The sequence below is a fragment of the Clostridia bacterium genome (assembly GCA_017405765.1).
Classification (GTDB): domain Bacteria; phylum Bacillota; class Clostridia; order Oscillospirales; family RGIG577; genus RGIG577.
Genome location: JAFQZS010000042.1, coordinates 1 through 57,671 on the forward strand (window position 1 = coordinate 1; position 57,671 = coordinate 57,671).

Annotated in this window: 47 protein-coding genes, 1 tRNA gene, 1 pseudogene and 1 other annotated feature (1 of these 50 running past the window's edge); of the genes and pseudogenes, 21 read left to right on the forward strand and 28 right to left on the reverse strand. The window is 51.0% G+C overall.

Features of this window, described 5'->3' with window-relative positions; translation table 11 throughout:
* Positions 1 to 260: 260 nt before the first annotated feature.
* Positions 261 to 1,283, reverse strand: coding sequence for a type I glyceraldehyde-3-phosphate dehydrogenase (gene gap / locus IJG50_07405; protein MBQ3379670.1), 1,023 nt, complete (start codon positions 1,281 to 1,283; stop codon positions 261 to 263).
* Between the two features lie 193 nt (positions 1,284 to 1,476).
* On the opposite strand from gap, the gene IJG50_07410 reads away from it, so the two are divergent.
* Positions 1,477 to 2,547 (forward strand): HAMP domain-containing histidine kinase, encoded by a 1,071-nt coding sequence (locus IJG50_07410; GenBank protein MBQ3379671.1) that lies wholly within the window; start codon positions 1,477 to 1,479, stop codon positions 2,545 to 2,547.
* Between the two features lie 211 nt (positions 2,548 to 2,758).
* Here IJG50_07410 and IJG50_07415 read toward each other — a convergent pair whose 3' ends face one another.
* The 4 genes from IJG50_07415 to IJG50_07430 all read right to left on the reverse strand — a co-directional run bounded on the left by IJG50_07415 (position 2,759) and on the right by IJG50_07430 (position 6,824).
* A complete protein-coding gene (locus IJG50_07415) occupies positions 2,759 to 3,523 on the reverse strand; it encodes a TatD family hydrolase (GenBank protein ID MBQ3379672.1) in 765 nt (254 codons plus the stop codon).
* A 12-nt stretch (positions 3,524 to 3,535) separates the two neighbouring features.
* On the reverse strand, positions 3,536 to 5,107 hold the full coding sequence (gene metG, locus IJG50_07420) for a methionine--tRNA ligase (protein MBQ3379673.1): 1,572 nt from the start codon (positions 5,105 to 5,107) through the stop codon (positions 3,536 to 3,538).
* A gap of 121 nt (positions 5,108 to 5,228) precedes the next feature.
* Positions 5,229 to 5,858 carry a Crp/Fnr family transcriptional regulator gene (locus IJG50_07425; GenBank protein ID MBQ3379674.1) on the reverse strand — a complete coding sequence of 210 codons (630 nt, stop codon included), beginning with the start codon at positions 5,856 to 5,858 and terminating at the stop codon, positions 5,229 to 5,231.
* 105 nt (positions 5,859 to 5,963) lie between these two features.
* Positions 5,964 to 6,824, reverse strand: coding sequence for a hypothetical protein (locus IJG50_07430; protein MBQ3379675.1), 861 nt, complete (start codon positions 6,822 to 6,824; stop codon positions 5,964 to 5,966).
* 212 nt (positions 6,825 to 7,036) lie between these two features.
* On the opposite strand from IJG50_07430, the gene IJG50_07435 reads away from it, so the two are divergent.
* The gene (locus IJG50_07435; protein ID MBQ3379676.1) at positions 7,037 to 8,788 is read left to right on the forward strand and encodes an S-layer homology domain-containing protein; all 1,752 of its coding nucleotides are present in this window, start codon (positions 7,037 to 7,039) and stop codon (positions 8,786 to 8,788) included.
* Between the two features lie 62 nt (positions 8,789 to 8,850).
* Positions 8,851 to 11,025, forward strand: coding sequence for a leucine-rich repeat domain-containing protein (locus tag IJG50_07440; GenBank protein ID MBQ3379677.1), 2,175 nt, complete (start codon positions 8,851 to 8,853; stop codon positions 11,023 to 11,025).
* A gap of 133 nt (positions 11,026 to 11,158) precedes the next feature.
* Here IJG50_07440 and IJG50_07445 read toward each other — a convergent pair.
* The 4 genes and pseudogenes from IJG50_07445 to nadA all read right to left on the reverse strand — a co-directional run bounded on the left by IJG50_07445 (position 11,159) and on the right by nadA (position 14,849).
* Positions 11,159 to 11,701, reverse strand: a pseudogene (locus tag IJG50_07445) (transcription repressor NadR).
* A gap of 22 nt (positions 11,702 to 11,723) precedes the next feature.
* Complete coding sequence (gene nadC / locus IJG50_07450) at positions 11,724 to 12,578, reverse strand: carboxylating nicotinate-nucleotide diphosphorylase (GenBank protein MBQ3379678.1); 855 nt, start codon at positions 12,576 to 12,578, stop codon at positions 11,724 to 11,726.
* Positions 12,575 to 13,912, reverse strand: coding sequence for an L-aspartate oxidase (locus IJG50_07455; protein ID MBQ3379679.1), 1,338 nt, complete (start codon positions 13,910 to 13,912; stop codon positions 12,575 to 12,577). The genes nadC and IJG50_07455 overlap by 4 nt, the downstream gene beginning before the upstream one ends.
* A gap of 28 nt (positions 13,913 to 13,940) precedes the next feature.
* Positions 13,941 to 14,849, reverse strand: coding sequence for a quinolinate synthase NadA (gene nadA, locus IJG50_07460; protein MBQ3379680.1), 909 nt, complete (start codon positions 14,847 to 14,849; stop codon positions 13,941 to 13,943).
* Between the two features lie 199 nt (positions 14,850 to 15,048).
* Positions 15,049 to 15,309: a binding site (T-box leader), on the forward strand.
* Between the two features lie 96 nt (positions 15,310 to 15,405).
* Here nadA and ilvC point away from each other — a divergent pair.
* From ilvC to IJG50_07530, 14 genes are all read left to right on the forward strand, one after another.
* Complete coding sequence (ilvC, locus tag IJG50_07465; GenBank protein MBQ3379681.1) at positions 15,406 to 16,422, forward strand: ketol-acid reductoisomerase; 1,017 nt, start codon at positions 15,406 to 15,408, stop codon at positions 16,420 to 16,422.
* Between the two features lie 117 nt (positions 16,423 to 16,539).
* Complete coding sequence (locus IJG50_07470; GenBank protein MBQ3379682.1) at positions 16,540 to 18,198, forward strand: 2-isopropylmalate synthase; 1,659 nt, start codon at positions 16,540 to 16,542, stop codon at positions 18,196 to 18,198.
* A gap of 14 nt (positions 18,199 to 18,212) precedes the next feature.
* Positions 18,213 to 19,472: a 3-isopropylmalate dehydratase large subunit gene (gene leuC / locus IJG50_07475; protein ID MBQ3379683.1), complete on the forward strand. Its 1,260-nt coding sequence runs from the start codon at positions 18,213 to 18,215 to the stop codon at positions 19,470 to 19,472.
* A complete protein-coding gene (leuD, locus tag IJG50_07480) occupies positions 19,469 to 19,963 on the forward strand; it encodes a 3-isopropylmalate dehydratase small subunit (protein ID MBQ3379684.1) in 495 nt (164 codons plus the stop codon). Before leuC ends, leuD begins: the two co-directional genes overlap by 4 nt.
* A complete protein-coding gene (gene leuB / locus IJG50_07485; GenBank protein MBQ3379685.1) occupies positions 19,964 to 21,034 on the forward strand; it encodes a 3-isopropylmalate dehydrogenase in 1,071 nt (356 codons plus the stop codon).
* Positions 21,035 to 21,258: 224 nt separating this feature from the next.
* Positions 21,259 to 22,887, forward strand: a complete 1,629-nt coding sequence (locus tag IJG50_07490; protein MBQ3379686.1) for a hypothetical protein — start codon at positions 21,259 to 21,261, stop codon at positions 22,885 to 22,887.
* 196 nt (positions 22,888 to 23,083) lie between these two features.
* On the forward strand, positions 23,084 to 27,160 hold the full coding sequence (locus IJG50_07495) for a leucine-rich repeat protein (GenBank protein ID MBQ3379687.1): 4,077 nt from the start codon (positions 23,084 to 23,086) through the stop codon (positions 27,158 to 27,160).
* Between the two features lie 281 nt (positions 27,161 to 27,441).
* Positions 27,442 to 28,116 (forward strand): hypothetical protein, encoded by a 675-nt coding sequence (locus tag IJG50_07500; protein ID MBQ3379688.1) that lies wholly within the window; start codon positions 27,442 to 27,444, stop codon positions 28,114 to 28,116.
* Between the two features lie 112 nt (positions 28,117 to 28,228).
* A complete protein-coding gene (locus IJG50_07505) occupies positions 28,229 to 29,053 on the forward strand; it encodes an NAD(P)H-dependent oxidoreductase (GenBank protein MBQ3379689.1) in 825 nt (274 codons plus the stop codon).
* 26 nt (positions 29,054 to 29,079) lie between these two features.
* Positions 29,080 to 29,595 carry an NAD(P)H-dependent oxidoreductase gene (locus IJG50_07510; protein ID MBQ3379690.1) on the forward strand — a complete coding sequence of 172 codons (516 nt, stop codon included), beginning with the start codon at positions 29,080 to 29,082 and terminating at the stop codon, positions 29,593 to 29,595.
* Between the two features lie 22 nt (positions 29,596 to 29,617).
* Complete coding sequence (locus tag IJG50_07515) at positions 29,618 to 29,959, forward strand: cupin domain-containing protein (GenBank protein MBQ3379691.1); 342 nt, start codon at positions 29,618 to 29,620, stop codon at positions 29,957 to 29,959.
* 79 nt (positions 29,960 to 30,038) lie between these two features.
* Entirely contained in the window at positions 30,039 to 32,798 is a 2,760-nt protein-coding gene (locus IJG50_07520; protein ID MBQ3379692.1) for a DNA translocase FtsK, read from the forward strand.
* Positions 32,799 to 32,864: 66 nt separating this feature from the next.
* Positions 32,865 to 34,718: a YgiQ family radical SAM protein gene (locus IJG50_07525; protein MBQ3379693.1), complete on the forward strand. Its 1,854-nt coding sequence runs from the start codon at positions 32,865 to 32,867 to the stop codon at positions 34,716 to 34,718.
* Positions 34,719 to 34,767: 49 nt separating this feature from the next.
* Positions 34,768 to 34,850: transfer RNA gene (locus IJG50_07530), tRNA-Leu, on the forward strand.
* A 252-nt stretch (positions 34,851 to 35,102) separates the two neighbouring features.
* On the opposite strand, the gene IJG50_07535 is transcribed toward IJG50_07530, so the two are convergent.
* Entirely contained in the window at positions 35,103 to 35,372 is a 270-nt protein-coding gene (locus IJG50_07535; protein ID MBQ3379694.1) for a hypothetical protein, read from the reverse strand.
* A 457-nt stretch (positions 35,373 to 35,829) separates the two neighbouring features.
* On the opposite strand from IJG50_07535, the gene IJG50_07540 reads away from it, so the two are divergent.
* Positions 35,830 to 36,021 (forward strand): hypothetical protein, encoded by a 192-nt coding sequence (locus IJG50_07540; GenBank protein MBQ3379695.1) that lies wholly within the window; start codon positions 35,830 to 35,832, stop codon positions 36,019 to 36,021.
* 199 nt (positions 36,022 to 36,220) lie between these two features.
* Here the strand turns inward: IJG50_07540 and IJG50_07545 are convergent, their stop codons facing one another.
* From IJG50_07545 to IJG50_07585, 9 genes are all read right to left on the reverse strand, one after another.
* A complete protein-coding gene (locus IJG50_07545; protein MBQ3379696.1) occupies positions 36,221 to 36,859 on the reverse strand; it encodes a hypothetical protein in 639 nt (212 codons plus the stop codon).
* A 20-nt stretch (positions 36,860 to 36,879) separates the two neighbouring features.
* A complete protein-coding gene (locus IJG50_07550; GenBank protein ID MBQ3379697.1) occupies positions 36,880 to 37,269 on the reverse strand; it encodes a hypothetical protein in 390 nt (129 codons plus the stop codon).
* Positions 37,270 to 37,475: 206 nt separating this feature from the next.
* Entirely contained in the window at positions 37,476 to 37,931 is a 456-nt protein-coding gene (locus IJG50_07555) for a DUF1492 domain-containing protein (GenBank protein ID MBQ3379698.1), read from the reverse strand.
* Positions 37,921 to 38,736 carry a sigma-70 family RNA polymerase sigma factor gene (locus tag IJG50_07560; GenBank protein ID MBQ3379699.1) on the reverse strand — a complete coding sequence of 272 codons (816 nt, stop codon included), beginning with the start codon at positions 38,734 to 38,736 and terminating at the stop codon, positions 37,921 to 37,923. The genes IJG50_07555 and IJG50_07560 overlap by 11 nt, the downstream gene beginning before the upstream one ends.
* Positions 38,737 to 38,785: 49 nt before the next feature.
* On the reverse strand, positions 38,786 to 40,060 hold the full coding sequence (locus IJG50_07565; protein MBQ3379700.1) for an AAA family ATPase: 1,275 nt from the start codon (positions 40,058 to 40,060) through the stop codon (positions 38,786 to 38,788).
* Between the two features lie 178 nt (positions 40,061 to 40,238).
* Complete coding sequence (locus IJG50_07570; GenBank protein ID MBQ3379701.1) at positions 40,239 to 40,532, reverse strand: helix-turn-helix domain-containing protein; 294 nt, start codon at positions 40,530 to 40,532, stop codon at positions 40,239 to 40,241.
* A gap of 404 nt (positions 40,533 to 40,936) precedes the next feature.
* Positions 40,937 to 41,191 carry a hypothetical protein gene (locus tag IJG50_07575; GenBank protein MBQ3379702.1) on the reverse strand — a complete coding sequence of 85 codons (255 nt, stop codon included), beginning with the start codon at positions 41,189 to 41,191 and terminating at the stop codon, positions 40,937 to 40,939.
* A gap of 13 nt (positions 41,192 to 41,204) precedes the next feature.
* Positions 41,205 to 41,456: a hypothetical protein gene (locus tag IJG50_07580; GenBank protein MBQ3379703.1), complete on the reverse strand. Its 252-nt coding sequence runs from the start codon at positions 41,454 to 41,456 to the stop codon at positions 41,205 to 41,207.
* A complete protein-coding gene (locus IJG50_07585; GenBank protein MBQ3379704.1) occupies positions 41,419 to 41,676 on the reverse strand; it encodes an XRE family transcriptional regulator in 258 nt (85 codons plus the stop codon). Before IJG50_07585 ends, IJG50_07580 begins: the two co-directional genes overlap by 38 nt.
* A gap of 150 nt (positions 41,677 to 41,826) precedes the next feature.
* Between IJG50_07585 and IJG50_07590 the strand changes: the two genes are divergently transcribed.
* The 3 genes from IJG50_07590 (at position 41,827) to IJG50_07600 (ending at position 45,002) form a co-directional block, all read left to right on the forward strand.
* Positions 41,827 to 42,153 carry a helix-turn-helix transcriptional regulator gene (locus IJG50_07590; GenBank protein MBQ3379705.1) on the forward strand — a complete coding sequence of 109 codons (327 nt, stop codon included), beginning with the start codon at positions 41,827 to 41,829 and terminating at the stop codon, positions 42,151 to 42,153.
* A 55-nt stretch (positions 42,154 to 42,208) separates the two neighbouring features.
* The gene (locus IJG50_07595; GenBank protein ID MBQ3379706.1) at positions 42,209 to 43,264 is read left to right on the forward strand and encodes a site-specific integrase; all 1,056 of its coding nucleotides are present in this window, start codon (positions 42,209 to 42,211) and stop codon (positions 43,262 to 43,264) included.
* A 598-nt stretch (positions 43,265 to 43,862) separates the two neighbouring features.
* Positions 43,863 to 45,002 carry a leucine-rich repeat domain-containing protein gene (locus IJG50_07600; protein ID MBQ3379707.1) on the forward strand — a complete coding sequence of 380 codons (1,140 nt, stop codon included), beginning with the start codon at positions 43,863 to 43,865 and terminating at the stop codon, positions 45,000 to 45,002.
* Positions 45,003 to 45,089: 87 nt separating this feature from the next.
* On the opposite strand, the gene IJG50_07605 is transcribed toward IJG50_07600, so the two are convergent.
* The 9 genes from IJG50_07605 to IJG50_07645 all read right to left on the reverse strand — a co-directional run.
* Positions 45,090 to 46,511, reverse strand: a complete 1,422-nt coding sequence (locus tag IJG50_07605; protein MBQ3379708.1) for a glycosyltransferase family 2 protein — start codon at positions 46,509 to 46,511, stop codon at positions 45,090 to 45,092.
* Positions 46,508 to 47,620 carry a HEAT repeat domain-containing protein gene (locus IJG50_07610; GenBank protein MBQ3379709.1) on the reverse strand — a complete coding sequence of 371 codons (1,113 nt, stop codon included), beginning with the start codon at positions 47,618 to 47,620 and terminating at the stop codon, positions 46,508 to 46,510. The genes IJG50_07605 and IJG50_07610 overlap by 4 nt, the downstream gene beginning before the upstream one ends.
* A gap of 11 nt (positions 47,621 to 47,631) precedes the next feature.
* Positions 47,632 to 49,731 (reverse strand): family 2 glycosyl transferase, encoded by a 2,100-nt coding sequence (locus IJG50_07615; protein ID MBQ3379710.1) that lies wholly within the window; start codon positions 49,729 to 49,731, stop codon positions 47,632 to 47,634.
* A gap of 129 nt (positions 49,732 to 49,860) precedes the next feature.
* Positions 49,861 to 51,126 carry an acyl-CoA reductase gene (locus IJG50_07620; GenBank protein MBQ3379711.1) on the reverse strand — a complete coding sequence of 422 codons (1,266 nt, stop codon included), beginning with the start codon at positions 51,124 to 51,126 and terminating at the stop codon, positions 49,861 to 49,863.
* Positions 51,123 to 52,238, reverse strand: a complete 1,116-nt coding sequence (locus IJG50_07625; protein ID MBQ3379712.1) for an acyl-protein synthetase — start codon at positions 52,236 to 52,238, stop codon at positions 51,123 to 51,125. The genes IJG50_07620 and IJG50_07625 overlap by 4 nt, the downstream gene beginning before the upstream one ends.
* 143 nt (positions 52,239 to 52,381) lie before the next feature.
* A complete protein-coding gene (locus IJG50_07630; protein ID MBQ3379713.1) occupies positions 52,382 to 53,842 on the reverse strand; it encodes a hypothetical protein in 1,461 nt (486 codons plus the stop codon).
* Between the two features lie 181 nt (positions 53,843 to 54,023).
* Entirely contained in the window at positions 54,024 to 55,148 is a 1,125-nt protein-coding gene (locus IJG50_07635; GenBank protein ID MBQ3379714.1) for a 2-hydroxyacyl-CoA dehydratase, read from the reverse strand.
* 5 nt (positions 55,149 to 55,153) lie between these two features.
* A complete protein-coding gene (locus IJG50_07640; GenBank protein MBQ3379715.1) occupies positions 55,154 to 56,359 on the reverse strand; it encodes a 2-hydroxyacyl-CoA dehydratase in 1,206 nt (401 codons plus the stop codon).
* Positions 56,360 to 56,507: 148 nt separating this feature from the next.
* Positions 56,508 to 57,671, reverse strand: the 3' portion of a protein-coding gene (locus IJG50_07645) for a 2-hydroxyacyl-CoA dehydratase (GenBank protein ID MBQ3379716.1). 36 nt of this gene lie beyond the right edge of the window; 1,164 of the gene's 1,200 nt are visible here — the last part of the coding sequence; its start codon lies beyond the right edge, outside the window; the stop codon is at positions 56,508 to 56,510.

The window sequence follows — 57,671 nt, forward strand, 5'->3', positions numbered from 1 at the left end:
ATACATAAAGGAAGGCCAGTCCGTAAAGGCAGGCGAGCTTCTCATCCAGATGGCAAAATAAGCAGATACAGATCAATAAAAAAACAGCGAGGCAAAACGCCTCGCTGTTTTTTTGTGCCGAACGTGCGGTTTTATTTGGGCGCGCGTTTTTCAATATATTTATCATCTCTCGTTTTTGATGTTGAAAAAAGTCGAATTCTGTAATAAAATATCAAAAAGAAAACCGGCGGCAAGAACGCCGCCGGTCGACTTATTAAAAATTACTGTGCATCAACTTTTGCCATGTGAGCGATAAGCTCAAGCAGCTTGTTTGAATAGCCCCACTCATTGTCGTACCAGGAAACTACCTTTACGAACTTGTCGTCGAGCATTATGCCTGCCTTGGCGTCAAATATGGAGGTGCGTGCGTCGCCTACGAAGTCGGACGATACAACGTCTTCCTCGGTATAGCCTAAGATGCCCTTTAATTTGCCTTCGCTCGCTTCCTTCATAGCCGCGCAGACTTCTTCATAAGTTGCAGACTTCTTTAAGTTCACGGTGAGGTCAACTACGGAAACGTCGAGCGTGGGGATCCTGAAGGACATACCGGTAAGCTTGCCCTTTAATTCGGGAATAACGAGACCTACCGCCTTTGCCGCACCGGTGGACGAAGGAATAATGTTTCCCATCGTAGCGCGTCCGAGACGCCAGTCCTTCTTCGAGGTTCCGTCAACGGTGAGCTGGCTTGCCGTTGCAGCGTGAACGGTGGTCATAAGGCCTTTCTCTATGCCGAACGTGTCGTTTAAGACCTTAGCTACGGGAGCAAGGCAGTTCGTGGTGCAGGACGCGCCGGAAACGACCTTCATGTCCTTCGTGTACTTTTCCTCGTTTACGCCGAATACGAACGTGGGAGAACCGTCTTTTGAGGGAGCCGAAAGCAGGACCTTCTTTGCACCCTGATCGAGGTGACCCTGGCTGCCTTCCGCGGTAAGGAACTTGCCGGAGGACTCTATAACGTAGTCAACGCCTACTTCGCCCCACGGAAGCTCGGACGGGCTGCTTCCGGGCAGGAGCAGAACTTCCTTGCCGTTTACAACCAGCTTGTTGTCGCCCTTGGTCTCAACCGTGCCGTTAAAGCGGCCGTGTACCGAGTCATACTTGGTCTTATAGAGCATATAATCAAGCGTAAGACGAGGGCCGCCGCTTACCGCTACAACTTCAAATCTTTCGGGCTGCTGGAGTGCCGCACGAAAAACGAGTCTGCCTACTCTGCCGAAACCGTTGATGCCAATTTTAACACTCATAATAAATAATCCTCCCAATAATATTGTAATAATTGATGGATATAGTATTTCTATAATGTATTCTACACCAACTTGGGGGCTAATACAACCGATAAAATGCGTATTTTTTGGCGTATTTCAAGGTTTTTTAATAAAAACGCACGAATAAGCGCCGCCGGCGCCTATACTTTAAGGATAAATTTGGAGAAAATTGATGAACGAAAAAGCTTTTAGTAAATTCTTTTTGGACTATATAAAGGATACGGCCGATGCGGTAATAGCGACCGACGCGAACATGAGGATAATATACGTAAGCGGCGCGGCAAAGCATATCCTGCCCGGCCTCGACGCGGGATACGATATCACGGATATAATAAAGGATGCGGATATATCCGGCGGGCGCGTACTGTTCTATGAATACGACGCCGAAGTCTGCACGCTCGGAAAAGGAAAGGACGCGCTTTATATATTCAGGTTCCCGAAAAGCACGTATGCCGTAAGTTACGCCTATCCCCCGCTTGAAACGCGATATGCCGAAATGATAGAGAGCCTCGTTTCCTCTCTTTACAACCCGCTTACCGTAATATTCTCCGCAGCAGAGCTTTTTGCAAAAAAGAACGGCACGAGACAGTCTCAAAAAGAGCTCGACATAGTTTGGCAAAACGGCTACAGACTTCTTAAAATCGCTCAGAACATAGAAGCTTTCGGCTCGGCCGGACAAAAAAAGAGCGAGGATAAACACAATATTATAAATATTGACGCCGTCGATTTTATAAACAAGACGGCTTCTTCGATCTCTTCGGCGCTTAAAATGAAAAAAATCAGCATACATGTAGAATCAACAAAGAACAGGATCTTCGTACAAGCTGACGAATATCGGTTTGAGCGCATCGTGCTGCTTCTCATTTCAAACGCCGTAAAGCGCTTGAAAAACGGCGGTGTGATCAAAATATCGGCGTTTGAAACGCCTTCGCATGCGGCTGTGTGCGTTGCCGATACGGGCGCTTTGGCAAACGCCTCGGAAATTGAAAAAATGTTCGCGGGCGGCGATATCATATCATACGATACGTTCGATGCGGCGGCGGCGAAGCTGTATACGGAGCAGTTGTCGGGCACCATAGTCGTTTCCTCAAAAGAGGGCGAAGGACTGAAGGTCACTTTTTCGCTTCCCAAGGGCAGCGCGGTCGACGCGCTGTTTAAAAAAAAGCTTGAGATAACCAAAAAAGGACGCTTTGAGCAGAAATATATCGATCTTTCGGATATTTTTCTTTATACTGATCTGTGATGACCCTATCACAAAAAAATCGAGTCTCAAAAATCAAACTAACTGTTGAGTTATCATTTTAAGGCACGGATCCGAAAAAAGCCGGTAAAGTGGAAGCAGAAAGCGTCCCTTTCTTTTTACAAATCCCCTCGTTTATACTAAAACTCCGGTCTTGGCAGGTGTCAAAACCGGAGTTTATCGACAGTTTGAAACCCGCCCAAAAGGGCGGATCTTATTTTATACCGAATAATTCTTTCCCATTTCGCATGGCCGTGTCCGCCACTTCCTCGTACGCCACGCCGTGAAGCTCGGCAATTTTCTGTGCCACGAGATGAACGCGGGTGGAGTCGTTTCGCTTGCCGCGATACGGCGCCGGCGTAAGATACGGCGAGTCGGTCTCTATCATAATGCGCTCGAGCGGCACTTTTTTTACGACTTCCCTAAGCTTATGCGCGTTTGCAAACGTTATCGAGCCGGTAAAGGAGATATAATATCCGAGCTTTATTATCTCGCGCGCCATTTCCCAACTGCCCGAATAGCAGTGATAAACGCCGCGCACCTTCGGCGCGTGCTTTTTTATCGCCGCAAAAACGTCTGCGGCGGCTTCGCGCTCGTGGATTATAACGGGCAGCGAAAGCTCTCCTGCAAGCGAAAGCTGGCGGTCGAGCCATTTTTTCTGCACGTCGCGCGGGGACATATCGTAATAATAATCAAGCCCTATCTCGCCTATCGCCTTCACCTTCTCAAGCTTAGAAAGCTCGGCGTAAAGCGCCATATCCTCCTCTGTGGCCGCGTCCGCCTCGTGCGGATGAGTGCCGACGGCGGCGTATACGAACGGATACTTCTCTGAAAGCTCTACGGCTTTTTTCGAGGATCCGGCGTCGCAGCCGGGATTTAATATGAGCGATACCCCGTGCGAGGGCATGGACGATAAAAGCTCGTCGCGGTCGGGATCGAACTTTCTGTCGTCGTAGTGCGCGTGTGTGTCAAACAGCATACGTCTTACCTCTTACTTTTTCGCCGCTTCAAGCTCGGCAAGCTCTTTTTTAAGGTCGATGCGCGGGAAAAGCACCTCGCCCTTTTTAACGGTCAGCTCGGGCGACGAAGCTCCGAACGTATAAAGGCTTTCAAACGACGAAAGCGCGTCGTCCTCTGCGCCTATCTGCTCTAGTATCTTTTTCGAGGTCGTGGGCATGAAGGGCGCTATCATTACGGCTATATGGCGAATGCTCTCGCAGAGGTTGTACAAAACCGTTGCAAGTCTGTCGCGGTCGTCTTCGTTCTTTGCAAGCACCCACGGCGCCGTCTCGTCGATATATTTATTGGTGCGCGATACGAAGCGCCAAATCTCGGTGAGCGCAAGCGGCGAGTTGAAGCTGTCCATATGCTCGCACATTTTTTCGCGCACCTCTGCGGCAAGCGCCAAAAGCGTGTCGTCTATCGGCTCGGCGCGGCGCGAAGCCGGCAGAGTGCCGCCGAAGTATTTTATGACCATTGCAACCGTGCGCGAAACGAGGTTTCCGAGATCGTTCGCAAGGTCGGAATTGATGCGGTTTATAAGCGCTTCGTTAGAGAATACGCCGTCCTGTCCGAACGGCACTTCTCTGAGCAGGAAGTATCTTATTGCGTCAGTGCCGTATTTTTCGCATAATACGACGGGGTCGACCACGTTGCCCTTCGACTTGCTCATCTTTCCGCCGTCTAGCACGAGCCAGCCGTGACCGAACACCTGCTTGGGAAGCGGCAGATCGAGCGCCATGAGCATAGCTGGCCATATTATCGTATGGAAGCGCACTATCTCCTTTGCCATTACGTGAACGTCGGCAGGCCAGTATTTTTTGAAGTCGGAGTCGTCGTCCGACAGATAGCCCATCGCGGTGATGTAATTCGAGAGCGCGTCTATCCAAACGTATATTATATGCTTTTCGTCGAAAGGAACCTGTATGCCCCATTTGAACGAGGTCCTCGAAACGGCAAGATCCTCAAGTCCGGGACGAAGGAAGTTCTGGAGCATTTCGTTCGCACGGCTCTGGGGCAGAATGAAGTTGGGATTGTTCTCTATAAGCTCTATAAGGCGGTCGTTGTACTTTGAGAGCTTGAAGAAATAGCTTTCCTCTTTCGTAAGCTCGACGTCGCGTCCGCAGTCGGGGCATTTGCCGTTTTCAAGCTGATGCTCTGTCCAGAAGGACTCGCACGGCGTGCAGTACCAGCCCTCGTAAGTGCTCTTGTATATATCGCCCTTTTCGTAGAGCTTCTCAAATATCTTCTGAACGGCCTTTTCGTGGTATTCGTCCGTCGTGCGGATAAAGCGGTCGTTCGAGATGTCGAAAAGCTTCCATAGGTCTTTTATAGACGCAACTATATCGTCAACATATTCCTTGGGCGTAACACCGGCAGCCTGAGCGTTTCTCTCTATCTTCTGGCCATGCTCATCGGTTCCGGTAAGAAACATCACGTCGTAGCCGCGCATTCGCTTATAGCGCGCGATGGCGTCGCACGCCACGGTGGAGTACGAATGTCCTATGTGCAGCTTAGCCGACGGAAAATATATCGGCGTAGTGATGTAAAATTTCTCTCCCATGAAAGTCTACCTCCAAATTAAACTGAGTATGTGTGTATAAAATATATTTTATCACGTATTATTCATTTTTTCAATTATTTTATAATTCAGGCTGTCAAAAAAGGCCAAAACGATGAAATCGTCAAATCTTTTCATTCGTGTCAAGCAGCTTAAAGCGGTTCTTTTTAAACGATATTATGCCGTCTCTCTGCATTTTCGACAGCTCCTTGGAAAGCGCGGTGCGCTCAACGTTCAGATAATCGGCAAGCTGGCTGCGGTCAAACGGTATATCGAATTCGGTTTTGCGCGTTTTCAGCGCCATGCCGCTAAGATACGAAAGGAGCCGCCTTCTTATCGTTTTCGGAGCCGTGTGAAAGCTGCGCCGCGAGAGCGCGAGATTTTTATGAAGCGATATAGTAAGCAGGTTTGCCGTCAGTTTTCTTTGCCAGCTTGCCGCGTCCTCACGTTCGGGGCGAAGCCTTCTCATATTTAAGAACATAATGCGGCAGTCTTCGTTCGCGCGCACGTCTACCAGCATAACTTCGTCATTTAAGAGCGCGTAAGTCTCCGCAAAAAAGCCTTTCTCCCCCACGTGGCTCAAAATCGTGCAGTTGCCCCAAACGTCTACGCTTTCAATTGTGACGCTGCCCGAAATCACAACGCCCATATTTTCGGCGGTAGCGCCTGCGTGCATTATTATATCGCCCCTTTTATACTTCTTCTCATGCGCGCCCAGCGCGCGGCAGCATTCGTCTGTTTCGACGCCGCTCATGCCGTCGAAGAGTATTATTTTCGATAAGTCCAAATTATCCGTCGGCCTCCCCTCTTATTAAGGCAAAGGCTTCCGCGAAACGCGAAAGCCTTCGGTTTTTACACTTTACTGCGCCGGTGTAAAGGCGATAAGTTGAAGCGAGCCGTCCATGCCGCTTTGTTCAATAGTGAAATACTTTTTAACGCCCTGCTCGTTTACATACGAGAAGCCGTTGTTAGGTATCGTACCGAAAAATGTCGTTTCAAATATCAGCGCGTCCTGCGGAGTAAATTCGGGTACCGTATAAAGCTCCTCTGTTGAGAAAACAATATTTCCGTCCTCGTCTGCATCCACAAACGTAAGCGACAAAAGCGTAAGCTCCTTTAAGCTATTATCCGTAAAGAATATAAGCTCCGTTTTCGGCCCTTCGGCTTCGAGCGTATAAGAATATTCGTTGATATAGGCAACTGTCGCGTATTCGATATCCTGAACATACAGCTCGTCGTCCGCGCTCGCCATATTTCCCACTCCCGCTCTGTCGTAAAGATCCGCGCCCGCGCCCATTGCGAAAACGAGCTGTCCGGGGTGATTTTCGTCGAACGAAAGACTTGCGCCCTCTAACGGCTCGTTGTTCTCAAGATACATATCGTACCTTGGAACGGGCGCCCACATATTGTTCTCGTCCTCTTCCTCGCTGTAGACGAGATATCCGTCGTAATGACCCATCGTGCCGTCCATCATAAAGCCGCCGTTCTCGTATACGGTTATAACGTTTTCGGTCTGTCCCTCCTGCCACGTTCCTGCAAGCGCGGAATAATCCTCCGAGGCCGCTTTTTCGCTCATAGACTTGTCGGGCACTTTGGTTTCGGTTGTCTGTTTCGTTTCCGTTTCCGCCGCCGTGTCGGCAGTTTCGCTTTTCTGCGTTCCGCAAGCGCAGGATATGATTATCATCGCGAATATAAGTAAAGAGATAATAAGCTTTTTCATTTTTTATCCTTCTTTCTTCGTTTATGAATAAATAATATATTTATTATACCACTCTGTATCCGCAAGGTCAAATAAAGCCGTACTGTTTTCGCCGCGACCCGTTTTTTGTTCTTTGTTGAAATAATTGCGAATGTGCTGTATACTTATTAAAGAAGTTTTAATGTCGATTTTAATTTCCGATAAAAACAATATTGAAGGACAAGGATAGTTAAATGAAAAAAAGTGTGTTTTCGATGATCTTGGTTTTGCTATTATGCCTCTCCCTCGGCGTAAACGCCGGCGCGGTCAACAGGGCGGTATGGCAGGATCCCGGCAGCGCGGTGCTTTTATGGGATAACAGCGAAAACCCCGAGTATAACGTTTTTAGAAGCGACAGCCCCAACGGGGACTACGAATATATAGGGAGCTCAAACAGCGGTTCCTTTCGTGACGATACGGCAAAGTATCCGAACAAATATTATTATAAGCTCCAAAAAAGCGACGCGGCAAATAATGATACAAGTCTCCTTGAGCCCTTTTCGCCGGTCGTTTCTCCCGAGGATATTTCCTCGGTTTACGTTATCATGTACCACAATTTCATATCCGACGAGGATATAAAAAACGGCGTTGAGTTTGAGGAATACTCCATATCTCCGAAGGACTTCGAGGAGGATCTGATATGGCTTAAAAACAACGGCTGGATCACCGTGACCTCCGACGATCTTTTACGTCACCTCGAGGGCAAAAAAAGCCTGCCTCAAAAGGCTGTCATCATATCCATCGACGACGGCACATGGGGCGTTTACACGAACGCATGGCCGCTTCTTAAAAAATACAATATGTGCGCCGATTTCAATATAATCGGCGCGCGCATCGACGCCGCATGGGACGATTTTTATGCGGGCAAAACAAGAGACAATGATCCCGCCCCCTACTGCACCTGGGAGGAGCTTGCCGAAATGCAGAGAAGCGGAGAAATAAATATATGCTCTCACACATACGGCCTTCACGTTTACGGCACGGGCGGCCGCGTAGGCATGCGCATGAATGAAAACGAATCGGCGGAGGCGTTTGCCGAAGTCGTTAAAAAGGATTATGACCTGGCCGTACAATGCATCAACGGATGGACGGGCAAAACGCCCGAAACGGTCGCCTACCCTTATTCAGAGAGAAGCGCCGAAGGCGACAAGATCATTTTAGAGAACACGGGCTATAAGATCCTCATGGCGGGCGCTGGGGCAAGGGGTACCCTTGGCAACTATTTTGTAAAGGGCGCCGATATTTCAAGTCAGTCCATGCTTATAAGCAGATCCTGCCGAATGAACGGCACTCCGATAGGCGCGTATCTTGAAGAAATAACCGAAACGGACAATAAAAACGGCATAAATACACAGCCCGATCTTATCCACGCAAAAAACACCGACGAGATCGCGAAGGACTATCAGAATTTCACTGACGTAAGAGGCGAAGCGTGGTTTTCCGGCAGTGTGTATTATTCGTATCTTAACGGCCTGATGAGAGGCGTTTCGGAAAGCGAATTTGCCCCGGACGCAAATATAAGCAGAGCAATGGCCGTAACTCTTCTTTGCAGGTTGGCCAAAGATCCCGATCCCAAGTCCGCCGGAAAGTTTACCGATTCAAACGGTTCGGAATGGTGGTTCAGATCCGCCGCATGGGCTGATGAGGCGGGCATACTCTCATCGTTTGAAGACGGCAGCTTCAGGCCCGACGACCCCATAAGCCGCGAGGAGCTTGCCGCATCAATGTATAACTGCGCAAAGTTTTTAAACCTCGATACGTCAAAAAGAGCCGATATCGAAAAATTCACCGATTCTCAGAATATTTCACGGGAATATAAAGAGGCTGTAAGCTGGGCGGCGTCATACGGGATTTTTAACGGCAATGCCGACGGAAGCTTCGCCCCCGCCGGCAGCGTGACAAGGGCCCAGATGTCCATGATACTTCGAAACTGGCTTTGCAGATAATGCTTTCATATAAAACAAAATGCCCGTTACAGGGATAAAACGACGAAAGAAGGAAAGGCGTTATGAAAAAGAGAATAATAAGTATTGCTTTGGCTCTTTGTATGCTTCTCGTCATGCTCCCCGCCGCAGGACTTGCCGAGGACGAGCTGTCTTATCCCGTGGAGACAGGCTCTATATATTATGAAATAAACGACGGTGAAATAACTATAACGTCCGCAGGCCTGAGCGTGACAGCCGTGAATATTCCACAGGAGATAGACGGCCTGCCCGTGACGGCCATAGGCGATTATGCGTTTCGCGAGCATAATATTATGAAAACGGTCGTTATACCGAAAAGCGTAAAAACAATAGGAAGCAGCGCTTTCGAGCAATGCGCCGTTCTTAGGACCATAGAGCTTTCCGACGGCGTTGAGACCATCGGAAGCTATGCGTTTGCAAACTGCCCCAAGCTTCAGTCTGTCAATATCCCCGACAGCGTAACGTCCCTCGGCTCAGGGGCGTTCTCAGGCAGTTGGAACATGCCCACCGTAAGCATCCCGGGCAGCGTCGGCTACATCGAGGACGACACGTTTTACGGATGCGATCATCTTGCCTCAATAGAAATCGGCGAGGGCGTGACAGGGATAGGCCTGACCGCCCTCAACGGCTGCGAAGCGCTGACGACCGTTTCTTTTCCCGCAAGCCTTACGGGGGAGCTGCCCGCTTTGTGGGGCTGCAAAAGCCTTACCTCGATAAGCGTTGACGCGGCGAACACCGCTTATATGTCGGAGGACGGCATCGTTTTTTCAAAAGATAAAAAAACGCTGGTGCGCTATCCTACGGGCCGAGAAGGCGAATACACTATCCCGTCAGGCGTGACTGTTGTAGGCGAAGGGGCGTTTTACGACTGTGACGGGCTTTTGGCCGTCGTGATACCCGAGGGCGTAACAGAGCTCGGCCACTCGGCTTTTGACAGCTGCGATTTTATAAAGTCTGTAAGCATTCCGTCTACAGTGACAAGCATAGGCGAGGCCGCCCTCGCCAACTGCCCTGCTCTTTCGACTGTCAAACTCTCCGAGGGTATTACGGAGGTCTCGGACGATATGTTCGCAAGCTGCCACTCGCTTAAATCAGTAAGCCTGCCTTCCACTCTTACCCGTATAGGAGAATATGCGTTCTATGAATGTGTGTATCTTGAGAGCATAGATATACCGGCAGGCGTGACCGATATAGACCGCTGCGCGTTCTGGGTATGCTCGTCCTTAAAAGATGTCGGCTTCCCGTCCGGCGTGACCCGCGTCGGCGGCAATGCGTTTGACGGCACGGCGTATTATAATGACGAGTCAAATTGGGAAAACGACGCGCTCTATATGGGGAACGCGCTGATCGCCGTAAAGGATAAAAGCATAACTGAATTTACGTTCAAAGACGGCGTGACCTGCGTCGCCGATTATGCGTTTTCAGGTTGCGCTTCCCTTACGTCTGTAGATCTGCCCGAAGGCATAGAAAGAGTCGGCGATTTTACGTTTTACGGCTGCGGAGCGCTAAAGAGCGTCGGTATCCCCGAAAGCGTAACGTATATAGGAGGCGGCGCGTTTTGGGAGTGTGTGTCCCTTGCGGCGATAGATATCCCCGAAAATGTCACGTTCATTGGAGAATCGGCGCTTCAGGAATGCGAAGCCCTTACGTATGTAAGACTGCCCGAGGGGATCGAGCGCATAGATCGCGCCGCCTTTTACGGCTGCAAGTCCCTTATGTATATCGAGATACCGAAAAGCGTGCAGGTCATAGATGAGCTTGCCTTCTGGTTCTGTCCGTTTGAGGAGATCTACATACCGGCCCGTATAAAATACATAGACCAGTATGCATTCTGGGGATGCCAGAACCTTACCGACGTATATTACGCAGGCGCCGAGGACGACTGGAACAAAATAAGCATAGGCTATGCAAACGACGATCTGACGAACGCCGCGCTCCACTGCCTGGGCGGCATGATAATACGCCGGGCCGACGATCCGGCCGAAGCCGTCAAAGTGATACGCTCGGGTTCCTCCTTCACCGTTTCGGGCGACGTTTCGTCTCTCGCCCCCGTCTTCATCGCCTCGTATGATAAATACGGAAGAAAGATGATGGGCCTAAAGATATTGGACCGCTCCGGCACTGTAGAACTGGGCGCGGGCGAGAAAGCGAAGGTGATCTGGCTCGACGCCGGTACATTCGGCGCGAAGTGCGACGCCATCGAATTTGATATAAATTAGGATACAAAAACAACGCATCGGTCACTTGATATGCTAATTGCGGCTTCCCCTACACAGGGGAGCCGCAATTTTTTGGATCGCATTTCTAAAAAAAGCGGCTGCAGCGATTTTTTATTTCGCTGCAGCCCATCTCTTACATACTGCTGTAATTCTTCGGTTCGTACATAACAACGGCTTTAAGGCTTTCAATAAGATATCCTTTTTTTAAAAGGCTCTCTTCTATCTCGTCAAGAAGCTCTTCGGACTTGGCTTCTATCGTATGAAAATGATAGCCGTTCGTTATGTTTTTAAGAGGTGTGGATACGCCGCTCTTAAGGTCCGAAAGAAAATTGTCTATATCGCGCTTCGAGCCGATATCAAGCGGCTTTCGTATCGTGCCGTAGACCTTATGATCCACAAAAACGTCCATTACGCGGCCGCCCAGCTCGATTATAGAGACAAGTTCGTCCTCCGTCTGTTCATCGGTATGGGTCACCTTAAAAACGCGGCGGCATTTGTCGGCGCGCAGCATAAGATAGCCCCTGCTCGTAGACATGAGGTTCGGGTGTCGGCTGCGCAGAATTGCAATATCCGTCACTACGACCTGTCTGCTCACGCCGAACATATCGGCAAGGCAGCTTCCGGACAGCGGTACGGCGCTTGCTTCAATAGTCTGTAGTATCCTGTTCCTTCTTTCTTCTGTCCTGAGCTTGCTCAATTCAACCCTCCTGCCTAAGATGCTTCATGGAAATATCGAGTATCGGCGCCGAATGCGTAAGGGCGCCGCTTGAGATATAGTCCACGCCGACGTCTTTCAACTTTGCAATGTTTTCTCTCGTAACATTTCCCGAACATTCGGTCTTTGCTCTTCCGTCTATAATGCGTATCGCCTCGGCCATGGTCGCGTGGTCCATATTGTCAAGCATTATTATATCTGCTCCCGCTTCAACGGCCTCTCTGACCATATCAAGATTTTCCGTTTCGACCTCTATTTTATGAACGAATGACGCATACGCCTTTGCCATAGCCACGGCCTTTTTAACTCCTCCCGCCGCCGCAATGTGATTGTCTTTAAGCATAACGCCGTCGGAAAGATTGAATCTGTGATTTGAACCGCCGCCCGTGCGCACTGCGTATTTTTCAAACAGCCTGTTGTTGGGCGTAGTCTTTCTCGTATCGAGAAGCGTTGTTTTGCTTCCCTCGAGAAGCTTTACGACATCGCGCGTATAAGTCGCTATGCCGCTCATTCTCTGCAGATAATTAAGCGCCGTCCTCTCACCCGAAAGCAGCACGCGGATATCGGCGTGTACTACGGCGAGAAGCTGTCCCTCGCTCACCTCGTCGCCGTCGGAAACGAAAAACTCGGTGCGCGACTCGGGATCCAAAAGCGTAAATACGCGCGCGAAAACGGGAAGTCCCGCAATTATGCCCTTCTGCTTCGAAATAAGGTCAACGCATCCCGCGCATTTTTCGGGCATTACACAGTTTGTGGAAATATCCTCGCTCGTAATATCCTCCTCAAGTGCCATCTTTATAAGTCTGTCAGCCTGGAGCTTTATCGTTATCTCGTTCATATCTCTATCCTTTCAACTTCCTTGAGAATACTTGCCTTATAATCTTCAAACAGTTTGCCCGTATTTCTGTAGCGCGTAAGATCCGTCTGCTTCGTCGCCTCGGGATCTACCTTCTTGTCGTCAAACTCCTCGCGTATCCTGTTTGCCGCGCGTTGAGCGAACACGAGGCTTTCCAAAAGAGAATTGCTTGCAAGTCTGTTCGCGCCGTGTACGCCGTTGCAGCTCGTCTCGCCTACTGCGTAAAGCTGAGGCATGGAGGTCCTGCTGTCGCTGTTTACGTCCACGCCGCCCATAAAGTAATGCTGCGCGGGTACTACGGGAATAGGCTCCTTCGTTACGTCGTAGCCTTCTTTTAAGCACGTTTCGTAAATATTTCTGAAGTGGTGCAGTATGGTCTCCTTCGGTATGTTCTCCATAGAGAGCCAAACGTGCTTCTCGCCCGTTTTTTCCATTTCGGCGAATATCGCCTTGCTTACTACGTCTCTCGGCTGAAGCTCGTCTACGAAGCGTTCGCCTTTGCTGTTCAAAAGTATACCGCCCTCGCCTCTTACCGATTCGGAAATGAGAAACGATCTGCCCTTCTTGCCGGTGTAAAGCGTCGTCGGATGTATCTGAACGTATTCGGGGTCTCTAAGCCTTATGCCGTGCTTTATGGCTATGCCGAGCGCGTCGCCCGTAAGGTGCGGGAAGTTGGTCGAATGCTTGAAAAGCCCGCCTATGCCTCCGCACGCCCATACGACCTCCTTGGCTTCCATCGCAAGTATTAGCCTTCCGTCGTCCGTCTCGGGGCCGCTGAAGCTCATTCCCAGCTCGCTGTCGGGATTTACAAGCGCTACTATGCCCTGACAGTGGCCGTCGGAAACTATTATGTCAACCATTGTCGTATGCTCATACAGAGTTACGTTGGGCAGCTTCTGTACCGCCTCAAGCAGAGTGCTCGTTATCTCCTTGCCCGTAACGTCCTCGTGGAAGAGTATGCGCGGGGCCGAATGAGCGCCCTCCTTCGTAAAGATAAGCTCTCCGTTCTTATCTCTTTCAAATTCAACGCCGTAGCTAACAAGATCCTTTATAAGCTCCCTTGAGGACCTTATCATAATATCGACGGAGCTTCTGTCGTTCTGATAATGTCCCGCTCTTAGGGTGTCTTCATAATATGCATCGTAATCCTGCTCGTTTAACAGCACGCAGATGCCGCCTTGCGCGAGCCACGAATCGCATTCCTCAAGACCTGCCTTCGTTATGACAGTTACGTGCTTGTCATGCGGCAGCTTGAGCGCGCAGTAAAGGCCTGCCACGCCGCTGCCTACTATAAGAATATCGGTTTTGTAACTCATTGTCGCATCTCCTTAGATCCGGACCCCGTTATTTGGCGCCGAGCCTGAGCATTTCATCGAGAGACTTCTGCGCCTTTAATCTTACGTCGTCCGGAACGTACGCCTTCGGCTCGTTGTTCCTTAAGCAGTCGGCCACCTTCTGAAGCGTCAGCTTTTTCATATCCTCGCATATTCTGTCATCTATAAAGTGAAACTCTTTGTCGGGATTTTGTTTTTTGAGCTTGTGAAGAACGCCCGTTTCCGTGCCGATTATGAATTCTTTGTCGCTGCTTTTCGTCGCGTAATCGATAATTCCGCTCGTGCTGCCGACGTAATCCGCCATACGGCTTACCTCAAGCGGACATTCGGGATGAACTAGCACCTTTGCGCCCGGATACTTCGCTTTGTATCTCTTTACGTCCTCGGGCTTTATCTCGTGATGAATGGGGCAGTAGCCTTTGCCGAATATGAAGTTCTTTTCGGGTACCTGCGCGGCTATCCAGCTGCCCAGGTTCTGGTCGGGTATAAAATAAATATTCTTCTGGGGCAGCTTTCTTACGATGTCAAGCGCGTTTGACGACGTAACGCATACGTCAACTAGCGCCTTCGTCGCCGCCATTGAATTTATATAGCATACGACGGCCAGATCGTCGTATTCTTTACGCATTTTCGCTATCTCTTCCTCATCGACCATAAGCGCCATCGGGCATACTGCGTCTATATCGGGCATAAGCACGGTCTTTTCGGGGTCGAGGATACACGCGCTTTCGCCCATGAACGTAACGCCGCAGAAAACGATAGTTCTGTTTTTTACCTGCTTTGCTATCTTCGCAAGATAAAACGAATCTCCCACGTAGTCCGCGATATCCTGCAAAGCGCCGTCAACGTAATAATGCGCTAAGATGACCGCGTCCCTCTCCTTCGCCAGACGGCGTATCTCATTTATCACTTTTTCCATGCCTTTACCTCTTTTCTGAAAAAACGTAGTTGTCGTGTTAAGTGCATAGTATCACATAGAAACAAAGCTGTCAAGACAGCTGTAAAAAATATTTTAGACAACATGCAATATCAACAGGTCTTCTGCGCTTTTTGCTAATTTCTTTTTTTACGGTTGACAAGCGCAAAAATAGATAATATAATGATTTCATACTGTAAAAATAAACGCGATGATGTGGAATAGTAGGCAGAAGCTTTCAGCGTACAGAGAGACGTCGGAAGGTGCGAGGCGTCGGCGGAAGATTGCCAAACTCACCACGGAGCGGCTGCATTGAAATTTTAAAAAAGAGTAGCTGCAGACGGGAACTCCCGTAACAGAGTTAAGGCGTGTCTGCGCCCGAGAGCGTCCCTTTTTCGGGGCGAAAAAGAGTGGTACCGCGGAAGTTCTTAAAGCTTGTCGTTTTGATGCTTTCGTCTCTTTGCCTTATCGTTTTGGATAATTAAGAGACGGGGGCGTTTTTTGTTGTGAAAATAATAAAAATAATTATATAAATATTACTTTAAAGGAGACAAAAATCATGCAGAAAATCTATTATCAGCAGGACTGCAACCTTCAGAAGCTTGACGGCAAGATCGTTGCCATTATAGGCTACGGCTCGCAGGGTCACGCGCACGCGCTCAATTTAAAGGAATCCGGCGTAAACGTTATAGTCGGCCTTTACGAGGGCAGCAAGAGCTGGGCTAAGGCCGAGGCTGCCGGCTTAAAGGTATATACCGCAGCGGAAGCCGCAAAGAACGCCGATCTCATAATGATACTTATAAACGACGAAAAGCAGGCTAAGCTCTACAAGGAGAGCATCGAGCCCAATCTTTCCGAGGGCAAGACTCTCGCTTTCGCGCACGGCTTCAACATCCACTTTGGCTGCATAAAGCCTCCGAAGAACGTGAACGTAATAATGATAGCTCCCAAGGGCCCCGGCCACACCGTAAGAAGCGAATACCAGGCCGGCAAGGGCGTTCCCTGCCTTATCGCAGTCGAGCAGGACGCAACGGGCGACGCGCTTGAGATAGGTCTTGCATACGCATTGGGCATCGGCGGCGCGCGCGCAGGCGTACTTGAAACAACGTTCAGAACAGAGACCGAGACCGACCTCTTCGGCGAGCAAGCTGTGCTTTGCGGCGGCGTATGCGCGCTCATGCAGGCAGGCTTCGAGACGCTCGGTGAGGCGGGCTACGACCCGAGGAACGCTTACTTCGAGTGCATCCATGAGATGAAGCTCATCGTTGACCTTATCTATCAGAGCGGCTTTGAGGGAATGCGCTACTCGATATCCAACACGGCCGAATACGGCGATTACATCACCGGCCCGAAGATCATAACCGAAGATACGAAGAAGGCGATGAAGCAGATACTTTCCGATATACAGGACGGCTCCTTCGCAAAACAGTTCCTGCTCGATATGTCCGACGCGGGCGCTCAGGTACACTTTAACGCCATGAGAAAGCGCGCTTCCGAGCATCCGAGCGAGGTCATCGGCAAAGATATAAGAAAGCTCTACAGCTGGAGCGACGAGGACAAGCTGATAAACAACTAAAACCAAAACGCGCCGTTTTAACGGTCGAAGGCGACGCTTTATATCATAATACGCTTATATATGCCCGCTCCCGCGCATACGCTTGCCGCTTTTGGGCAGAGATAAGGAGGTAAAATCATGGTAAACGCAAAAAAATATACCCGCCAGTTCTTCCCCGTGAAGAACCCGCAGAGAAAATGGGCCGACAAACCGTATGTAGACCGTGCGCCGATATGGTGCTCCGTTGACCTGCGCGACGGCAACCAGTCGCTCATAACGCCTATGAGCCTCTCTGAAAAGCTCGACTTTTTCGAGCTTCTCGTTAAGATAGGCTTCAAGGAGATCGAAGTGGGCTTTCCGGCGGCTTCCGATACGGAATATACGTTTTTAAGAACGCTCATCGAGAAAAACATGATACCCGACGACGTGACCGTTCAGGTATTGACGCAGAGCCGCGAGCACATCATAAGAAAGACGTTCGAAGCGCTCGAGGGCTGCAAAAACGCGGTAGTCCATCTTTACAATTCGACCTCTCTCGCACAGCGCGAGCAGGTCTTTAAAAAGCCGAAATCGGAGATAATAGATATAGCGATAGAAGGCGCAAAGCTGTTTGAAAAGATAGCTGCGGAAACGGGCGCAAAGTACCGCTATGAATATTCGCCCGAGTCGTTCACCGGCACCGAGCCGGAGTTCGCACTCGAGATATGCAACGCCGTTTTGGACGTATGGAAGCCCACCGCAGACAGAAAGGCCATAATAAACCTGCCCGTAACGGTAGAGCTTTCTTCGCCGCACGTTTACGCGGATCAGGTCGAATATATGTGCGACAACTTAAAGTACAGAGAAAATGTGATCGTTTCCCTTCACCCGCATAACGACCGCGGCTGCGCCGTGGCAGATTCGGAGCTGGGGCTTTTGGCCGGCGCCGACAGGATAGAAGGCACGCTCTTCGGAAACGGCGAGCGCACCGGCAATGTGGATATAGTCACGCTCGCGCTGAATCTCTACACGCACGGCGTTGAACCGGGGCTTGATTTTACCGATATGCCGTCGATCGCAAGCCTCTACGAGAGAGTGACGCGCATGCAGGTCTACGACCGCCAGCCTTACTCCGGAAAGCTTGTGTTCGCGGCGTTCTCCGGTTCGCATCAGGACGCCATCGCAAAGGGCATGAAGTGGCGCGAGGAGAAGAACATCGAAACGTGGACCGTACCGTATCTGCCGCTCGACCCGAACGACGTGGGCAGGGTGTACGAGACGGACGTTATCCGCATAAATTCGCAGTCCGGCAAGGGCGGCATAGGATACCTTCTCGAGAACAACTTCGGATACATACTTCCCGCAGCTATGCGCGAGGAGGTCGGCTATACGGTAAAGCGCGCGTCCGACGTGGCGCACGCAGAGCTCTCGCCCGCAGAGGTGCTCGACGTATTCACGAAGGAATACGTGAATGTGAACGCGCCGCTTAAGCTTATCGATTATCACTTCAAGCGCACGCCCGAGATACACGTCGTAGTCACCGTAGAACAGGACGGCGTAGTGAAGGATATAACGGCAACGGGCAACGGCAGACTTGACGCCGTGAGCAACGCGATAAAGCAGCAGCTCGGCATAAAGTACTCGCAGATGACGTACGACGAGCACGCGCTTTCAAAGGGCTCGTTCTCACAGGCGATAACTTACCTGAGCATCACGCTGCCCGACGGCAAAAAGGTTTGGGGCGCGGGCATAAACGACGATATAATCGCGTCGTCGATAAACGCGCTGTTCTCCGCCCTCAACCGCAGAGATAAATAAGGAGGAAAAAATATATGGGAATGACCATGACTCAAAAGATATTAGCCGCGCACGCGGGGCTAGAGCACGTTACTGCCGGACAGCTCATAAACGCGAAGCTCGACATAGTGCTGGGCAACGACATAACGACGCCCGTTGCGATAAACGAGTTCAACAAGGCCGGCTTTGACAAGGTCTTCGACAAGGACAAGGTGGCGATAGTTTTGGACCACTTCGTACCGAACAAAGACATAAAGGCGGCTACTCAGTCGAAGCAGTGCCGCAATTTCGCCTGCTCGCACTGCGTTAGCCACTTCTACGACGTCGGCAAGATGGGCGTAGAGCACGCGCTTCTGCCCGAGCAGGGCGTAGTTACCGCAGGCGACTGCATCATAGGCGCCGACAGCCACACCTGCACCTACGGCGCTTTGGGCGCGTTCTCCACGGGCGTGGGCAGCACCGACATGGCCGCCGGAATGGCCACGGGCATGGCATGGTTCAAGGTGCCGTCGGCAATAAAGTTCAACCTTACGGGAAAACTTCCGAAAAACTGCGGCGGCAAGGACGTAATACTTACGATAATCGGCATGATAGGCGTTGACGGCGCGCTCTATAAGAGCATGGAGTTCGTGGGCGACGGCGTAAAGAACCTTACGATGGACGACCGCCTCTGCATCTGCAACATGGCGATAGAGGCAGGTGCGAAGAACGGCATATTCCCTGTTGACGACGTGACTATGGCATACCTTACGGGCAGAAGCGAAAGAGAGCCCGTCGTATATGCGGCCGACCCCGACGCAGAATACGAAAAAACGATAGACATCGACCTTTCGGCTATACGCCCGACGGTAAGCTGTCCGCATCTTCCCGAAAACACGCGCCCGGCAGCCGAGCTTTCCGATATAAAGATAGACCAGGTAGTAATAGGAAGCTGCACGAACGGACGCATGGAGGATATGGAGAACGCCTATAAGGTACTCAAGGGCAACAAGGTTGCAGACGGCGTTCGCTGCATCATAATCCCCGCAACGATGCAGATAATGAAGGAATGCATCGAGAGAGGCTACGTCACCGCCTTCATGGAGGCGGGAGCCGTAGTATCAACGCCCACCTGCGGCCCGTGCTTAGGCGGCTATATGGGCATACTTGCGGCGGGCGAACGCTGCGTTGCAACGACGAACCGCAACTTCGTGGGACGCATGGGCCACGTTGACAGCGAGGTATATCTCGCAAGCCCGCAGACGGCGGCTCAAAGCGCGCTTACGGGCCATATCACCGCTCCGAAGGAGGTATAAGAATGAATACTCAGGGAAAAGTTTTCAAATATCCCGATAACGTAGATACCGACGTTATCATACCGGCGCGATACTTAAACAGCTCCGATGCGAAGGAGCTCGCGCAGCACTGCATGGAGGATATCGACGCGGATTTCGTAAACAAAGTAAAGGCGGGCGACGTTATGGTGGCCGGCTGGAACTTCGGCTGCGGCTCCTCGCGCGAGCACGCCCCCCTCGTTATAAAAACGTGCGAGACGGGCTGCGTTATAGCAAAGAGCTTTGCGCGCATATTCTACAGAAACGCGATAAACATCGGTCTCCCCATTTTGGAATGCCCCGAGGCTGCCGAGGAGATAAATGCCGGCGACGAGGTGAGCGTTGACTTTACAACGGGCGTAATAACCGATATTACGACTGGCAAGACGTATAAGGCGCAGCCTTTCCCCGAATTTATACAGAATATAATCGAAAAGGGCGGACTTTTAAAGTCGCTGAAGGAGAAGGAATAAATGAACAAAAAGATCACAGTGCTTTCGGGCGACGGCATAGGTCCCGAGATCATGGCGCAGGCAATAAAAGTGCTTGACAAAATAGGCGAAAAATACGGCCACAAATTTGAATATACCTACGTTGACATCGGAGGCTGCTCGATAGACAAATACGGCGTGCCGATAACCGACGAGGGCATGGAAAAGTGCAAAGCGTCCGACAGCGTGCTCCTCGGCGCGGTAGGCGGCCCCAAGTGGGACGGCTGCCCCGCAGACGTCCGCCCCGAAAAGGCGCTTTTGGCAGTAAGAAAGGAGCTTGAGCTCTTTGCAAACTTACGCCCCACAAAGCTCTTTTTGCAGCTTGCCGACGCATCGCCCTTAAAGAGCGAGATAACGAAGAACGGCATAGACCTGCTTATAGTAAGAGAGCTTACGGGCGGCGTATACTTCGGCCCCAAGAAGACCGAAGAGGTGAACGGCGAGCTTGTTGCGACAGACGTTATGCCCTACTCCGAGCATGAGATAGAGCGCATAGGCAGAGTTGCGTTCGAGACGGCGATGAAGCGTAACAAGAAGCTTGCAAGCGTTGATAAGGCGAACGTAATAGAGACGTCGCGCCTTTGGAGAAAGGTGATGCACAGGCTGAGCGAGGAGTATCCCGAGGTGCAGTACAGCGACGTGCTCGTTGACAACGCCGCAATGCAGCTTATAAAGAACCCGACTCAGTTTGACGTTATCGTGACCGAGAACATGTTCGGCGACATCCTCTCCGACGAGGCGTCCATGCTCACGGGCTCCATCGGCATGATGCCGTCGGCGTCGCTGTCTTCCGGCACGCGCGGCATGTACGAGCCGATACACGGCTCCGCGCCCGACATCGCGGGCAAGGACCTGGCAAATCCGCTTGGAACGATACTTTCCGTTGCGATGATGCTTCGCTACTCGTTCGATATGGCGAAGGAGGCCGACGACATAGAGGCGGCCGTAAACGACGTGCTCGACGAGGGATACCGCACCGCGGACATAATGCAGGACGGCGCAAAGCGCGTTTCCTGCACCGAAATGGGCGCGCTCGTTCTTAAGAAGCTGTAAAAAACGATAAAAAATGCGATATTTCAAAGCACCTGCCGGCAGAAAGCGCACGGCGGGTGCTTTTTTTTAAAAAACACCCTTTCTCTTGCATTGCGGGATCTAATATGGTAAGCTGAAAATATATAATGGAAATATTTTGGTGTTCAGGGTTTTTGTCAAAATATCGTAAAACTCAAATGTGGACAAGAAGATACTTAAGTCACGCACATGATAAGGAGGACTGCATGAAAAATAAGATTATTTGTATGATGATCGCGCTGTGCATGATACTTGCCATGCTGCCCTCATTCGGAATGGCGAGCGGCATATCCGTGATGCGATCCCGCACGGACGAAGCTGCGGGAGAAGCTATACTATATTCCCTTTCAGACGGTGTGCTGACTGTTTCTGGCAGCGTTTCGGAAAGCGCCCCCGCATATGCGGCAGTCTACGACAAAAACGGGAAAATGATATCTATAAATGTTTTAAGCTCACCCGGGGCGATAGACGTAAGCTTGGGCGACAGCGTGAAGCTCATCTGGCTCAACGCGGGCACATTCACGGCGAAGACCGAATGCACCCAAATGCCCTCAGACGGCGGGAAAATCGTTCCGGATGAAGGCTTCTTCGTACTTACGAAACTTTCGTCATCCGCTTCGGGCGTCGGTGACCAAAGCGAAAGCTTTACGGCTTACGGATACAACGAAAACGGCAAGCTTACGGAATTTTCAATAAAAGCAGACGACAGCGGCGGACTTGATGAATACTTAACGGGCAACGGCCAAAGCAAAACACGGGCAGACGCTCCGCTGACATATCAGGAGCTTCGTTCTGCCTTTGACGAGGCTCAGGCCGCAAGCGGTATGCCTTACGCGCTCTGCGAATACATAACGGACGATCTCGGCCGCATCGCTTCGCTCAGTATATACGGAAACACTCTGGATATCGTCGATACGTCGGGAAGTTATTCCGCGTATTACAACAGCACAACGAAAATGCTCAAAAACAAATATCGTTTTACCGACAAGACGCTTGTGTTCGCGACCGACGCGACGGGCGACACTGTCAGCGTGCTTACCGGCGTATATCCGCACTTTACCGGGAAAAGCGCCGCAATAGTAGGCTATAAAATGAATGCGAACAACACTGTTGCCGCCATGATAACGATACGTGATTGGAAAGAGGCGCAAAACTCCGATACGAGAGACATTATAGGCTACCTTAAATCTATAGAACGATACGCTGACCACTACGAATACACCATCGCCTTCGGCGACAACGCATCGACGATCCTTTCAAGCCGCACAGGCGACGTCGACGCCATCATAGCAGATGACGATCTCTTCACGACCGACGACTGGATAACTCAGATGGGCCGTAATGCCGGCATGATCATGTTCAATATAAGCAGCCGGGGCAATATAGAGAAAATGCGGGCTCTCACCACCGCCGCTATGACTACCACCCCAAGCGGACAGGGCAGCGAGTATCTTGCGGCATTTATGGTCGTGGATATCGACAGCGCGAAGAACACGCTTGTCCTTCGTCCCCTTTCAAACGCTTATGTAAACTCATCCGGCAAACCTATAAGCGGCGCATACAGTTGGAGCGACGAGGAAGTCGCGGGCATATTCGCAGAGTATAACGCAGGCGCGAACAAGGCCTTCTACCTTGCGAAAAACGCGAATGTATTCATAATAGATCCGCATACCACGAACCAAGCAGGCACGAAGCTCGGCACTCTTTCGGACCTTATTCCCGCATCGGTGAACGGCTCGGGCAGCATAACCGAAGGAATGGTCGTAACTCTCGCTTACAACGGCACCAGCAAAAGAGTCGTTTCAATATTCGTAAACAAGGAGCTTGTTAAATAAGCCGATCCGCTCCTTCGTATATGAAATAATGCACATGATCCCCGCAGACGAAACGTTCTGCGGGGATTCTTATACAAAATCGCGCAAAATGTTGAAAGTATGCTTTTGTCTTTAGTAAAATAAAAGTATAAGCATGAAAAAACGGGTGCGAAGCCCCTTCGGGCTTCCTCTTTAACGAAGAAAGGGAGGCGACTTTATGAAAATCAAGGGAAAAAGGCTTTTGGGTCTTCTTCTTGCCCTTGTTATGCTGGCGGGGCTTTTGCCCGCCCTCGGCATGACGGCGCGGGCAGAGGAGGATATTTACAGCCTCGCGTACGATGAGGAGGGCAACATCCATGTTTTAACGCTCTGGCATAACTATACGGAGGTCGGCCACCGGGTCGGATACACTTATGCGCTTGGCGGATTGGCACACGCGATAGAAGGCGTCATATTTGATAAAGAGGCGTCCGTATCGGACTGCGGCTTCGATCTTATAGAGAAGGATACGGGCCGGATCGTCCCGATCATTCCGTACAGCGACGAAGAACGCTTCGACTACAAGCGCTATACGCTGCGTGTCTATTTGCAGACCGAAGCGATCTGGGTACGCAATACGCTTCTCGATCTGCGCTTTGCCGACGACGTGCAGATCTGTCTTGGGCATCACGTAGACAAGGGCATCACGGATAAGTATGTGTATCTGCCGGTCTCTCACTTCTATTTCATGGACGAAGACGGCCATGAAATATGCGCGGAGTTCGACCTCGACTTCTCTTACTTCAATGCTTTCAGCTTTGGGAAGACAATAATCAGCCCAAGAGGCGACACCCTTGATGTGGGATACCCCGTGGCCTGGTTCAACAAGGACGATATCATGGGCGACGGGACGGCGTCCTTTGACCCGGACACCGGCACGCTTCACTTAAAGGGCGATGTTGACAGGCTTTGGTTCAACCGCTGGGCGGGAGAGGACCCGCCTTCCATCAGCGTCGACAGCGACGTGAACGTGAACTACCTGTATCTTAACAGCTACGATTACGACAAGCTGGTCATAGGCGGCGCGGGCACGCTGAACCTCAGAACGCTCCAAAACGGCACATTTGTTAATCTCATCTTATCGAACTGCAGCGCCTATATCGAAAACTGGGCAGACCATACTGTCGTCGAGCTTGAGGATACTAAGCTTGCAGGCCCCGCAGGCGCTTTTATCGACTACATCGGACATGTGTACAGCGACGAAGGCTTTGTGAAATCGGACGTGGCGTTCCGGCGCGATTTCAAGACGCTTGAAGACAGCGGCGACGCGGGGAGCATCCACTGGCATTATGACTTTGCGACAAAGACCTTCTCCGTAAGCGGCAGCGGCCGGTTCGAGCGCCTTTCGCCCTACGACAAATACCTCGACGTTGCGGAGTATTTCCGAACGGAGAGCGGAGTTACACAGCTTGGCGACAATATCATAAAGGACAGCCCCCACCTTAAAAAGGTCTTTCTTTCAATGACAGTAAAGCGCATAGGCCGAAACAATTTCTCGGGCTGCAAAAATCTCACTGAAGCGAATCTCCCCATCGGCCTTGAGTACATATCGAGCGGCTGCTTTTCCGGCAGCGGCCTTAAAACGGTCACCATCCCGAAGACGCTTCTTCGCATAGACGACGGCTGCTTTTCGCGCATGCCGGAGCTTGATACCATATTATTCCCATATAATAACGAGGCAAACTGGCTCGTAATAGGTGACGACTGCTTTGCCCACCTGCCGTGGACAAAGGAGATCCGCTTCGGCGACGGGCCCTGGATCGTGGGCTCTTCAAGCTTCTGCGATATGCCCCGGCTTCGCAAGGTGAGGATGGTCACGGCTTCCGACAGCTGGCTGTACTCTAATGATCTGTACCGCATAAAACTCGGCAACAGCCTGCGCTATATCGGAGACTACAGCTTTTCCGATATCCCCAAGGCAAACTACAGGGATTATCCGTTGAAGATTGGTGATAATTTCCCTTCCTGTTATCAGAACTACCAGCTTCCGTATATGCTCAGAGACATCGGCAGAGGCTCCCTTGGCTTTGAAAACGGCGCGGCGGGCAATGTGGTCCTCGACAGCGTACCGCCTCCGGCAAGCACATCCGGTCCGGCTCTGCCTTTCGCCCGTTACGCCTGGGCCAACCGTCTTCCCACCATATCGCGCCTCACAACGGGATCGAAGGTTCCCGGGAGATTTAATATGGGCGATGTTTCCTACAAATCCGACGGCGACGTGGTAGGCGAATACGACATCGAGGCGCTTTTGGAATATCTTAACCGTCCCGTAAAGGCCATAGGCCCCGGCGCCCGCCAGGTAGGAAGCGGCGACCGCGAAGCGCTTGCAGACGTCGATTTCAGCGCAAAGGTGGACCACAAGGATCTTATCCTTATCAAACGGTACGTGGCCGGCTGGTCAGGTCTTGACAGATATTTTGACCGCGAATACCTTTGGGACGCGATCGGCAACCCGCTCTATGTGCAGATCTACCGCTACTCGTGCGAGAGCAACTACACCGCCGATACAGGGCTTAGGCTAAGGGCGGGCAGCGTGACCGCGGACTACGAGGACGGCACGACGGTCAGAGTGCCGGTATTCTCCTCATACAACGAAGGCTACATCGGCGGCAGCGTCACGGCGAAATGGAACCCCGACGCGATGGATCTTATCGATATAGAATATAACGACGCGCTCGCGCCGGACAACGGCACGGGCCCGATAGACAACAGCCTTTCCTACGCCCTTTTCACGAACCAGTTAGAGGATGCGCATATGAGCCTTGATTACGCGGGCGAGCATGTCATCCGCTTCGGCGACGATTTCAGAACGTCGAACATAACAGGCACGGGAGAGCTCTTTACGCTTGTCTTCCGCCTGAAGGAGGGCGCGAAGCCCGATGACTACAATGCGGCGAAGATCCTCGATTTCGACGTGAGCCTCAAGGGCTTCGATATCTACAACGCAGACCTTGACTTTGTAAGAACCGAGCTTGTCGAAGCCGGCACGATAACCGTGAGAGGCGACGACGCTGTCATCCGCACGGTAAACGCAGATGACGTTGTCATTCCGCTTGCGGGGCAGAAGCCCGCGTTTTCAGTCTCCGTTCCCACAGGAGCGCCCTATAAGCTCATGAATACCTCGCTTGGCTCCATCGTTTGGCTCAATTACCCAAAGAACAAAGACGGCTACTATATGGTGGTGGAAAAAAAAGATACCTTCGAGGCGGGGAAAGAATACATGGTCAGCATATCCCTCGAACGCGCCTCGGACGCGTTCCTCTTCCCTGACGCCGCGGAGATCAAAGGCACGATCAACGGCGCATTTGACGCCGATGTCTGGGTAAGCGACGACCATACCCAGGCGGCGCTTACGGCTGTCTTTACATGCGCGGAGGGCGTTCCCGCCACCGGCCTTGTCCTTAATAAGACCGACGCCGCGCTCACCGTGGGCGAAAGCACCGGCCTGCAGGTGGTGACCTTTATCCCCTACGAGGCCGCCGATCTCGGCGTAAGCTGGCAAAGCTCGGACAGCAGCGTTGCCGTAGTCGACCCCAACGGCAAGGTAACGGCGCTGAAATCCGGCACCGCCGTCATCACAGCCATCTCCGCAAACGGCGGCGTACACGCCGACTGCAGCGTAACGGTCGAAAAGCGCGCCCATACTATCCGCGCACTTAGCGTGACCGATGTTTGTGCGCCTGTTCCCAAAAGGGCGCCCTCGTTCACGGCCTCGGTCCCCCTGGGCGCGCACTATCGGATAAGCGACAAAAGCCTCTTTGGAGGCGGAGTGGTTTGGCTGGGAACATCGGCTGACGACAGCCTTTATACACTTTATGAAAGCAGCACCTTCACCGAGGGAGGAACGTATCGCGTATTGGTCTACATAGATCCCGAAGAAACGGCGACCGACGTCTACCGCTTCCTCTCAAAGGAGGAAATGAGCGCGGTGCTGAACGGTCACGACGCAGAGATCCAATGGGTGAGCGACGACGGCACGCAGGCATGCGTACAATATATGTTTACGGCAGAAGCGCCCTGGCGCTTTGATAAGACTACGGGGTCTATAACGACTTCGGACGCCGTCACTTCGTCTCGCCCCGTGATCGTGGCCTCCTACGATGAAAACGGCAGATTCTTGGGCTCCGTCTTTGTAACGGGCGCCAAAGAAAAGGCTTCCGTTGTAAAGGACGGCGCGGATCGCGTTTCAATCTTCTGGGTTGACATCGATACGGGCAAGCCGCTCTACGACCCGGAGACGGTCACGATAGATTAGCGCCAGATCTGTACTTTGCTTTTCACAGACGGGACACGTCTGTATAAGAAATAATATCCATGGAAGAATTTTTGCATTGAAAAGCGCATAATATTACTGTAAAATCTAAATATACCGATAAATGGTACCTATTCGGTCAAAGAAGGATATATCTTTCAATAAGGGCTCGTCCCGAGCCTTATATGAAAGGAGTTCTATTTAATATGCGAAAATTCTTTAAACGCACCGCCGGCGTCTGCGCCGCGCTAATACTTACTGTCTCGGCTGCAGGCGCATCCGCCATGGGAGCGCCGTGTGATCCTTCAAAGCTGCCCCTGCCCGCAGACGCGGGCGCAGATGTATACGAAACGGGCATAAAGCTATGGGCAGGCGGCAAAGACTTCATAACCGTAAGCGAGAATATTATAAGCCTCGTTTTCAAAAGCCCCGTCATGATCAACGAAGCACCGCAGAGCATTCCCGCCGACGCCCCCGCCTACGAAACGCCGCCCGCTTCCGACACTCCCCTATCCCCCGATGCGTCGGGACCCGAAGACAGCAATGCAGCGCCCTCTGCGCAAAGCGCCGTAAGCGAAACAGAGCGCGAAGTCGTAAGGCTCACAAATGAGATAAGAGCCTCATACGGCCTTGCGGAGCTTTCGTTAAACGAGGATCTGTCGCGCGTCGCGCGCTCAAAGGCAGAGGACATGGCCAAATACGGCTATTTCTCGCACGAAAGCCCAACCTACGGCTCGCCCTTTGATATGATGCGCGCCTTCGGCATAGAGTTTGTAAGCGCCGGCGAAAACATAGCAATGGGATATAAAAGCGCCGAGGCCGCAGTAAACGCCTGGATGAACTCGGAGGGGCACCGCGCCAATATACTTGACCCCTCTTATACTGAAATAGGCGTGGGATATTGGGAAAACGGCAGCTTCTGGTCGCAGATGTTCGTAAGACCGCAGGCAAAGCAATAATTTATATGGCTCATGCAAGCCGCCCTCACCGGCGGCTTGTTTTTTTCTTTAAATTGCAATTTATGTCGTATTCCTTTATAATAAGAATATGAATCCATACGGAGGGATCGATATGAAAAAGCCTGCACTTCTTATCATGGCGGCCATAGTAATATTTATGCTCTTTTTGTTTTCGGCGTGCTCATCCGGCACACAAAGCGGCGAAAGCCCATCTGCCGCCGAAGCCGAAACATCTGCTGCCGCCGCCGATGAAAGCGCGGCCGCTTTAAACGAGGAAAAAGGCGACGCAGACGACGTCATCGAAGACAGTAACATTCCGTCTCCAAACGAAGAAAGTCCCGATCTTTCTTACAATGATGATCCGCCCGCCGCAAACGCAAATGACAAAGTGCTCATTGCATACTTTACGCGCGCGGAAAACATAGATCTTGACCCCGAGACAGACGCAGTTGCCTCGGCAAGTATAAACATCAGCGGAAGCGAGGCGTCGGGCAATGCAAAGCTGCTTTCGGATATGGTTTCTTCTGTTGTGCGCGGCGACGTTTTTTCCATACGTGTAAGTGACAAATATCCTAAAAGCTACAGCGAAACTACCGATATAGCGAAAAAAGAGCTCTCGGAGGGCACAAGGCGCGCGCTTTCGTCGCACGTTGAAAATATGGATGAATACGGTACGATAATACTTATTTATCCCTGCTGGTGGGGCTCGCTGCCGGGTCCCGTTTCGGCATTTTTAGATGAATACGACTTCAGCGGCAAGACTATCCTTCCGCTTTGTACAAGCGGCGGCGGCGCCATGGGAGACACACAGGCCGAAATTGAAGCCGCATGCCCCGCATCTTACGTAAGGGAAGGTATTGTGATACGCGGCGATAGCATTTATGGCTCGGAAAGCGTTGTTGCAGACTGGCTCACGCGAGAAATATACGTAGATTAAAAAATAAATAGAAGGAGCATATTAAAATGACGTCAAATCTTATAATCTATTATTCAAGAAAAGGCGAAAACTATTTGGGCGGCGAGATCAAAAAGCTGGAGCGCGGCAATACGGGAAAAATTGTCTCTTATATTAAAGACGCCTTATCGGCAGATATATTTGAAATAGAAACCGTAAAGGAATATCCGGCTGATTATATGGCCTGCACCGAGGTCGCAAAGGCCGAATTAAAGGCGGGCGCGCGTCCCGAGCTTAAAAGATACCTTGAAAGTCTTGACGGCTACGACAATGTTTTCATCTGCGGCCCGTGCTGGTGGGGCACATTCCCCTGCGCCGTTTTTTCACAGCTAGAACGATTAAGCTGGAAGGGCAAAAATGTGCTGCCCGTTATGACCCACGAGGGAAGCGGGCTCGGAAACGTGCAGAAGGACTTAAAAAAGATATGTAAAGGCGCTTCTTTTAAAAAAGCTCTGGCTGTGGAAGGCCACAGCGCAGACAGCGCAAGAGATCAGGTAGTATCTTGGGCAAAATCTCAGATATGACGATATATTTCGGGAGGCAAAAATGCTTATCGATCTTAATGCTTTTGAAACGCTTAAAATACCGAATTTAAACGGCGGCGACGGCTCCGTCTCCGCAAAAATGTTTTCGGACGATCGTGGAAAGATAATAATAAGCCGCATACCCGCAGGCTCTTCGATAGGACAGCATCTGCAGAAAACCGGCGACGACATAAATTACGTGATAAGCGGAACGGGTACGGCAATATGCGACGGAGTGTCGGAAAAGCTGAAAGCGGGCGTGTGCCACATCTGTCCCGAGGGCTCGGTACACAGTATAATAAATACGGGCGATCGAGACCTTGTGCTCTTTAGCGTAGTTGCACATCGCAAAAAAAACGAATAATGAATATTATAATTTGCATTTTATCAAAAGTTATGTTAATATATTGATTATTACACTTGACTCGGAGGTTCATTAAAAAATGGCTCAGAGCAATCAGAAAGCTCAACCTAAAAGCAATACTTCAAATTCCAGGCCGTCTTCGAGAAGCCCAAAAAGGCCGCAGGCCCAAAAAAGCTCTTCTTCCAAAAAGAGACGAACTACCAGAAATAAAGATCAGACAAACAAGCTTGTTATGCGCGCGCTGAAGGGCATACTTCTTATCCTTATAGGCGCGTTCGTGCTGCTCTGTCTTTTTGTTGACTCTATGGGAAGTGTGGGCGGCGCGATAAGATCGGTGCTTATGGGCATAACCGGCGGCGCGGGTTATACCGTCCCCTTCTTTCTTATATATTTCGGAATACTGCTGGTAATGCGCGAAACGCATAAAGGCATAAGAGTAAAGACAGTGGCGGCGATAATCATAGTATGCATGCTGGCCGCATTTATACATACCTTTACACCGTATGCCTCGCTTACGGGCACATTTGCGGAAAACGTAAGCGCATATTACGTTTCGGGAGGTCGCGGAATATCGGGCGGCTTTTTGGGCGGCGTGATATCGGGCGTACTTTTACCGCTTCTCGGCAAAACAGGCTCCGTTATCATTCTGATAATCGTACTTATAATCGCGCTTATGATACTTACGGGCGTTACTCCGGTTTCCGTATATAAGTTCTTAAAACAGCGCGGAGAGAAAAAAGCCATACGCGACCGCGAAGACGTTGAAATATTAAAGCGGCGCGAGGCCGAAAAAGTTGAACGCGAAGCAAAAAACGAAATAAGGCGGCGCGAAGCGGCGGCAGTACGTCCGCAAAGGCCCCAGCCCCAGCCGCGTATCTTTCACAGAAAGCAGCCCCAGGGGAAGCCGCAGATAGATATAAAGCTTGAGGATACATATAAATTCACTCCGATAAGCGATGAAATGGTTGCCGCCGTAAAGCGCGACCGTAATATCGGCGAAGCGGAAGGCTCCGGAGAAAACGCAAAGCCCAAGCATAAATTCACAAATCTTTCGACCGAAGAATTTGACGCAAAGGTAGCGCAGTTTTCAAAAAAAGCGGCTCAGGCAAAAAAGCTGGAAGCCATAGAGGGCGAGATAGCCGCTCAGGAAATGCAAAGCGAGCTTGAAGCGGCGGCTCATCAGTCGGGCGCTTCGGCCTCTGCTAAAGAAACGCAGACCGCCTCGGGCGCACAGAAGCCCTCCCAAAAGGACGCTCCGCCCGAAAAAAAGGCGGAAGGCGGCGCGTCTCCCACTCCCATAGCCAATCTTAAGCAAAACGGCGCGGAAGCTCCCGCGGAAAGCGAACCCGAATACGTATATCCGCCCATCACGCTTTTAAAGCAGGATCTGTCGCGTATGAGCCACGACGTATCGGACGAGCTTCGCTCCACCGCTACAAAGCTCGTTGAAACGCTTAACAACTTCAACGTATCGACGCAGATAGTAGACGTATCGCGCGGACCGACCGTTACGCGCTACGAGCTTCAGCCTAATGCGGGCGTAAAGGTGTCGAAGATAGTAAATCTCTCCGATGACATCGCGCTAAATCTTGCAACGGCGGGCGTGCGTATAGAGGCGCCGATCCCGGGAAAAGCCGCCGTAGGCATCGAGGTGCCGAACAGAGTCACGGCCAACGTATATCTTCGCGATATAATAACCTCGCCCGAATTTATAAAGCAAAAGAGCCGCCTAACATACGCGCTGGGCAAGGACGTTTCCGGTGCGGTAATGGTCGGCGATATAGCGAAAATGCCGCATATGCTCATTGCGGGCGCGACAGGCAGCGGTAAGTCCGTCTGCATAAACTCGATGATAATGAGCCTGCTTTACAAATCAACGCCCGACGAAGTACGGCTTCTTTTGGTCGATCCCAAGGTCGTTGAGCTTGGCGTATACAACAGCATACCGCATCTTCTGATACCTGTCGTTACCGACCCTAAAAAGGCGGCCGGCGCTCTCAGGTGGGCCGTAAACGAAATGCTCGGCAGATATAAGCTGTTCGCCGAAAACAACGTGCGCGACTTAAAGTCGTACAACGAGGCGATACTGCAAAAGAACGATCCGGCGCAGAAGCCTCTGCCGCAGATAGTCATAATCATCGACGAGCTTGCCGACCTTATGATGGCTGCTCCCAATGAAGTTGAGGATTCAATATGCCGCCTTGCTCAAATGGCGCGCGCTGCGGGAATGCATCTCGTAATAGCTACGCAGCGTCCCTCGGTAGACGTTATCACCGGCCTTATAAAGGCAAATATCCCTTCAAGAATATCGTTTGCCGTATCGAGCCAGGTGGACAGCCGCACGATACTTGACATGGGCGGCGCGGAAAAGCTTTTGGGCAAGGGCGATATGCTCTATTCACCCATAGGCGCTCCTAAGCCGATACGCATACAGGGCTGCTTTGTAAGCGACGCCGAAATAGAAGCGGTAGTCGATTTCATAAAGCAGTCACAGCAGAAGGAAGTTACCTACGATCAGGGCATCCTCGACGATATCGAAAAGGAGAGCATAATAGGTCAAAAAGGCAAAAGCGGCTCTCATCAGAACGGCAACGGAGAGGATATGGATGCGGCCGACGAAATGCTTGAGGCTGCTATCGAGATAGTAGTCGAAGCGGAAATGGCGTCGGTATCGCTTCTGCAAAGAAAACTCAAGCTTGGCTACGCAAGAGCGGCGCGCATAATCGATCAGATGGAGCAGCGCGGCATTGTAGGGCCTTATGAAGGGTCAAAGCCGCGAAAGGTGCTGCTTTCAAAGCAGGATTTCATGGAAAAGAAAATGGCTCAAAGCGATTGGTGATCGTCCGATAAACAGCGCCGCAGGTCTTCCTGCGGCGTTTTAACGACTTTATAAGGAGATACCGAGATGGCTTTCTTACCTATGACAAAAGAAGAACTTGTCGCCATGGGCAGATATTACTGCGATTTCATTATAGTAACGGGCGACGCATACGTAGACCATCCGTCGTTCGGTATCGCTATAATCTCTCGCCTTTTGGAGGCGGAGGGCTTCTGCGTCGGCATTATAGCCCGTCCAGACTATAAGTCTTCGGACAGCTTCAAGACGCTTGGCCGCCCAAGATACGGCTTTATGGTGACAAGCGGAGCGATAGACTCCATGGTATCAAATTATACCGCCGCAAAAAAAGTGCGAAGCGACGATCTGTATGCGCCGGGCGGAAAGGGCTTCGGCCGTCCCGACCGCGCCGTTATCGTATATACGAACAAGATACGCGAGGCATATCCCGACGTACCCGTGGCCATAGGCGGGCTTGAGGCGTCGCTCAGGCGTTTTGCGCATTACGACTACTGGGACGACAAGGTAAGACGTTCCATACTTATAGATTCGGGCGCGGACCTCTTAATGTACGGCATGGGAGAAAAGCAGATAATAGAAATAGCGCGCCGCGCGAAAGCGGGAGAAAGCATCAAGGATATGGAAGGCATACGCGGCACGTGCGTCGTGCGTTCAGCCGCTCCGCCCGCGTCAAGCGAAGTAGTATACTGCGACTCGTTCGATAAGGTCGCATCTGACAAGCGCGCCTACGCAAAATCGTTCAAGCTTCAGTCTGACGAGCACGACCCGGTACGCGGGTGCACCGTAGTGCAGAAGCACGACAAGCGCTTTCTCATACAATATCCTCCTCAGCCTCCGCTTACTACAAAAGAGATGGACGCGGTGTACGCCCTGCCCTACGAGCGCACATATCATCCCTCATACGAATCACAGGGCGGCGTTCCCGCCATAAAAGAGGTGGAGTTTTCCATAACGGTGAACCGCGGCTGTTTCGGCGCGTGCGCTTTTTGTTCGCTCGCATTCCATCAGGGACGCATGATACAGACACGCTCCGATGAATCCGTCATCGCGGAGGCAAAATCGTTTTTAAAAAATCCGCGCTTCAAGGGATATATTTCCGACGTCGGAGGCCCTACGGCAAATTTTCACGTGCCGTCGTGCGAAAAGCAGAAAGAATACGGCATGTGTAAGGACAGGCGCTGCCTTACGCCAAAGCCCTGCCCCAATCTCAACGTGAGCCATAAAAGCTATAACGAGCTTCTTTCAAAGCTCCGCAGTATAAACGGCGTGAAAAAGGTGTTCATACGCTCCGGCATAAGATTTGATTATCTCATGCTCGACGACGACAGGCGTTTCTTTGAAGATCTCGTAAAGTATCATATAAGCGGACAGCTCAAGGTAGCACCCGAGCATTGCAGCGATCACGTGCTCTCATGCATGGGCAAGCCGCGCTTTTCGGTCTATGAGTCTTTTGTAAAAGAATACGAGCGGCTAAATAAAAAGTTCGGCAAGGATCAGTATCTCGTGCCGTATCTTATGTCCTCGCATCCGGGAAGCGAGCTTTCAGACGCCGTGGAGCTTGCGCTTTATCTGAAGAAAAATCATATGTCGCCCGAGCAGGTGCAGGATTTTTACCCCACTCCCGGCACTATGGCGACGGCGGCGTATTATTCCGGCATAGATCCTATGACGGGTAAGGAAGTTTTCGTGCCGAACACAAAAGAGGAAAAAGCGATGCAGCGCGCGCTTTTACAGTTCTCGCGCGAGGAAAACCGCGAGCGCGTTATCACAGCCTTAAAGCGCGCGGGCAGATACGACCTTATAGGACGCGGCCCCGGCGCGCTTGTATCCCCCGAGCCGACAAAACGCAGCTTCAAGGACAAAAAGAACTCGCACGGCAATAAAAGAGGCAAAAAACAATGAACGCACACGCTTGACAGTATCCTCGCGTCATAGTAAAATCGTATCATACGCGGGTGTGGTGAAATTGGCAGACACGCAAGATTTAGGTTCTTGTGCCCACGCGTGCAGGTTCAAGTCCTGTCACCCGCACCAATACAGCAAAACGCCCATGCTCTAAAGCATAGGCGTTTTTTATAGGTTTTATGCAGGTTTTTGGGCTTTTGTCACCCCTTTGCCGTTTGGCTTGCTATGCCGTTTTTACCCGTTTTGTATACATAAAAATGCTAACAAATTGCTAACGGCAACGTCAAACCTGCACACACAGCACAGCCACGCGCAAAAAGACCGCCGTGAAGCGGTCTTTTTGCTACAGAGCTATTACAGGCTAAGCCTCACCGTGCGCCCTTATGCCACGGAGAAGCGGCGCGTTTTGCTTTCCTTCGTGAAGGCAGCCGCCACGTCCGGCATCGCCTTTTTTAAGGCCGTCGTATCGATGCGGCGGCTCGTAACATACGTCCAGCGGATTTTATACTCCCCTGCCGTTATTTCCTCCGCTTCGCCCATATGCGCCTTTATAGCGTCCTCGATCGCAGAGATCTCCGCCGCCAGCTCCTCGGCCATGATCTTCAGCTCTTTAAGCTCTCTTACCTTCAAAGTCAATTCATTAGTACTCATTGTGTACCCCCTTGATTTTTTCGCCTTACGTTGATATAATCAAGGCGTGGGCGGCGGTAAGGCTCGCCGCTTACGCCTTTTGCTTTGGAATAGCGGGACGTGTGCATGGTGTCCGCTATTCTTTTTTATGCCCTACTTGCCGATGTACTTCAAGCATTCGACGATCTTTTCTTTGGTGAAGCCCTGCGCTTCAAGCCACTCGATCAGCCGCGTTATATCTCGGCTTGTCATGCCTTCCATGCCCTCACTTCCTTTCGTAAAAGGCTTTCGCCCTTGCCTTACGAGTATATGATACTATATTCACGTGAATATATCAATAGACATAGTAAACAATATTCACGTAAATATATTGTGCATTATTTATATTGACGTGAATATATCGCTTATGCTATCATGGTATCGTAAAGAAGCGGGCTTTTTTATAAGCCGCTTCCGGATCCGGAAGGGAGTGAAAGCCGTGGCAATAAGCAAGGCACAACAAAAGGCTGTCAGAAAGTACAAGGAGAACAATTACGACCGTGTAGAGCTATCAGTGACGAAAGGCAAAAAGGACGTTATCAAAGCCCACGCATCGGCGCAGGGCGAAAGCTTGAACGCCTTTATAAACCGCGCCATAGACGAAACCATGAAGCGGGACGCGGGGGAATAATATACCCCCTGTATATCTTTCCTCTATGCAGCCGTTGTGATCTGCGCAGATATATGCACTCATCGGCGACAAATTTAATACTGTTCGTATAAAAACAGCGAAGCGGCAGACCCTCACGGCCTGCCGCCTTTTTATTTTGCGCCGGTGCTGCGCTTTTTTATATATCCGCAAAATTCGGTATTATCAGCGTTCCAACGCCTTAAAAGTTTTCTACCGTTTCAGCAAAAAGCCCGTCCCAGTCTTTGATCATATAAGGATTGTCGGCGCACCGTCTAAACGCATCGATCATTGTATCAAACGTCTGCAACAGTTCGCCGCCGTCCGCTTCTTTGCTTTTAAGCTCCAGCGCGCGAAGCTGCATAGCCTCCCTGTCACCGTGCGGGAGCTTGTCCGCCGCTTCCTTCGCATATTTGCCTATAAGCCTTGCCATGGTATAATTTTTCGACGACAGCGCGCCGTCTAACATGCGCCCATATTCACCGGTTTTTAATATGCCGCTTTTTAAAAGCTCCAGCATGTTCGCGTCAATGTCTGACGGATCCGCGCCATAAGCTTCATCAAGCGCGCTTATAAGTCCCTCTCGGAGCGTCCGAAGTTCTCTTGTGCCGTCTTCAAAAGCGTGTTGCGCCTTATATAAAGCGTTTCTTGCTTCTATAAGGTCAGCTTGCGCCCTTGCGCTCTTCGCCGCGTATTCCGCATCTGTAGAATTGGCGCGCACGGGATACGCTCTCACTCTCAATTCCGCATCCTTAACCGCGCTGTTAGCATTAAGATATCTTTCAAAAGCCGCCTTTGCTATAGCGTCAGCTTCGCGCGCATATTTATTAAATCTGCTCATTTTCATTTACTCCCTTTTCATTAGTTTTTCGTTGCGGTAAGCGTACACCCCCCGTTATATAGGGCGCATAGAGAACCGCAAAAAGATCTGCCGAACGGGCATTTACGCCCTGCTGTGTCTCTTTGTGGCCTGCCGCTCGCCAAAGCGCACCCGTCCACATATAGCGCGCATGCTTCGCCGTCGCACCCCGTGTGCAAACCATCTTTGAACGGGCAAGCCTTAATCGGTTTCACCTGTTCAAACGCGGTTTTGCCGGTCTCATGGCGGTTAATAGCTTCAAGCTGGCTTTGCGTGACTGTGCCGTGCGACGTCAGTACCGTCATTTCGTATTCTTTGATCCGTCCTATCATGCGATAGCGTTTGCCGTTTTCGTCCGTCTGCCACTCTCCGGACTTCGTTTCATCGTTCATTTTTTCACCCCCCTTGCTGTTTCCGAGCATTGTGTTCAAAATGCCGTTTCTCTAGACTTCGCTCGGGCTTCGTTCACGCTTCTCTCGCGCTTTGCTCGGGCTTCAACGCCTTTTTGCCGTGATCTTGAGCACCTTCATTGCCTCAGAAAAAAGAGCGTCAGACAAGCCCCTGTCAGCATTAAGCAGCGCCGCTTGCATCGCCCGCCTTAAAGTCGCCTTTCTGCGTCTGGCCTTGCCGGAAGCAATACCGCCCTTTCTGCCGTTTTCTCGGAGTTCGCTCGGGCTTCGCTTGCTGTTAGGTATAAGGTTCCCTGCGTTTGCCGTAGTTCCTCACCGTCCTTTCTTGCCCCCTCAACGCTTAAAGCCTTCAGCGCGTGCCTGTGCAGCCGGTGCGCGGTTTCGCGCCGTATACCCATTTCTGCCGCTATATCGCGCCATATAAGGCCGTGTACATAGCGAAGGTATAAAACCCGTCTTAGATCATCGTCACCGATTTCGTCAATTCTGCGCCCGATTTCAAGCCTCATTTCGGCAAGTTCTGATATACGCTGCACTATTTCCGCGTCACTGTCGACCGCTTCGCGCTGTCTTATAAGCGCGTCCAGCTCTTGCGCCTTGCGTCGGTATAGTTCTAACGTCTGCGCCGCGTCCTTATTCGTCATGATCCGCCCTGCTCTGAAGATCTTCGCTGAAGCGGTCATACGCTGCCTTTAACATAGCTTGCCGCTTCCCGTATGATAAATACCTTTGCGCCGCTTCGCGCGCGATCTCACGCCTTACCGCCGCATATTCGGCGGATTGCGTCCACATATGCCGCGTCTGCCATTCCCGCCCGTCGTAATGCCGCCTGTATTCTTCCCACAGTCCCCGCAGCTCCGGAGCACGCCTAAGCTTCAGCAAAGCTGCCGTACACCGCCCTGCGATATATGACACGCTGCGGCCTTCCGCTTTTGCTATATCGGTAAACGTTACCCCGTGCCAAAAGTGGAGCTCCAATATGTGACGCTGCCTTTTCGTAAGTCTCAGCATTGCCGCCCTTACCTTCTCTTGCGCGTCCGAAAGCTCCACCGCGTCAAAGGCGTCGCCTGCCCGTTCATCGGGGAGCGCATCCCATAAAATAAGACTTTCGTCATCGTTTATGGGCGCGTCCCCGCTCACTTCCGTATACGGCTTCTTGCGAAGCGGCAGGCCGGAGCGTCTGACGGCAGCCGTGCGCAAATGCAGGCTCAAATACGCCGTGAAGGCAAAGCCTTTGTATGGATCATACGCCTTTACCGCGTTCAAAAAGCCGAAATATGCACATTGTACGACGTCCTCAGCATCGATCCAATTCGGCAGGGCAAGCCGCCGCGCATATTCGCGCATGAGCTTTATGCACAGCCGTTCCACCGCTTCCCACAGCGGCGTTAAATACTCCGTATGCCCCCCCTGCACCATAAGCGCCATGTGTTCCTTGCTCGTTTCCAAAATCCGCGCCCCCCTGTGATATAATATTGGCAGGGACGCGGCGGCAGCCTTAAAACATCTTTGTCTTTATTACGCCCGTTGCGGGGTACATATCCGCGTACACACCGCCGCATCTTCCGTGCCTGTTTTTCGCTATGTTCATTTTAAGGCACTTAAAATCGCCCAGCTTGTCCCGCGTTCCTTCCGTTTCCGTCTGCGAAAGCAGTATAACGCCGTCTGCGTCTTGCTCTATCGTGCCACTGTCTCTAAGGTGGAATACTTCCGGTTCGCCCTTTGCCGCTTCGCGGTTGAGCTGGGCGAGGCATAAAACGGGAATATTAAACTTTATCGCCGTCTGCTTCAGTTCAGCCGAAAAATCGCTCATAACGTCGTATCTCGTGCGTTTATCGCCGCTCTGACGCGATATAAGGCCGATATAGTCGATAACCAACAGCCCCGCTTTTTCCTTCATACGGCGAAGCTGGGCGCGTATCTGCGCCGTCGTAGGCCTTCCCGTTATAAGACGGAAGCGGCTGCCTTTAAGCCTATGTATGGCGTCTATGACCGCGCTTTGTTCGTCCTCGCTCATATCCCCGTTCAAGATCTTGAAGTACTGTACATGAGCTTCACGCGATACGCGCCGCGCCGCGATCTGATCCGCGCCCATCTCCATATTGACGTACAGCACGGGAACGCCGCGCGCCGCCACATTCTGCGCTATCGTCAGCGCAACTGTCGTTTTTCCCACGGCCGGACGCGCCGCCAGCACATAAAGGCCGCCTTTTACAAAGCCGTCGCCCAAAGCCTTGTCAAGCATCTTTAAGCCGGTCGGCACGGTCACCTTTTCATTGCTTGAAAGCCGCTGCGTAAGCGTGATAAGGTCGGAATTATAAGCCGCTTCCCGCGCGTACGTGTCCTTTTCCTTTGCCGCTTCAAGCTCGGACAATATAGCGTCGGCAACCTCGCCGCTGTCCTTGCCGGTCATGAGATCTTCGCTTATCTGTAAGCTCAACTCATACAGCCGTCTTTGCGCGTTCTTCTCTTTCAGCATGAGGCAGTAATCATAAAGCCCCGCCGTTGACGGCACCGCTTCCATGGCATTCATCCATACCCTTTTATCGATCGGCTTGCCCTTCTTCTCAAGCAAGGCCGTAACGGTAAACGGATCTATCAAAGCCCCTTCGTCGAAAAGCTCGGAAGCGGCTTCGTATATGTCCCTGTATTCCGGCGTTGAAAAATCGTCGGCGTTTATCGTTTCCGCCGCCGTGATAATCCCTTTTTCGCCGTCGATCAGTATCGCCCCTATGATCGCCTGCTCTATGTCTTGAGCATTAAGAACGTTCATTTGCTTCTCCTTTCGTTTCCCTTCTATAGGCGGGGGCGTTTCACGCGCCCCCGCCGTCTTATGTCTTTGTCTTATGTCTTTACTGTGTGCCCATTTTGCACTACCTGTAGTGCCCATTTTGCACTATCTGTAGTGCCCATTTTGCACTATCTGTAGTGCCCATTTTGCACTACCCGCATTATTGTTGAAGCGGCTTTTTGAGCTTGTACAGCGTCGTTTTATGGCCGCTTATTCGGTACGCCAAGAATCCGCCCGCTATAAGCTCGTTTCGCGCACGAAGTACCGTGTGCCGCTTCAGCCCCGTATAATCCGCAAGCAGGCTTAAAGAAGCGGGAAACCATTCTTGCCAATATGCCGAATTGTTTATATCAACAAGCATTACCCACAAAAGCCGCGCGCTCGGACTTAGCTTTGCCCTTCGCGCCGTCTGAATATTTGTCCTCATTTCGTCCGTATATGTTCTTTCGGCCATTCGCCGCCTCCGTCTGTGCCTTCGTCTGTCCTCGCCCCAAAAGTCAAAATCCTGCCGTGCATGTACCGAATAAACGGCCACAGTCTGACCGTCTGCGCCTATTCTCACACACCACGGGGGGCATACGCCCGTCACTCAAGCCACCCGCTTAACCTTGCTTCACTTATAAGCATCTTCAGCGTTTCCGGATCGCTCAGGTCCGGCAGAATGAACGTTACGACGCCGCTTTCGTTGTTGTGCCTCAGCTCCGGCACGCTGCCCGTTGTCAGTATGACGCGCCTTTCCCCCCCTTGACACGCGCCGCTAATATCGCGTATAATAACAGTGTGAGAAATTGACGGTCATTCGTCAAAGCCTTCTTCCCGCGTTTCCTGTTGCCCACAGGCGCGGGATTTTCTTTTGCCCTATACGTCATTTTCGCCACCCCTCGCATCAAACAGATCTTCGGCGTGTCTGTCCAAAATCTTTTTACTGCTCGCTAATAGTTCGCTTAACGCGTACATACACGACAGCGCGCCCCCGTCATCTACTTTGTTTGAGCTTATGTTAAAACGACTTTCTAAAACAAATAGGCTTACTTTTTGAAGCCCCTCGCATATCTCCAACGTTGAATATACGGCCTCTATATCGTCTATGGCTTTTGAAATATCCATGTTCATTATTTTTGCCCCCTTATAAGACATATTTTTTCAATTCCGTTTCTAACGGCACTTCGCGGCTTTCGTATAATTTCCGTGCGACGTCTGTTACTCTCCACCTAAGCCGCCCGTTAATACGGACGGCCGGCAGATCTTGCGCCCACTTTTTGCCCGTGGCGGGCTTCACCGCGCCTATTTCGCGCGTAATGTCCGCAAGCGTCATAGCCCCGCCGTAAAGCTCCCTAAGCTCACGTACAAGAGCTTTTTCTTCCCGTGTCTGTCTCATTCGTTTTCACCCCCCTTCCGTCTGCCGCTTCATCGAAGAGATATTCAATGCTCAGCGGTGAGAAAAACGCTTTGTGAATTGCCAGTGCTTCCGCAACCGAAAACTCCGACACGCCGCAGATTTTGTTACGCACACTTTTGGGGGAGCACCCTAATACCTTTTGAATGTCTTTATTTCGCACCCCCGCGCGCGCCATTTCCGCCTTTAAATTCGCTTTCATTTTTTGCGCCCCCTTTCACCCTAAAAGGTTATTATACGGGCATTTTACACCTTATTAGGGGATATGTCAACACTTTTTTACCCTTTACGGGAAATTTTTCTTTACAAGTTCGTCTTTTTGCGTTAAGCTAAAAATAAGGAGTGACGCAAAATGACATTAGAAGAACAATTAAAAGCCATAATCTTAGAACAATACAAGAGCATACGCGCCTTTGCGCAAGAAATCGGCGTACCATACTCAACGCTTGATAATATCTTAAAGCGGCCAAACGGCATAAATAACGCCGGCGTAAGCCTCATGCTAAAAATTTTCAACGCATTAAACCTTGATATCGAAAGCACACAGACGGGCACCCTTACTCCAAAAATGCAGACGGAAATTGACCCCGAACCTTTAATTGATGCTATAAATAAGGTTTTAAGCGAACAAATAAAGGAACAAATCTGCCGAAAGCTACGGAAAAATAAAAGCGAATAAGGCATCGTCGAAAACTCATATAAGCCGCTTCAAAGTATAAAAAAGAGGTGCAGACATGAAGATACCGAAAATAAGAAAGCTAGCGTCAGGCGCGTACACTTGCCAGCTTCGCATAAACGGGCAAAGCATAAGTATAACCGATTATGACAAAAAGAAAGTTGAACGGCTTGCCGTGGGATATAAAACGGGCATAATAAAAGCCCGCCGTGCGCCGGAACGTATAACCGTAGGCGAAGCGGTCAACAGATACGCGGAAGAAAAGCGCAACATACTTTCACCGGCCACGGTAAGAGAATATAAGCGCGTAGCACGCACTGACCTTGCCGACATTGCATATATGCCCATTGAGGCAATAGCGAAGCAAAGGCCGCTTCAGCGTTTCATAAATGACTTTGCCGCCGACCATTCGCCTAAGAGCGTTCTCAATGTTTATAGCCTGCTCACAGCCGCATTAAAAAACGCCGGAGCCGATTTGAGCGATATAAGCGTAACGCTCCCCGAAAAGCATAAGACAAGGCAGCGCACACCCACGGAACGCGATATAAGCCGCCTTATCGCCTCTATAACGGGCACTCCGCTTGAGGTGCCCGTATACCTTGCCGCGTTCGGTTCGCTGCGCAGAAGCGAAATTTGCGCCCTCAGGCGCGAAGATATAGCCGATACGGGCGTATGGATAACAAAAGCGTGCGTTAGAAACGATAAAAACAAATGGATCATAAAAGTGCCGAAAGAAGTTGAAAGCGCACGACATGCCGCGCTGCCGCCTGCCGTTGTAAAAAAGCTGAAGGCCTTGCCGGAAAACAGCCCCGTCACGCAGTTAAACCCTAATCAAATCACTATGCGCTTTAATAGACTGCTCAAAAAAGAGGGAATACCCGCGTTCCGCTTCCACGATCTGCGCGCATATTGGGCAAGCGTAGCACACGCGGCAGGAATGCCGGATTATTACTTGATGAAAAACGGCGGATGGTCTACCATGGAAACGCCGCGTAAACATTATATGCGCGATATGTCGGAGCTTATAACACCGGCGCAAGACGCCGCGCAGAGCCATTTTGAAAGCCTTCTCGAAGCGGAAAAAGAGGAGAAAAAAATAAAGCTTGTTTTGTGATTGCCGTGCGCTTTTATCCCCTTTTATCCCTTAAAATTGCTAACAAAAATGCTAACGCTTTTTAAAAAACGCAGTAATTACGCGGATTTTCAGCCTTTCGTTTGCAGGTTCAAGTCCTGTCACCCGCACCAATAAGGTCGTCATGCTCCATCGGGGCATGTCGGCCTTTTCTTATTGTGACAGGACTTGAACCTTATGAAGGCGATGAGTGCGAGCGCTGCCGGTGGCAGATGAAGCGAGCATGAATCGGCGCAGCGGTCGTAAAGCGGGCTGCCGCAAGGCGGCGGCGTGATTCGGGCACCGCAAGAGAAGACGTTAAGAAAACAGTCCGGTGGACTGTTTTCAGGCGGCCGGAGCGCGGACGGCTGTGCCGTCAAGCTCGGCAGATGCTCTGCATCTGCGGTCCTGTCACCCGCGCCACGAAAGACCGTCATGCTCCATCGGAGCATGGCGGTCTTTTTGTATTGTGACAGGACTTGAACCTTGTTTTTTACGTAAGTATTGCTTTATTCGCTTATGTATTATATTATAATATCAGGATGATAGCCCATAGTTTTACTTGACCTTACGATCACGAACACGCAAAGGAGGATGCTTAATGAAACGCATCGTTTTACGCATTACCCTGCTATGTTTCCTTTTTATGCTTATTCTGCCCTCCTCCGCGCTGGGGGACACGCAGCCGCGAAACTCATGCGGAGAAAATCTTACGTGGGAGCTTAATGAGGAAAGCGGAGTTCTGACCATAACAGGCACCGGAGCTATGCCGAAATATGTATCAAATACCATGAACCGCATCTTCGATGCGCCTCCTTGGTGGTATAAACGTGACATGATCCGCTCAGTCGTTTTTGAGGAAGGCGCTACCGAGATCGGCGAGTGCGCTTTCTATGGCTGCGAAAATCTTACCAATGTTCATCTGCCCGATACGCTCGAGACGATCCACAATTCGGCATTCTCCGGCTGCTCTGCTCTCAAAAAAATAAATTTCCCGGGCAGCCTTAAATATATCTACTCCAATGCGTTTGCCGACTGCTCGAGTCTTGAAAGCGTGGATTTCCCCGAAGGCATTGAGACGATAAACGGCTTTAGTGACTGCACGGGACTTACGTCTGTGACCATTCCCGAAAGCGTGACGACTCTTGGAGCCAACAGCTTCATGGGATGCGAAAATCTTGTGACTGCAGTCATCGGCCGCGGAGTCACGACGATTAAGGGCAGTGTTTTTCGTGACTGTGTAAGCCTTAAAAGCGTGAGAATACCCGACACTGTTACAAAGATCGAATCATTCGCTTTTTCCGGATGCCCCGACCTTGAAGACGTATATTACGAAGGCACGGAAACTCAGTGGAAAAATGTCGATATCTCCTTCTATTCTCGCCTTGTGGGCACTCCCGACGACGTAAACGACGCCATGAGCACGGCCCGCATCCATTACGATATGTACGAGCCCGCGGCCTGGGCGCAGTATGACCGCTATCACGATATCATGATATGGGATCCCGCTCTGCTCGCCGAAACGTATGTTTATGCCGAAGGCGCGGCCGAAGCCTTCAGCGTTTCCTATGACGCAGAGGGACAATTCCTTGAGGTAGAGCATCATACGCTTGTCTCGGGTGAAATCAACTTCGTGACATTCGAAGTGCCCGAGGAAGCCGCAACCGTGAAGGTTTTCGTCTTTGACGAAACTTTTGCCCCCCTTTGTCCATGCGCCTTTGTAACTACATTGGTTGAATGACATTTTTTATTGTATTCCCAACAGACGATAAAACAATGCGCCCCGCCTGTTTGAAGTTTACAGGCGGGGCTTTCGTATGCTTTTTTATCACTTCTTCTTGTCGCCCACGACGAAAGCGCGGCGCTTCATGCTTCCCCATGACGACTTGTTCTTTCTGTATCCCCAAGTCGCCTCGACCTTATATATCGAGTTTAACTGTCTGTATCCGAAATTGTCTATTATAGCATACAGATACAGCTTGAGTATCTGGCTTATCTTCGGATATTTGCGGAAGGTCTTCTCCTCCATGAGCAGGGCTCCCGTCGAAAGGATTATGCCGTACAGTACAGCCACCAAGAAGAAGCTTATCATAAAATGAATATTGATGACGCCCAATATAAAGGATATGGGTACGGAGATGTATCCCATTACCTCAAAGATAGGACCGATAAGCTCAAATATCCAGAAATACGGCAGGCAAAAAAGTCCCACGCGCCCGTATTTGGCACGAAAAGCCATATCCTTGTGTCTTAAAAGCGTATCTATGAGACCAATGTGCCAGCGCTTGCGCTGCTTTTTTAAGTCGCCCAGATTATCGGGCGGCTGCGTCCAGCAGACGGGGTCAGGCAGGAACTTAATGGAGTATACGCGCCCATTTTTCATCATATTCTTATGAAGCTTTACTACAAGCTCCATGTCCTCGCCTATGCAGCGCGGCGTATATCCTCCGGCGTCGATGACTACCTGCTTATTGAACGCGCCGAACGCTCCCGATATTATAAGGAGCATACCCATTTTATGAAAGCCTATCCTGCCCGTAAGGAAAGCCCTGAGATACTCGTTCGTTTGAAGCATCAAAAGCGGATTGCCCGAAAGATCTATCTCGTGAAGCTCGCCGTCAACTATCTCGCATCCGCTTGCGATCCTTATAATTCCACCTACTGCGACGCATTTCGGGTCTATCATAAAGGCGTATATTATCTTAGCGAGTGACGATTTCTCAAGTATCGAGTCGGCGTCGATGGAAACGAAAACGGGATACATCGATATGTTTATCCCCGCGTTCAAAGCGTCTGCCTTTCCTCCGTTTTCCTTATCTACTACGACAAGATTGGGATAAGCCGCCGAACGGTAAATATCCCTGACCTTTTGAGTGGGTATTGACCGCTTATACGGCTGATCTATCTTTATAAGGTGAAATGCGTCCTTTAAAAGCTCAAGCGTGTTGTCCTTAGATCCGTCGTTGATAACTATGACCTCATAGTGGCCGAAATCGAGGGACAAGAGGTTCTTCGTATTGTCTACGATAGTCGCAGATTCGTTATACGCGGGAACGAGCACGCTTATAGGCACCATATTATCCGAGAAAACGAAACGCGCATAGTCGGTATATTTCATGGATCGGCTGTATTCGCCAAGGCCGCTTACGGCGCATATGAGCTGTATAAGGTATATCGTGCTTATGGCAAGCACGTAAAACAGGGAAACATAGTTTATCACCATTACTATATCGTAAAGACTTATGCTCATGCCGGCACCTCCGCTGCAAGCAGCCTTTTTCTCTCAAGCATATAATTCATCATCTCATAGGCGAACTTGTCGCCCAGCGCCCTTGCGTCGGCAAGCAGGCTCTCATGTCCCGAAAGCTCGCTCAAAGCCTGCGCCGCATGGAAGCGCACCCACCATTCGCTGTCGCACAGACACGAAAGCAGGTGATCGTAGCAGTCGTCCGGGCATATCTGTGAAAGAGCCGTTACCGCCGTGCTTCTCACGCTCCATGCGCTGTGCTTCGTTCTCTCCCGTATGACGTCGGCGGCAGGGCGATAACGCATTTTACCGAGCGAACGTATGCTTTCTATCATAAGGTTAATGTTTTCAGACGAAAGATACGGCTCGATCTCGTGACACATATCGCGTATCTCCTCCGCGCCCACGCCTCTTATGCATACGCGGGTCACGTATACGTCGCAGTCGATCCCCAAAAGCTCATGATAGAGCTTTGCGTGGTCGCCGGCGTAGTTGTCGAAAAGCTCCTGAAGCTGCCTGAACGACAATATTATTCTGAATTTCTTATCGGAGAAAAGCGAGATAAGTTTTTCCTCGCAGCCGCACATGAACAGCGCAAGCATGCTTATCTCCTGAATGTCAGCCGAGCTGTTCCATCTGTAAAGGTTTTCATATACCTCGTCCTCAAAGCCCGTAAGCTTAAGGTCTGCAATAAGCTTTGTAAACACGCCCACCTGCGCCACATTTCCCGAATGCAGCTTTTTATGTATGTGCGCGCCGTACCATTCGTCGCGCAGTATCATATTTCGAAGAGTATCCCTCTGCTCGGGTGTAATATCCGCAACGACCATTGACAACGCTACGGTGCCTCGTCCGGAGCGTATGCCCTTTATATCCCTGAGCGTCTTTTTCTCTCCCTTTTCGTCAAGCAGGCTGTATATCTGCTCCCGTCTGTACTCCAAGTCTTGGTTTACGCTGAGTATGCGCATTATCCATCTTTTTATCCGTTCTACCCTTATTTTGTTCGACGTTGAGATAATATGCAGTATAAACAGCAAAAGCGTGAACAATATAAGAATGCCCGCCATTCCTATTATAAGAACGTCGATAAATATCTGTACCCACTCGTGCACCTGTACTCCCCCTATTGCTGACTTGCAAAATAATCGCGCAAAATTGCATAAGACGCTTTAAGTCTCTCATGGAAAACCGGCGTTTCCCAATCATCCCATGAAAAAAGACCCATCGAAACGGCGCCGTCATACCCTTCGCGGACAACGCCTAAGCGTATTCCGTCAACGGTTTTGGGCGTTATATTATCAGTTGCCTTACTAAGATCTCCCACGACCTGCTTTTGCGACGGATCCATAAAACCTATAAGCTGCCACGGCAGCCTTATTTCAACGCAGTTCTCTCCGGCGCATATATCGGCGAGCGAATCCTCTTTCGCATCGCCGTACCTTAGCCGACCCGTTTCGTGACGCGAAAACTCTGTTGTTTCTCCCGTTTCCGGCATATACATAGGCCGGTTCATAGCTATATAGATCGGATTGTAATATCCCGAATTATCTTCATACTGACCCGGCAGAGGATCGAAGAACGAATGCATATGGGAATAGCTGTATTGAAATATGTCGCATGAGGCTTCTGTCAATATTCTGCTGTTTTCCCTGCCGTCAAGTATCATAAGGTAATTTGCCCGATCCGAAAAAACAAGTCCTCCGTTGATATGGTCGCTTCCTGTTGATTTTGACGTGCCTATGGGAACATAAACCGTATCGCGCTCAAGATCCCAGTCCTCGCCTTTTATCATTAGATAAAGATATGCCGCATCGCACCGTGCATAAACTTCCATACCGTCCTGTTTTGCCACCGGTCTGTCTTCGCTCCATTCCGATATGCTGCCATCCACAGATACAAGCGGCGCAGACTCTCCCGGCTCGAACGAGAGTATTCCGAAGCATTCCTCGGGACATTGTACATTATACCAAAACGGACGTCTTTCCGGTATCTCATAATCCATAGTATTCCAGTTGCGCTTGAACCACTCGTCCTGCCAGCTGAATATGATCGCTCCGCAGCAGCCGGCTTCGCGTATATCCTTATTGAGAGAGATAAGCCATTCGGCCTGATCTGTCTCGCTTGCGTATCCTTGCGTCATTCCCGTAACTGAATTGACGTGCGCTATCCCGCGCGACGTAGGTATACCGTACTCCGACACGAGTACCGGCATGGAATGATAGGCCGTAAGCTCTTTTAAATATTCAAGATAAGGATCCGGCGTTTCTCCTTTTAAATATTTTGTATCGTAGCTTAAAAACTCCGGATAGTAGGGATAAACGTGATATGAAGCGAAAAAGCCCGCCGAAAAGTTTTCGGTCGCGCATATATGCTCGGCGTCGACTACGGCTGCATCCTCAACTTCCGGACTCGGCTCGTTGGGATGATCTAGCGGGTCGGTCGTGCACCAGTTGCATATCGCCACGGGACGTTCGTCTCCGTAAACTTCCAGATCGCGCTCTATCGCAGTTTCGGCCGCCTCTGCTAAAAACACCTCAAACGGAGACGCGCCCTGCGTATACACGTATTTCCCTTTAAATCCGCGCCTCTCGGACTCCGCCTCATTTGTAGCGTTCACAAAATCGGCGCTCCACTCGATGCCGAGTATCCAGCCTATGACCCATGAGGATACATCGGCAGTATATGTACCTCCCGCGTTTCCGGGCCTTATTTCAATATCGCAGCTGCCGTGTATCATATCAACGGCATTTTGTATATCCGTAAAGAAAATTTCTTTAAAATCATTCTGAAATGCGTTCTGATATTCTTCTATGAGCTCCTCGTTGGCATAAACGCCCTGAATGAGATAAAGCGGACACTCCGATGCTAAGTTGAACTCCAAAAGCGCCTCATAAAACTGCGGCGTCTGGTTTACATATACGCGAATTACCCGAACGTTCATATCGCTTATATAACCGAACCAGCGAATATAGTCTTCTTTAGATATCGCAAACTCCCCCGGAAAATTGCCTACTGAGGCCGCGCCTATATTAACGCCGTTTAAAAACGCCTTTTCGTACTCTCCCTGCTCGCTTTGGATACAAAAATCTGTGCCCTGTATAACTGCCGGCATTCTTATATGCTCATAAGTCTTCATATTATTCAAACTGCACCCCGACAACATCGTAAAGAATACTGCGCATATAACTAAATAACAAAGATGCTTTTTTATCTTTTCGGACAATCCGCTCCACCTCCTCGATTTGCGTACGCATCGTCTATGAGAGCAAAAATCGTATGCTATAAATAGAATTATATCATAAAAAACGGCTTTTGGGGAAATCCCCGTGTACTGCGCCGCACTATTTTCGTGTCAGGTCATCTCCGTTTCGACTATACGGCTGTATTCACGCAAAGGATATACGCCGTCGTGCGCCTCGCCGCACACCGTGCGCGACATATTGCCTGCGGATGTTATGCGCACCACGCCGACAAGAGCAAGCATATTTGATATCTCTTTTCGTTTTTCCTTGTCCTGTGTAAGCACCGCCGCCGTTTGCAGATAATTCTTATGCTTTTTAAGCGAATATAACTTATCAAGCGGCAACCGCTTTATCCATACGTTCCTGTAAAGATATGAAAGCGCAAGCTCGGAATCTTCACATATCATCACGCTTATTCCGTTTTCGCTCAAGACTTCGGTCCCCGTAATGTGGCGCTCAAGTCTCTCGTTATAAAGATTTATGGCATTCTTTGCCCTCATGCCGTAATCCTGGGGACGTGATTTTTCATTAGCCTCTTTTAATATCCGAAAAAATCTTCGGGCAAATTCGTTTTGCGCCTCTTTTGATGTTGTATCGATAAAGATACCCTGACATGAAGAGCATAGAAGCTGATTTGTATCGCAGATCGACTTTGCCAGCAGATAAAGCTCCGAATCGGAGGCGTCCGGCTCGGCGTATGCAAACGACAGCTTATGGCCCCACGCGATTATCTTTGTATTTACGTCTGCAAGGCTCCTTGCGGCTTTCACGGCGGCGTCGCCTCCCCACACTACCACGCCGTCGCAAAGATCGGCCAAAGCTTTAAGCGACGCCGTATCGGTGGACGGTACATCGAAAACGTAAATATACTCCGAAAGGAGCGGCTCCGTTTTTATAAGCTCGTAAAGGAGCAATACGGAAAGCCCCGAATCGCCCATAGGCAGCTTGAGTATATTTATATTGCCCGATAAAAGCCCCTCCACTACGCTGTACGCGGGCAGCGCGTCAACATTGCCTGCGGCTATATGAAGAAGCGCGCCCAGAGGGTATCTTTTTCTTATTATCTTCCCGTCTATCACCTTTTCGTCGTCGCAAAGCTCAACGGCGCATTTTTTGGTAAGTCCCTCTTTTGTAAACAGCTCGCACATGGCGTCAAACTGAGCTTCACTTATATTAAAAAAATCCAAAAACGGCTTTACAACGCTGTCAAATTCTCCTTCTTTGACCCTTCGTACCAGGGAGTCGCAGGCGTTTATCACCGTTCGGCTTTTAAGCGTCTCTCCTCGATTCAAGGGGGCGTAAAGGTCAGCCCGAAGCGAGGCGATAAGCTCCTCCTGGCGGCTGTTTTCATAAAGCTTTCCCTTATATAAGATCATGACTGCTCCTTTAAATACTCCTGTGCGCCTGCGGCGCATGTTATTACATCGCTTATGCCTACGCGCCCGATTATCTCAAGCCACGGCGAGGGCGCGCCGCAGGGGCACCCCTCGTTGTGAAGTACGCCCAGGTCGTCCGTCATTACGCTCAAAAGCGGTCCGCTCTGCATCATCGGCGTAAGTAGATTTATAAGCCCAGCGCGCCCGTTTTCAACAGGCAGAAATGTGTCCGGATCGCGTATTATTACCCTGCTGTAGACCGGTATATGAAAATGATGATATTTGCAGTCTGTGTAAAGTATGGGATGCTCGACCGCGCCGAAAAATTCGATAACGTGCTCCTCATCTATGCCGAGCACGTCCCAAACGAGCTCGTAAAACGCCTTTTTATCGGGCTGCTCTGCGTAAAACTGCTTCCAGCCGCCTCCCAAGGTCACCAAACTGCCGTGCGGCATCTTATATCTTATTTTGCGCTCTTTTAAGCTTCTTAACAGAAAATACGTATAGGCGGGGAAGCCTATCGTGCGCATGGGAAAGCGTGAGCGCGAGGCACGTTCAAAGGCGCTTAAAACTCTGTCCCACGAAAGCTCGTATCCGTTCTTCGTCACCTCAAGCGCGAACGTGCGGCTCAGTGCCGGAGCGAAGAAGGTAAAGCCCAGCGCCGTTTTGCTCACAGCCGTCTTATTCGTTTTTGTGGGCTGATATCCGAAGATTATATAATTAGTCGGCACTGGCGACCAGAGCTTATGATATCTGCCCACGTTTATGACCATGCGCGAGCCTATGGCGAGAGTCTTTAAATCAAAGCCTATATTCGACATGACTCCGCTAGTGCCGGACGACGTTGCTTTTATGAGCATCCGGCTGTCGGGCAGGCTGAAAAGGTCGTGATGCTTAAAATAGAGCGTCGGCAGAAACGGCAGGCGCGCAAGGTCGTCTGCGCCGCGTATCATATCGGGCGAAAAAGAAAACTCGTCGAGTATTCTCCTGTAATCGGCGCAGTTGTCGTACTGAAAGCGCGCGTTCTCCCGCATTGCGAGAACGAAAAGCTCCTCGCTTCCCTTCGTGTCGTATATATTTTTATATCCGAAAAGACGACGGGTGTATTTCACCTGTCTCACCTCCGTACTGTCTTTCGCGCCCTTCTTATTTGTCATCATAAGCTGATTTTACCACAATATTCTTTTATATGAACAAAAAAGCCTGAAAAGAGGGAAACGAACTTAGTTTCCCTCTTTCTTTTAAGACTATGTTCTTATTTGTCTTTCCCGAAAAGTCCGCCCAATCCTCCCGTAGGTTTCTGCGGCTTCTGCGGGCTTGATGCGCCGGGACGCGGCGGCTTCGGCGGATTTGACGTCCCCGGGCGCGGAGCGCTCTGTGTCGGGCGCGGTACGCCTGAGCTTTGCGTGGGTCTCGGAGGCTGTGCGGGAGTCGGCTTGTGGCCTATGCCCGTACTTCCAGCCTGTGCGGGGCGCGGCTGCTGTGTGGGGCGCGCCTGCTGGCCCGATCCTGTCTGCGTCGGACGCGGTATTCCTGAGCTTTGCGCAGGTCTGGGCGTCTGCACAGGTCTCGCCTGCTGACCTAAGCCCATACCCGCCTGCGTCGGACGGGGAGTCTGCTGCGTCGTGTGCGGCTGAGTCGGCTTCGGAATGCCCGAGCCCTGCGGATGCGGCGGCTTCGGCACTGCCTGCGTCGGACGCGGTATGCCTGAGCTTTGCGTAGGTCTCGGCGGCTGCGTAGGTCTTGGCGGCTGTGTTGGACGTGCCTGCTGTGTGGGACGCGCCTGCTGACCCAATCCCATGCCTCCCATCTGATTAGGGCGCGGCATGCCCTGATTGGGGCGCGGCATACCTTGCTGCGGTCTCTGATTATATCCGAACATGTCGCCCTGCGGGCGCATCGAATTCATGCCGAACATCTGCTGACCCTGCGCGCCGTTATTCATCATATTTCCCATAAGTCCGCTCATCATCATTGCGGCGGCAGCCGAGCCAAATCCCATTCCCGGCTGTTCTCCGACGCCCATGCCCAGCTGACCGCCGAATCCTCCGTCCATTTGGACGTTTCCTTCGCGCTTCGCCTGTTCATACGCCTTTTTACGCTCGAGCGTAAGATATTTGCCGTTGTCAAGGCCGTTAAGATATGTACTTAAAGAAACGCCGTATATAGATGCGGCTTCCGTTATATCCTCCTTGCTCATGCGAGCGCCTAAGCCCTCCGACTCGCTCTCCGAATCGCCGAGCAGACCTATAAGCATGGAGAGAATGCTTCCGCCCGTCTGCATCGAATCGGACGAGCTCTCGCCGCCGTATCTGCTCACAACGTCGGCGTGGCGGTCGTATATTATGTCGCGCGCCTCTATTATCGGGTCGGGTATCTCATTTGCGCTTCCTACGCGTATCTTTCCGTCGTCTTCCTTTAGCTGCATACCGCAGTAGTCGCATTTGAACGGATTTTCGCTGGCCCCGCCGCAATACGGGCAAAGCGTCGTCTGTCCCGCAGACTGCGCGCTTGTGGTCACTTCATAGCGGCTGTAATATTCATCTATATGATCCACATTATAAAGCACTTCGTTGAGCTTTTCCTTATAGGGGCTGCACTCACTGCACGCATCGGGACCCATTGGGCAGTCGGTGGGACAGAGGGGACAGGGCGGCGTGAAGTTCTTATTGACTTTTTCCGATGAACCTCCGAACAAATCATCAAACAGTGACATTTATTGTATCTCCTTTCATCATACGCGCGCGTATGCGGCTTTTTCTTTTATTATATCAACCGCAGGCGGCTATTTCAACACAAACAGTATCACTTTACGTCGTATTTTTGTTAAAAAAGGCTAAAAAAATAAAAAAAACAAGCTCGCAAAAACGAGCTCGTTTTTTTTATAAGAATTATCCTTACAGTATCTCGGCGAAAGCCTGAAGTCTGGTGCGCGCCTGGTCGTAATTCGTCGGCTGCTGGTCGATATCGAGCGAGAGCGACGGAATGCCGGCTTCGCGAAGCTGCTTGTTGTAAAGCGGGAAGTCGTACTCCTCGGGGTCGCAGAACTTCATAAGGCAAACGACAACGCCCGTAGCCTTCGTCTTATTGCAGAGGTCTAAAAGATGGTCGCCGCGCGAGAATTCTTCGTCGTGAGCGAGGGGGCATGCGAATCTGTTGTTCCACTGACGCGCGATGCGCTCCATAACAGTCTTGCCCTCGTCGGGGATAAGCGTGCGGTACTGGCGCATTTCCTGGCCGAGGTCGTCTGCAACTACTGCAAGGCCGTTGTCCTCAAATATCTTAAGGAAGCTTTCTGGCTCCGCAGTTATACCGGTGAGCACTACGCGCTTGCCGGTCCAGTTGTATACGGGGCTTGCCTCAAGGCCTGCTATGATATCCTTCATTATCTCGATATGCTCGCTCTTCTCAACGAACATGGCGCTCTTCATTACGTTATGGCGAACGGTTGGCGTAATAACGTCGAGGTGATCGGGTACGAGGTCGGCGAACTTCATCATAAGCTTTGCGTGCTCGTTGTAAATACTAACGCTGTTTTCAAGAGCCTCGTCGGTTATCTTCGTGCCGAGAATTTCCTCGATGCAGTTCTTTACGTGATTGTATTCGGTCTCAAGGAATTCCACCGAAGCCGCGAGCTTTCTGTTCTGCGGGAAGCTGAACGATATCATGGGAACCTTGACGCCGGACTTCCAGTTCTGCGATACGCAGCGGAAGGTGTCGCACATCGTGGGGATCATTGCCGCCGTCATGCCCTCGTAAGTGCCGCGAAGACCGAGCTCCATATTCGACTGCATGAGCGGACACGCGAACGCCGGAAGATAGAGCTTTGAGAGCTTCTGCTCCGTCTGAGCGCCCCACATGCCCATCGGCACCATGCCTGCCGCGTGAGCTATTACCTCGGGAACGTACATGGGGAAGCAGCCCATTACCTTTTTGCCTGCCGCCAAATATTTTTTGAACTGCGCCTTGGGGCTTCTTGCGATTATCTTTACTTCATTGAGTCTTTCTTCAAGATTAGCCATTGTTCTTACGCCTCCTTATTTTTCTTGGTTGCTTTAAATTCATCCATCAGTTCCGCAAAAGCCTCCATGCGGGTCTCGAACTGCGCCTCGGAATAATTTCTGAAGTCGGACTGGTCGCCGTCGAACGATACGAACGGAACGCCCGTTTTCGCCTGTATCTGGCGCTGTACCTCGGCCTGCTGCATATCCATGACCTTGCAGCTTCTGTTTAAGTGGTATATCATGCCGTCGCAGTTGAACTTTATAAGGTCGCGGCTGCGGCGTTCGACGAACGTTTCTATCGGCGTATTGTTGCTTGCGTTGAAGGTGTACGCCCGCGCGAGGCTGTCGAGGTCGCCGGGGATGTAGTCGAGCGCCCATGCGCGCACGTAAGCCGTTACGACCATGTTCATACCGAGCTTTCTCATTATTTTAAGGTTGTGAGCAACGTGCGGCCAGCATGCGATGCCCTCCCAGTAAACGCGGTATTTCTGCTCGCCCTGATACGTCGAGGTGCCGTTCTTTATGTGCTCCTCTATTTCGGCGATGAGCTGCTTCATTATCTCGGTAGTGGAACGTCTGCCGCGGCAGCATACCATTGCCGACATATAGTTGAAAAGCTCGAAGCCGTTTAAGGGCGCGGGGATATTAGTAAGAAGCTCGTTTGCCTTTATCCAGAGGTCCTTGTTCTCGGTCGATATCTCCATGATCTCGCGGAAGCGGTCCTGGTCGAACTTCTTGCCCGTAAGCTTTTCAAGCTGCTCTATAATATCGTCCATCTGGGCGCGTATGTACTTCTCACGCGATGGCGTTACGAAGTTCTGATGATTGAACGACATGTCGAGCATAAAAAGCGGGATATCGTACTTCCGGCTTAAATTCTCGTACCATTTCGTTACCTGATTGCAGATGTTGTTCGCGCACAGAAGGAAGTCGGGCATGGGCATATTATGCTCGGGCAGGTCTCGCGACTCGATATACGCAAGGTTTATCTTCGCGTATGAGCATAAGTCGTTGTTGTACTCCTGCTCGCCCTCGGCGCGCTGCAGATACGGCTCCGCCTGATGGCGCGCCGCGATGCCTGCGGAATGGTTCTCGGGATAAACTACCACGATGCCCAAGGTCTCGCATAATTCCTGCGGGAATATGGAGGCCGACCAGCCTATCTTTTCTCCGCGGGCCTTTGCCTCCTGCGCCTCCTTATAAAGGTCTGCAAGCTGCTGGCGGACCATTATAAGCGACTTTGACATAGGGCGCTTGGGCTTTTTTGCTTGCTGCTCACTCATTAAAATTTCTCCTAACTTTTATAGTTTTCGGGCTGCGTTTTACGCGTCCCGCGCCGCCGTCCAAGGCAGTACCTTTGGGCGGCGGATAATTTCTTTATTTTTCGTTCTTCATGGCCTTAAATTGGTCCATTACTTCCGTGAACGCTTCCATGCGCGTTTCAAACTGCGCCTCAGAGTAATTTCTGAAGTCGGACTGATCGCCGTCGAACGAAACGTAGGGCACGCCGGTCTTCTCAGTTACTCTGCGCTGGAGCTCGGCCTGCTGCATATCCATTACCTTGCAGCTTCTGTTCAAATGATAGACCATTCCGTCGCACTTGAACTTAATAAGATCGCGGCTGCGCCGTTCGACGAGCGTCTCTATCGGAACGTTATTGCTCGACGTAAACGAATACGCACGCGCAAGGCTGTCAAGGTCGCCGGGGATATAGTCGAGCGCCCACGAGCGCACGTAAGCCGTTGCGACGATGTTCATGCCGAGCCGCTTCATCACTTTAAGATTATGCGAAACGTGCGGCCAGCACGCGATGCCCTCCCAGAATATGCGGTACTTCTCTTCCACCGGATACGTTGAGGTGCCGTTTTTTATATGCTCCTCGATCTCCGAGATGAGCTGCTTCATTATCTCGGTAGTAGAGCGCTTGCCGCGGCAGCATACCATGGCGGACATATAGTTGAAAAGCTCAAAACCGTTAAGCGGAGCAGGGGTGTTTGAAAGAAGCTCGTTGGCCTTCATCCATAAGTCCTTGTTCTCGCTCGATATTTCCATTACCTCGCGGAAGCGATCCTGGTCGAACTTTTTGCCGGTAAGCTCCTCGAGCGAGGCTATTATATCGTCCATCTGAGCGCGTATATATTTCATGCGCGTGGGCGTCACGAATGGCTGATGGTTATATACCATATCGAGCATATACACCGGCACGCCGTACTTATCTCCTATGTTTTCGTACCACTTCGTTACCTGATTGCAGATGTTGTTCGCACACAACAGAAAATCGGGCATCGGCATATTATGCTCGGGCAGGTCTCTCGTCTCGATATACGCAAGATTTATCTTCGCATAGGAGCATAAGTCGTTGTTGTACTCCTGCTCTCCCTCAGCGCGGTTAAGATACGGCTCCGCCTGATGACGCGCCGCAACACCCGCCGAATGGTTCTCCGGGAACACGACTGTTATGCCGAGCGTTTCGCAGATCTCCTGCGGGAATATCGAAGCCGACCAGCCTATCTTTTCGCCGCGCGCTTTTGCGGCTTCGGC

Bases quoted from the DNA above. Each gene is read 5' to 3' on its own strand.
- gap (MBQ3379670.1), bottom strand. From the start codon at position 1,283: ATGAGTGTTAAAATTGGCATCAACGGTTTCGGCAGAGTAGGCAGACTC.
- IJG50_07410 (MBQ3379671.1), top strand. From the start codon at position 1,477: ATGAACGAAAAAGCTTTTAGTAAATTCTTTTTGGACTATATAAAGGAT.
- IJG50_07415 (MBQ3379672.1), bottom strand. From the start codon at position 3,523: ATGCTGTTTGACACACACGCGCACTACGACGACAGAAAGTTCGATCCC.
- metG (MBQ3379673.1), bottom strand. From the start codon at position 5,107: ATGGGAGAGAAATTTTACATCACTACGCCGATATATTTTCCGTCGGCT.
- IJG50_07425 (MBQ3379674.1), bottom strand. From the start codon at position 5,858: ATGAGCGGCGTCGAAACAGACGAATGCTGCCGCGCGCTGGGCGCGCAT.
- IJG50_07430 (MBQ3379675.1), bottom strand. From the start codon at position 6,824: ATGAAAAAGCTTATTATCTCTTTACTTATATTCGCGATGATAATCATA.
- IJG50_07435 (MBQ3379676.1), top strand. From the start codon at position 7,037: ATGAAAAAAAGTGTGTTTTCGATGATCTTGGTTTTGCTATTATGCCTC.
- IJG50_07440 (MBQ3379677.1), top strand. From the start codon at position 8,851: ATGAAAAAGAGAATAATAAGTATTGCTTTGGCTCTTTGTATGCTTCTC.
- nadC (MBQ3379678.1), bottom strand. From the start codon at position 12,578: ATGAACGAGATAACGATAAAGCTCCAGGCTGACAGACTTATAAAGATG.
- IJG50_07455 (MBQ3379679.1), bottom strand. From the start codon at position 13,912: ATGAGTTACAAAACCGATATTCTTATAGTAGGCAGCGGCGTGGCAGGC.
- nadA (MBQ3379680.1), bottom strand. From the start codon at position 14,849: ATGGAAAAAGTGATAAATGAGATACGCCGTCTGGCGAAGGAGAGGGAC.
- ilvC (MBQ3379681.1), top strand. From the start codon at position 15,406: ATGCAGAAAATCTATTATCAGCAGGACTGCAACCTTCAGAAGCTTGAC.
- IJG50_07470 (MBQ3379682.1), top strand. From the start codon at position 16,540: ATGGTAAACGCAAAAAAATATACCCGCCAGTTCTTCCCCGTGAAGAAC.
- leuC (MBQ3379683.1), top strand. From the start codon at position 18,213: ATGGGAATGACCATGACTCAAAAGATATTAGCCGCGCACGCGGGGCTA.
- leuB (MBQ3379685.1), top strand. From the start codon at position 19,964: ATGAACAAAAAGATCACAGTGCTTTCGGGCGACGGCATAGGTCCCGAG.
- IJG50_07490 (MBQ3379686.1), top strand. From the start codon at position 21,259: ATGAAAAATAAGATTATTTGTATGATGATCGCGCTGTGCATGATACTT.
- IJG50_07495 (MBQ3379687.1), top strand. From the start codon at position 23,084: ATGAAAATCAAGGGAAAAAGGCTTTTGGGTCTTCTTCTTGCCCTTGTT.
- IJG50_07500 (MBQ3379688.1), top strand. From the start codon at position 27,442: ATGGGAGCGCCGTGTGATCCTTCAAAGCTGCCCCTGCCCGCAGACGCG.
- IJG50_07505 (MBQ3379689.1), top strand. From the start codon at position 28,229: ATGAAAAAGCCTGCACTTCTTATCATGGCGGCCATAGTAATATTTATG.
- IJG50_07510 (MBQ3379690.1), top strand. From the start codon at position 29,080: ATGACGTCAAATCTTATAATCTATTATTCAAGAAAAGGCGAAAACTAT.
- IJG50_07515 (MBQ3379691.1), top strand. From the start codon at position 29,618: ATGCTTATCGATCTTAATGCTTTTGAAACGCTTAAAATACCGAATTTA.
- IJG50_07520 (MBQ3379692.1), top strand. From the start codon at position 30,039: ATGGCTCAGAGCAATCAGAAAGCTCAACCTAAAAGCAATACTTCAAAT.
- IJG50_07525 (MBQ3379693.1), top strand. From the start codon at position 32,865: ATGGCTTTCTTACCTATGACAAAAGAAGAACTTGTCGCCATGGGCAGA.
- IJG50_07535 (MBQ3379694.1), bottom strand. From the start codon at position 35,372: ATGAGTACTAATGAATTGACTTTGAAGGTAAGAGAGCTTAAAGAGCTG.
- IJG50_07545 (MBQ3379696.1), bottom strand. From the start codon at position 36,859: ATGAGCAGATTTAATAAATATGCGCGCGAAGCTGACGCTATAGCAAAG.
- IJG50_07550 (MBQ3379697.1), bottom strand. From the start codon at position 37,269: ATGAACGATGAAACGAAGTCCGGAGAGTGGCAGACGGACGAAAACGGC.
- IJG50_07555 (MBQ3379698.1), bottom strand. From the start codon at position 37,931: ATGACGAATAAGGACGCGGCGCAGACGTTAGAACTATACCGACGCAAG.
- IJG50_07565 (MBQ3379700.1), bottom strand. From the start codon at position 40,060: ATGAACGTTCTTAATGCTCAAGACATAGAGCAGGCGATCATAGGGGCG.
- IJG50_07570 (MBQ3379701.1), bottom strand. From the start codon at position 40,532: ATGGCCGAAAGAACATATACGGACGAAATGAGGACAAATATTCAGACG.
- IJG50_07575 (MBQ3379702.1), bottom strand. From the start codon at position 41,191: ATGAACATGGATATTTCAAAAGCCATAGACGATATAGAGGCCGTATAT.
- IJG50_07580 (MBQ3379703.1), bottom strand. From the start codon at position 41,456: ATGAGACAGACACGGGAAGAAAAAGCTCTTGTACGTGAGCTTAGGGAG.
- IJG50_07585 (MBQ3379704.1), bottom strand. From the start codon at position 41,676: ATGAAAGCGAATTTAAAGGCGGAAATGGCGCGCGCGGGGGTGCGAAAT.
- IJG50_07590 (MBQ3379705.1), top strand. From the start codon at position 41,827: ATGACATTAGAAGAACAATTAAAAGCCATAATCTTAGAACAATACAAG.
- IJG50_07595 (MBQ3379706.1), top strand. From the start codon at position 42,209: ATGAAGATACCGAAAATAAGAAAGCTAGCGTCAGGCGCGTACACTTGC.
- IJG50_07600 (MBQ3379707.1), top strand. From the start codon at position 43,863: ATGAAACGCATCGTTTTACGCATTACCCTGCTATGTTTCCTTTTTATG.
- IJG50_07605 (MBQ3379708.1), bottom strand. From the start codon at position 46,511: ATGAGCATAAGTCTTTACGATATAGTAATGGTGATAAACTATGTTTCC.
- IJG50_07620 (MBQ3379711.1), bottom strand. From the start codon at position 51,126: ATGATCTTATATAAGGGAAAGCTTTATGAAAACAGCCGCCAGGAGGAG.
- IJG50_07630 (MBQ3379713.1), bottom strand. From the start codon at position 53,842: ATGTCACTGTTTGATGATTTGTTCGGAGGTTCATCGGAAAAAGTCAAT.
- IJG50_07635 (MBQ3379714.1), bottom strand. From the start codon at position 55,148: ATGGCTAATCTTGAAGAAAGACTCAATGAAGTAAAGATAATCGCAAGA.
- IJG50_07640 (MBQ3379715.1), bottom strand. From the start codon at position 56,359: ATGGTCCGCCAGCAGCTTGCAGACCTTTATAAGGAGGCGCAGGAGGCA.